Annotated in this window: 53 protein-coding genes (1 of these 53 running past the window's edge); 10 read left to right on the forward strand and 43 right to left on the reverse strand. The window is 38.0% G+C overall.

Going from position 1 to position 57,671, the window contains the following annotated elements; genetic code table 11:
- Nucleotides 1-479: 479 nt before the first annotated feature.
- Complete coding sequence (locus DW963_RS11525; protein WP_117915895.1) at nt 480-1,307, forward strand: amidohydrolase family protein; 828 nt, start codon at nt 480-482, stop codon at nt 1,305-1,307.
- Nucleotides 1,308-1,449: 142 nt separating this feature from the next.
- Here DW963_RS11525 and DW963_RS11530 read toward each other — a convergent pair whose 3' ends face one another.
- Both DW963_RS11530 and DW963_RS11535 read right to left on the reverse strand, forming a co-directional pair.
- Nucleotides 1,450-1,719, reverse strand: coding sequence for a DUF1294 domain-containing protein (locus DW963_RS11530; protein WP_117915897.1), 270 nt, complete (start codon nt 1,717-1,719; stop codon nt 1,450-1,452).
- Nucleotides 1,719-2,201: a hypothetical protein gene (locus DW963_RS11535; protein WP_117915899.1), complete on the reverse strand. Its 483-nt coding sequence runs from the start codon at nt 2,199-2,201 to the stop codon at nt 1,719-1,721. Before DW963_RS11535 ends, DW963_RS11530 begins: the two co-directional genes overlap by 1 nt.
- Nucleotides 2,202-2,430: 229 nt before the next feature.
- On the opposite strand from DW963_RS11535, the gene DW963_RS11540 reads away from it, so the two are divergent.
- Nucleotides 2,431-2,925: a QueT transporter family protein gene (locus DW963_RS11540; RefSeq protein ID WP_117915901.1), complete on the forward strand. Its 495-nt coding sequence runs from the start codon at nt 2,431-2,433 to the stop codon at nt 2,923-2,925.
- Nucleotides 2,926-2,987: 62 nt separating this feature from the next.
- Here DW963_RS11540 and DW963_RS11545 read toward each other — a convergent pair whose 3' ends face one another.
- The 13 genes from DW963_RS11545 to DW963_RS11605 form a co-directional block, all read right to left on the reverse strand.
- Nucleotides 2,988-3,506 (reverse strand): hypothetical protein, encoded by a 519-nt coding sequence (locus tag DW963_RS11545; protein WP_147347599.1) that lies wholly within the window; start codon nt 3,504-3,506, stop codon nt 2,988-2,990.
- 65 nt (nt 3,507-3,571) lie between these two features.
- Nucleotides 3,572-5,197, reverse strand: coding sequence for a hypothetical protein (locus tag DW963_RS11550; RefSeq protein WP_117915906.1), 1,626 nt, complete (start codon nt 5,195-5,197; stop codon nt 3,572-3,574).
- Between the two features lie 40 nt (nt 5,198-5,237).
- Entirely contained in the window at nt 5,238-6,425 is a 1,188-nt protein-coding gene (locus tag DW963_RS11555) for a hypothetical protein (protein ID WP_117915907.1), read from the reverse strand.
- Nucleotides 6,426-6,694: 269 nt separating this feature from the next.
- The gene (locus DW963_RS11560; protein WP_117915909.1) at nt 6,695-8,836 is read right to left on the reverse strand and encodes a hypothetical protein; all 2,142 of its coding nucleotides are present in this window, start codon (nt 8,834-8,836) and stop codon (nt 6,695-6,697) included.
- 72 nt (nt 8,837-8,908) lie between these two features.
- A complete protein-coding gene (locus tag DW963_RS11565) occupies nt 8,909-10,300 on the reverse strand; it encodes an NHL repeat-containing protein (protein WP_147347600.1) in 1,392 nt (463 codons plus the stop codon).
- Entirely contained in the window at nt 10,284-10,709 is a 426-nt protein-coding gene (locus DW963_RS11570; RefSeq protein WP_117915913.1) for a hypothetical protein, read from the reverse strand. Before DW963_RS11570 ends, DW963_RS11565 begins: the two co-directional genes overlap by 17 nt.
- A gap of 89 nt (nt 10,710-10,798) precedes the next feature.
- The gene (locus tag DW963_RS11575; RefSeq protein WP_117915915.1) at nt 10,799-10,927 is read right to left on the reverse strand and encodes a cyclic lactone autoinducer peptide; all 129 of its coding nucleotides are present in this window, start codon (nt 10,925-10,927) and stop codon (nt 10,799-10,801) included.
- Nucleotides 10,911-11,534, reverse strand: a complete 624-nt coding sequence (locus DW963_RS11580; protein WP_158567426.1) for an accessory gene regulator B family protein — start codon at nt 11,532-11,534, stop codon at nt 10,911-10,913. Before DW963_RS11580 ends, DW963_RS11575 begins: the two co-directional genes overlap by 17 nt.
- 116 nt (nt 11,535-11,650) lie before the next feature.
- Entirely contained in the window at nt 11,651-12,955 is a 1,305-nt protein-coding gene (locus tag DW963_RS11585) for a sensor histidine kinase (protein WP_117915919.1), read from the reverse strand.
- A complete protein-coding gene (locus DW963_RS11590) occupies nt 12,952-13,638 on the reverse strand; it encodes a LytR/AlgR family response regulator transcription factor (RefSeq protein ID WP_117915921.1) in 687 nt (228 codons plus the stop codon). The genes DW963_RS11585 and DW963_RS11590 overlap by 4 nt, the downstream gene beginning before the upstream one ends.
- Before the next feature lie 24 nt (nt 13,639-13,662).
- Entirely contained in the window at nt 13,663-14,235 is a 573-nt protein-coding gene (locus tag DW963_RS11595; protein WP_012740127.1) for an indolepyruvate oxidoreductase subunit beta, read from the reverse strand.
- Between the two features lie 31 nt (nt 14,236-14,266).
- Nucleotides 14,267-16,012, reverse strand: coding sequence for an indolepyruvate ferredoxin oxidoreductase subunit alpha (gene iorA / locus DW963_RS11600; protein ID WP_199669386.1), 1,746 nt, complete (start codon nt 16,010-16,012; stop codon nt 14,267-14,269).
- 26 nt (nt 16,013-16,038) lie between these two features.
- Nucleotides 16,039-17,673, reverse strand: a complete 1,635-nt coding sequence (locus DW963_RS11605; RefSeq protein WP_055216401.1) for a class I adenylate-forming enzyme family protein — start codon at nt 17,671-17,673, stop codon at nt 16,039-16,041.
- Between the two features lie 450 nt (nt 17,674-18,123).
- Between DW963_RS11605 and DW963_RS11610 the strand changes: the two genes are divergently transcribed.
- Complete coding sequence (locus DW963_RS11610; protein ID WP_055286492.1) at nt 18,124-19,359, forward strand: NAD(P)-dependent oxidoreductase; 1,236 nt, start codon at nt 18,124-18,126, stop codon at nt 19,357-19,359.
- Between the two features lie 262 nt (nt 19,360-19,621).
- On the opposite strand, the gene DW963_RS11615 is transcribed toward DW963_RS11610, so the two are convergent.
- The 8 genes from DW963_RS11615 to DW963_RS13820 all read right to left on the reverse strand — a co-directional run bounded on the left by DW963_RS11615 (nt 19,622) and on the right by DW963_RS13820 (nt 32,423).
- Nucleotides 19,622-20,704 carry a hypothetical protein gene (locus tag DW963_RS11615; protein ID WP_147347601.1) on the reverse strand — a complete coding sequence of 361 codons (1,083 nt, stop codon included), beginning with the start codon at nt 20,702-20,704 and terminating at the stop codon, nt 19,622-19,624.
- Nucleotides 20,705-20,741: 37 nt separating this feature from the next.
- Nucleotides 20,742-21,734, reverse strand: a complete 993-nt coding sequence (locus DW963_RS11620) for a phosphodiester glycosidase family protein (protein WP_022098999.1) — start codon at nt 21,732-21,734, stop codon at nt 20,742-20,744.
- Between the two features lie 103 nt (nt 21,735-21,837).
- A complete protein-coding gene (locus DW963_RS11625; RefSeq protein ID WP_012740132.1) occupies nt 21,838-22,065 on the reverse strand; it encodes a hypothetical protein in 228 nt (75 codons plus the stop codon).
- 132 nt (nt 22,066-22,197) lie between these two features.
- Complete coding sequence (locus DW963_RS11630; protein ID WP_022098998.1) at nt 22,198-23,223, reverse strand: branched-chain amino acid aminotransferase; 1,026 nt, start codon at nt 23,221-23,223, stop codon at nt 22,198-22,200.
- A 97-nt stretch (nt 23,224-23,320) separates the two neighbouring features.
- The gene (locus DW963_RS11635) at nt 23,321-24,301 is read right to left on the reverse strand and encodes an aldolase catalytic domain-containing protein (protein WP_117915927.1); all 981 of its coding nucleotides are present in this window, start codon (nt 24,299-24,301) and stop codon (nt 23,321-23,323) included.
- Nucleotides 24,302-24,427: 126 nt separating this feature from the next.
- Complete coding sequence (gene mfd / locus DW963_RS11640; protein WP_117915929.1) at nt 24,428-28,048, reverse strand: transcription-repair coupling factor; 3,621 nt, start codon at nt 28,046-28,048, stop codon at nt 24,428-24,430.
- 13 nt (nt 28,049-28,061) lie between these two features.
- Nucleotides 28,062-28,622: an aminoacyl-tRNA hydrolase gene (gene pth, locus DW963_RS11645; RefSeq protein WP_022098996.1), complete on the reverse strand. Its 561-nt coding sequence runs from the start codon at nt 28,620-28,622 to the stop codon at nt 28,062-28,064.
- Nucleotides 28,623-28,802: 180 nt separating this feature from the next.
- Nucleotides 28,803-32,423, reverse strand: a complete 3,621-nt coding sequence (locus DW963_RS13820; protein WP_158568722.1) for a pectinesterase family protein — start codon at nt 32,421-32,423, stop codon at nt 28,803-28,805.
- A gap of 300 nt (nt 32,424-32,723) precedes the next feature.
- Between DW963_RS13820 and DW963_RS11655 the strand changes: the two genes are divergently transcribed.
- Nucleotides 32,724-33,554, forward strand: coding sequence for an AraC family transcriptional regulator (locus DW963_RS11655; RefSeq protein WP_117915931.1), 831 nt, complete (start codon nt 32,724-32,726; stop codon nt 33,552-33,554).
- A gap of 68 nt (nt 33,555-33,622) precedes the next feature.
- Here DW963_RS11655 and spoVG read toward each other — a convergent pair whose 3' ends face one another.
- From spoVG to DW963_RS11670, 3 genes are all read right to left on the reverse strand, one after another.
- Nucleotides 33,623-33,889, reverse strand: a complete 267-nt coding sequence (spoVG, locus tag DW963_RS11660) for a septation regulator SpoVG (protein ID WP_022098993.1) — start codon at nt 33,887-33,889, stop codon at nt 33,623-33,625.
- A gap of 70 nt (nt 33,890-33,959) precedes the next feature.
- Nucleotides 33,960-35,075, reverse strand: a complete 1,116-nt coding sequence (gene glgD / locus DW963_RS11665) for a glucose-1-phosphate adenylyltransferase subunit GlgD (protein ID WP_117915933.1) — start codon at nt 35,073-35,075, stop codon at nt 33,960-33,962.
- A complete protein-coding gene (locus DW963_RS11670) occupies nt 35,075-36,346 on the reverse strand; it encodes a glucose-1-phosphate adenylyltransferase (protein WP_117915935.1) in 1,272 nt (423 codons plus the stop codon). The genes glgD and DW963_RS11670 overlap by 1 nt, the downstream gene beginning before the upstream one ends.
- A 208-nt stretch (nt 36,347-36,554) precedes the next feature.
- Here DW963_RS11670 and murC point away from each other — a divergent pair, with 208 nt between their 5' ends.
- The 5 genes from murC (at nt 36,555) to DW963_RS11695 (ending at nt 41,677) form a co-directional block, all read left to right on the forward strand.
- Nucleotides 36,555-37,934, forward strand: a complete 1,380-nt coding sequence (gene murC, locus DW963_RS11675; RefSeq protein WP_117915937.1) for a UDP-N-acetylmuramate--L-alanine ligase — start codon at nt 36,555-36,557, stop codon at nt 37,932-37,934.
- Between the two features lie 267 nt (nt 37,935-38,201).
- A complete protein-coding gene (locus DW963_RS11680) occupies nt 38,202-38,486 on the forward strand; it encodes a hypothetical protein (RefSeq protein WP_117915939.1) in 285 nt (94 codons plus the stop codon).
- Entirely contained in the window at nt 38,483-39,373 is an 891-nt protein-coding gene (locus DW963_RS11685) for a DnaD domain protein (protein ID WP_117915941.1), read from the forward strand. Before DW963_RS11680 ends, DW963_RS11685 begins: the two co-directional genes overlap by 4 nt.
- A 17-nt stretch (nt 39,374-39,390) precedes the next feature.
- Complete coding sequence (locus tag DW963_RS11690; RefSeq protein ID WP_117915942.1) at nt 39,391-40,392, forward strand: ATP-binding protein; 1,002 nt, start codon at nt 39,391-39,393, stop codon at nt 40,390-40,392.
- Nucleotides 40,393-40,492: 100 nt separating this feature from the next.
- Nucleotides 40,493-41,677, forward strand: a complete 1,185-nt coding sequence (locus tag DW963_RS11695) for a ribose-phosphate pyrophosphokinase (protein WP_117915944.1) — start codon at nt 40,493-40,495, stop codon at nt 41,675-41,677.
- A 44-nt stretch (nt 41,678-41,721) separates the two neighbouring features.
- Here the strand turns inward: DW963_RS11695 and DW963_RS11700 are convergent, their stop codons facing one another.
- From DW963_RS11700 to DW963_RS11765, 14 genes are all read right to left on the reverse strand, one after another.
- Complete coding sequence (locus tag DW963_RS11700) at nt 41,722-43,923, reverse strand: transglycosylase domain-containing protein (RefSeq protein ID WP_117915946.1); 2,202 nt, start codon at nt 43,921-43,923, stop codon at nt 41,722-41,724.
- A gap of 24 nt (nt 43,924-43,947) precedes the next feature.
- The gene (locus tag DW963_RS11705) at nt 43,948-46,485 is read right to left on the reverse strand and encodes a hypothetical protein (protein ID WP_117915948.1); all 2,538 of its coding nucleotides are present in this window, start codon (nt 46,483-46,485) and stop codon (nt 43,948-43,950) included.
- 1 nt (nt 46,486) lies between these two features.
- Nucleotides 46,487-47,635, reverse strand: coding sequence for a class I SAM-dependent methyltransferase (locus DW963_RS11710; RefSeq protein ID WP_117915950.1), 1,149 nt, complete (start codon nt 47,633-47,635; stop codon nt 46,487-46,489).
- A gap of 103 nt (nt 47,636-47,738) precedes the next feature.
- On the reverse strand, nt 47,739-48,464 hold the full coding sequence (locus DW963_RS11715) for a YwmB family TATA-box binding protein (protein WP_117915952.1): 726 nt from the start codon (nt 48,462-48,464) through the stop codon (nt 47,739-47,741).
- A gap of 59 nt (nt 48,465-48,523) precedes the next feature.
- Nucleotides 48,524-48,928: an ATP synthase F1 subunit epsilon gene (atpC, locus tag DW963_RS11720; RefSeq protein ID WP_117915954.1), complete on the reverse strand. Its 405-nt coding sequence runs from the start codon at nt 48,926-48,928 to the stop codon at nt 48,524-48,526.
- A 13-nt stretch (nt 48,929-48,941) separates the two neighbouring features.
- Nucleotides 48,942-50,336 (reverse strand): F0F1 ATP synthase subunit beta, encoded by a 1,395-nt coding sequence (gene atpD / locus DW963_RS11725; RefSeq protein ID WP_022098979.1) that lies wholly within the window; start codon nt 50,334-50,336, stop codon nt 48,942-48,944.
- A 19-nt stretch (nt 50,337-50,355) separates the two neighbouring features.
- Nucleotides 50,356-51,216, reverse strand: coding sequence for an ATP synthase F1 subunit gamma (gene atpG / locus DW963_RS11730; protein WP_117915956.1), 861 nt, complete (start codon nt 51,214-51,216; stop codon nt 50,356-50,358).
- A 26-nt stretch (nt 51,217-51,242) separates the two neighbouring features.
- Entirely contained in the window at nt 51,243-52,751 is a 1,509-nt protein-coding gene (atpA, locus tag DW963_RS11735) for a F0F1 ATP synthase subunit alpha (RefSeq protein WP_012740151.1), read from the reverse strand.
- A gap of 51 nt (nt 52,752-52,802) precedes the next feature.
- On the reverse strand, nt 52,803-53,348 hold the full coding sequence (gene atpH, locus DW963_RS11740; RefSeq protein ID WP_117915958.1) for an ATP synthase F1 subunit delta: 546 nt from the start codon (nt 53,346-53,348) through the stop codon (nt 52,803-52,805).
- Nucleotides 53,336-53,890, reverse strand: coding sequence for a F0F1 ATP synthase subunit B (gene atpF, locus DW963_RS11745; RefSeq protein ID WP_330634500.1), 555 nt, complete (start codon nt 53,888-53,890; stop codon nt 53,336-53,338). The genes atpH and atpF overlap by 13 nt, the downstream gene beginning before the upstream one ends.
- Nucleotides 53,891-53,926: 36 nt before the next feature.
- Nucleotides 53,927-54,184: an ATP synthase F0 subunit C gene (gene atpE / locus DW963_RS11750; RefSeq protein WP_012740154.1), complete on the reverse strand. Its 258-nt coding sequence runs from the start codon at nt 54,182-54,184 to the stop codon at nt 53,927-53,929.
- A gap of 34 nt (nt 54,185-54,218) precedes the next feature.
- Nucleotides 54,219-54,941, reverse strand: a complete 723-nt coding sequence (gene atpB / locus DW963_RS11755; RefSeq protein ID WP_117915960.1) for a F0F1 ATP synthase subunit A — start codon at nt 54,939-54,941, stop codon at nt 54,219-54,221.
- Nucleotides 54,942-55,394: an ATP synthase subunit I gene (locus tag DW963_RS11760; protein ID WP_117915962.1), complete on the reverse strand. Its 453-nt coding sequence runs from the start codon at nt 55,392-55,394 to the stop codon at nt 54,942-54,944.
- A 3-nt stretch (nt 55,395-55,397) separates the two neighbouring features.
- The gene (locus DW963_RS11765) at nt 55,398-55,706 is read right to left on the reverse strand and encodes an AtpZ/AtpI family protein (RefSeq protein WP_117915964.1); all 309 of its coding nucleotides are present in this window, start codon (nt 55,704-55,706) and stop codon (nt 55,398-55,400) included.
- 148 nt (nt 55,707-55,854) lie between these two features.
- On the opposite strand from DW963_RS11765, the gene DW963_RS11770 reads away from it, so the two are divergent.
- On the forward strand, nt 55,855-56,325 hold the full coding sequence (locus tag DW963_RS11770; protein ID WP_117915966.1) for a ribonuclease FAU-1 family protein: 471 nt from the start codon (nt 55,855-55,857) through the stop codon (nt 56,323-56,325).
- A 44-nt stretch (nt 56,326-56,369) separates the two neighbouring features.
- On the opposite strand, the gene DW963_RS11775 is transcribed toward DW963_RS11770, so the two are convergent.
- The 3 genes in view from DW963_RS11775 to DW963_RS11785 are tightly spaced (at most 3 nt apart) and all read right to left on the reverse strand, a layout consistent with a single transcriptional unit that may run on beyond the window.
- Nucleotides 56,370-56,849, reverse strand: a complete 480-nt coding sequence (locus DW963_RS11775) for a deoxycytidylate deaminase (RefSeq protein ID WP_117915968.1) — start codon at nt 56,847-56,849, stop codon at nt 56,370-56,372.
- A gap of 3 nt (nt 56,850-56,852) precedes the next feature.
- Nucleotides 56,853-57,281, reverse strand: a complete 429-nt coding sequence (gene rpiB, locus DW963_RS11780) for a ribose 5-phosphate isomerase B (protein WP_117915970.1) — start codon at nt 57,279-57,281, stop codon at nt 56,853-56,855.
- Nucleotides 57,278-57,671: the 3' portion of an arsenate reductase/protein-tyrosine-phosphatase family protein gene (locus DW963_RS11785; RefSeq protein ID WP_117915971.1), read on the reverse strand. The gene runs 86 nt beyond the window's last position; the window shows 394 of its 480 coding nt (coding positions 87-480); its start codon lies off the right edge, out of view; its stop codon occupies nt 57,278-57,280. Before DW963_RS11785 ends, rpiB begins: the two co-directional genes overlap by 4 nt.

Below are 57,671 nucleotides of genomic sequence, written 5' to 3' on the forward strand. Positions count from 1 at the left end.
AACATATAAATTGTTATGAACTTTATATAATATTTCCATAGTTTAACTCCTTTCATTTTGCCGCCTTGCTTCAACGTCCAATTCTCCGCGCTTCGGCCTCCCTTTTGGACTTCCTCCTGCCTATTTACTGCCTTCCCACCACTTCAGCGTCCAATCCGCCATACTCTCGCTCTCCTTTTGGACTTCATCCTGCCTTCTCACCACTCTAACGTCCAATTTGCCACCCTCCACCTTGGAGTTAGAACATCCTCTCAAAAAACACTTGATTTTCAGACACAAATATATACATAATTAAGCAATGCCAATATGTTTATGGCAATTTTGCATACTCTGAAGCTGAATGGATATCATATATATATCAGCGGACAGCTCCACCCGCAAAAGGAGGCAGGTGTGAAAAATGTAATTTTTCACACACACGATTTGTGCTTCGCTCAAACTTGAAATGCGCTAAGAAGCAGCGCAAGAATGGAGGTTTTATGATAATAGATTTTCATACACATACATTTCCAGATGAACTCGCTGACAGGGCTGTTGGTACATTAGCCCACAGTGGCGGCATCCATAACTATCTTGACGGAAGAGTGGACTCACTTAAAGAATCCATGAAAAAGGCAGGCATTGATTACTCCGTACTGCTTCCCGTGGCAACCAAGCCTAATCAGTGCGACACAATCAATACACTTGCTTTAAAGACTAATGAAACAAGTAAGACAACCGGGCTGATTTCATTTGGGGCAATACACCCAGCTTGTGAGAATTTTAGAGAAATACTGAACTGGCTTTCCAACAAAGGCTTCAAGGGAATCAAGCTGCACCCCGTGTTCCAGAAAACCAATATAGATGATATGCAATCATTAAGACTTATCGAATATGCGTCATCGCTCGGACTTATAATACTTATACATGCTGGCTTCGATGTGAGTTTTCCAGGCTGCGACGAGTCAAGCGTAGACAGACTTGCCACAATGATTCAGGAAGTAAAGCCTGAAAAACTCGTACTCGCACACATGGGTGGCTGGGGACAATGGAACGAAGTCGCCGGCATATTAGAAGAAGATTACATGAAAAATGTATACCTGGATACATCATCATGCATCAAAAAACTCAACCACAATGCGAGCCTTCCAATAGAAAAATTTAAGAAAATGGTTCTCACCCATGGCGCCGACCACATATTATTCGGCTCTGACAGCCCTTGGGACGACCAGAAAGACGCTGTGGAACTTATAAAGGAATGTGGATTTTCAGAAAAAGATACCGATGCAATACTTGGTAAAAATGCGGTTACGCTCCTTAATTTATAGTCCCATACTCTTTTGCGGATACAAAATTCACGCAGGCTGCCAATTTCTAAACAACCTGCGTGAATCATATAAAAAATGACATTATGAATCATATTTTCCCATAGACGCAAGCCCCGCATTCAAGCCTGCGCCTTACGATACACTACATTTTCACTACTAATAAAACCATTAAAGCGACATGCACAACCAGCATCGCAGGAACCGTATACTTAAAATACCACTTTTTTGTCTTATGTCTGAACATCTGCATTGCAATAAAAGCTCCAAGCGAACCGCCGATTAGCGCTGTAATAAGAAGAGTTGCCTCCCTTATGCGCCATTTGTTGTGTATCGCTTTCCACTTATCAATTCCATACAAAGCAAATGTTACTACATTAATAATCAATAAATATATTCCTATAATCTTAAGCATTACCTCTCTGTAAACGCATAATTCCAAGTCTTTGCGCCGTCTGGCTTATTCTGAACAATTGACATATTCCACTTGTCATTGCCATTAATTGAGTAATATGGCGACTTCACACTGTTCGACATATAGATTATGACGCTGTCTCCTTTCGCATCTGGTGTATCCATTGTACCATAGAATACGTAAGATGCATATGAATACGCCTCATCTCCCGCCTTTACATAACTGATATATTCAGAATTTGTCTCAGGTTCATACTCCTCTACACTCATTTCGCACTTATCAATCACAAGACTACGGTAATATACCTTAAGATACTCTTCAGCCTCCTTCTGTGTCTGCTCCGAAACCTCTGCCCTGTTATTATCCTTAACCTTGAAAATCACTGGTTTAATAAGCACTATAATAACAATGACTGCAAGCAGAAATACTGCAAATGCAATAATAAGAGTCACCCTTTTCTTAACAACATTTTTATCATCCATAAATCCTGCCCTCCTTTTCCAATGCATCTTATTAAAAATGTGTTTCTTTATTTACCATAATTATACAACATGAAACTTACATCCAGCTTACATGGACATATGATAATATATATTTGTACTTGCCAATCGCATGATAATCTGCTAAACTACACAGGCTGTGTTAATATACAGCATATCGTGTGTTCGAGACCTTCCACACGCAAAACAAAACTAAAGGAGATAATTGAATATGAAGAAAAAAGGAATGAGTGTGAAATTCATCACACAAGCCGCTGTAATTGCAGCAATCTATGTAGTACTTGTAGTAATCTTTAACTACATCAGTTTTGGACCAGTCCAGTTTCGAATCGCAGAGGCACTTACAATACTGCCTTACTTTACACCTGCAGCAATCCCAGGATTATTCGTTGGATGTATAATTGCTAACATCCTTGGTGGTGCAATCGTATGGGATGTAGTATTTGGAAGTATTGCAACACTTATCGGTGCAATCGGAACATACCTGTTAAGAAAGCATAAGTGGCTTGCCCCAGTTCCACCAATTGTTGCTAACACAATCATCGTGCCATTCGTACTTAAATTTGCTTATGGCTCAGAGGGCATATTTGCAATGTTCTTCGTTACAGTTGGTGCTGGCGAGATAATCGTATGCGGAATTATCGGAATGATACTTTTATATGCACTTACACCAGTAAGACATGTAATATTCGGTGATGAACGCTAATATATAATAAAGCAGATGTACCGGCCCCCAAAAGTTAGACTTTTGGGGGTCTCATCATTTTTCTACCACATACTTATATTTCCCATAACAGCTACAAAAACAATTACCGCTATAATTATGAGCATCGATACCGCCCTTGCTCGTATCCCCTGCAGAAAGCTGCATAAAACATATGTAACTGCGTATACCATAAGCATTATTGCCAGCCTTACAATTAAACGGATTATAATAAATGTCCCAATAGTAATATCAAGACCGCATCCCCGCATAAACATAAGACTCATAAGCGGAGCCTGAATATATGGCATTCCATAATAACTGCTAAGGAAAAACATATCCGTCCCATACACAATGGCAAAAAGAACAATACTTAACAATAAAGAAGCCACTATTCTCTTAACCCTGACTTCATTTCTTCCGCCCGCTGCATTAACTATATATTTAGTTCCTGTTCTGTTTTCAATTCCAATATTTTCAGATACAATCATCACAACAGCAACCAGAAGTGCTATAAGAAGCACCATTTCACGCACCTTTGAATACCTGCCGAAAATCTCCTCATATCCCCTGTCAGACATCATATACCCGTGGATGCCAGTATCCGCTTCAAGCCCCGTAAGATATTGATATTTCTCCTCAAACTCCCTTACAGAAGAACACCTTGACGCATATACATAAACCTCTGCATTAATCTTAGAAAGTTCCTCTGGCTCAAGCTCTCCGCCTCATATTTCGCGGCAGCCTCAGCCGCTTTCTCTACAGCATTTACATAATCATTTTTCCGCCCATTAACAAGTTCCTCTATCTGTGAATAATCTGCACCACCACTCTCCAGATATATCCTGTCACACTGTTTCATACTGTCTGAAAAAGTCATCCTGCCGTAGCCAACAAAATAAATAACAATCGCCAGAAGCACCAGTATAACCGTAATGCCCCTGCTTGTAATTAACAGTTTATGTAATTCTTTAACCACAGCCGGCATCTTAGAAAAAATGTGCTGATATCCTTCATATATCTTATCCAGAACCTTTGTAAATACCGACCTTTTCTGTTGTGGACGCATTACCACAGTTCCCGACACTGCAGCCACAGCTGCGATACATAATATAACAATAAGAACACAGAACATAATTGCCGATTCAGATATAACAAAGCTGCCCTTTCCACGATTAGCATATGTACTTATAATCTCATTAACTCTCATAAGCCGTACAATATTAAACTGTTTAAATGCGCTGTATACACTGTGAATGTCTATTCTGAAATACATAAACACTTCAAGTCCTGCAAATAAAACAGTCATTATAATTGCATGGCTGCGTTTCCTGTTAAGCACAAACACAGCCCATAAAACCATACTAAGCACAATTACAGCCAGCGTACTGTAAGCGTAATCATACATAACATAACCAATCTGGCTCATCGGCATAGCAAACCTTTTAAATGCCTGTATATTCTGAACCGGTGCCGAAAGCGAATCTGCCCCGCCATATAAAAATAACGATGCTGCAAATGTGGAAAAATACAAACCTACTGTAACTATCACGCCGCTTCCCGTTATAACCATAAGTCTGTGCAGCGCAAGCCTTAATCTGCCATTCCCAGCCGAATGAACAACTTCCCACATTCCATTATCCCGTTCTCCTGATAAACCATATATTATAAAAACCATCATGATAAGTGATAAATAAAATGAAAAATAATAATTTACCAGCCCTTCCACAGCCTTGTTGTTATCAACAATATAAAGAGAAACTTCAGATACCTTTGAAAAATCCTTTGCAGTCTTAATAATATTATTATATGTAAAACTGTTCTTATCTGAAAAAATCGAAAAAGACATAAGCTGCTGTGCATTTTCCTGTATCATCTTAATATCTTCCGGATATTCACTTATATATTCAAGCTGTATCTCAAGTTCTTTAAGCGTATCTAAAAACAACTTCTGGTTATGCTCTGATAATCCACAATATCTTTTCAAAACCTCGGATGTACCATCATAAAGCAGTTCTGTATCCTGTGCCAGAGAATCAGCCTGCCTGTACATTTCAATCGTCTGTATATCTGACCTTACAGCTTCCATAGCTTCATCCGTCTGATAATCCTTATAAATATCTGCCAGCCACTGCATCTGCCTTGAACTAAAGTTCAAATTCCTAAGCCCCGTGCCTCTTGCCTGCTGATATACATAAAAAGCTACATTTAGCATGATAAATGCTGCAAAAACAAATATAATTTTCCTGTTTATAAGCCTTCTAAATTCATTCATATCACGCCCTCTTACCCATAACAAGAATCCATGCTAATAACTATTCCACAGGAACTATACTCACATCACCTGCAATATTACTCTTATCAATGTATACAAGCCTGCCATCATACTCAAAAAACAGATATTTGTCGTCACCAAAATAAAGATTGCGCATCTTGCTGTTATCAAGTTCTATTGTATTAATAAGCGTTCCATCAGTCTTAAGAACAAATATCTTTTCATCCGTCTGTTCTCTGAGATTAGTCGCACTCGCTATTCCACCATTACACATGTATATATAACTACCGTCATATGATAACGATGCAATTATAATATCACTATCAGCCTTATATAAAAGAGAAGCCGTATTTTCATTAAGCTTTCTTGCATACAGTCCTTTACCTGTCACAAAATAATAGAGCATGTTATTCTGCGTATCAACATAATAATCAGAAATATTTTCATCAGACACTTTATCGCTTTTTTCCGTTGCATAATCATAATAATATAACTGGTAAGTCATATCTACATTCATAGTCTTAGCATCAATTGAACAGTTAAATATCTGGAAAAACAGCTTATCACCGAAACTTCTTGCTCCATATATTGCATTATATGCTCCCGGATAAGAAAACACTTCACTTGATTTTCCTGTAGACAACTCCACCTTCACAATAATTTCTTTATCATCCTTATTGCTGTCTACAGCCCCTGTATGTCCTATATGATCATATGCATAAACACAATCATCATGAAATGCAAGTGAAACAGATGTAGTTCCATTATTAGCGAACAATTCAGCAACATCTTCCCTGCTGCTGCCATCCTTAGCAATCTTGACCAGCTTTGCCATTCCATTATCCACTCTTACAACATATATATTTCCCTTGTAATAATGAATCTGTGTAGACATATAATCATTTCCCAGCATGGCATTACAGTCTGATGAATCATGCATACACTCTGCCTTTGCACAGACAGGTGTCGTTTTATGCGTATTGCCATCCATATATCTAATCATTGTAAGCATCTTATTATCATTATACTGCAGATAATAATATCCTGATTCTGCCTTACATACACCATGCGAATCCGTTCTCCAATAACTCTGTTCCTCAGATTCATTGCCGGACTCACCTATATTAACAGACTTATTACTACCGGCTTTTTTAATTAATAAAACTGCCGCCAATCCTGCTGCAATAACTACACATGCTGCAATTATAAAACACCTTTTCTTATTCACACAGCCTCACCCCCGCATAACCAAAAATAAAACAATCGTATTCACAACTATAATGAGCGGTATTCCCTTGCTTGAATTCTTCTTAAAAATGTGTCTTGAATATTGTCTTACCTGCTTTTCCCTTACAGGAAACAAGCATAATCGACGACATAATAATAATTAACCCCACTGCTGCACTTCTCATGTAATCCCCCTATATGATATTCCCACGGATATCTTATTAAGATTATTATGTCACTTTTTGTAACATATATCAAATCTTTCATTAATCAAAAAAGTTTTACAACTTTTGAATTAAGAATCACTCCGGCAAGCACCACTCCAACTATTATGCATATTTGCAGAACCGATATTCCACCATAAAAATCAATATATGTTACAATTCCCGGAAATGTATAATAATGCAGTACATTAACACCTATTTTATAAATATAATACAGAACATTTATGGACAGACACGCTAACACGCCCACTCTGTAATTAATTTTTGCCGACAAATATGTAGCAATTGATGCAAATATATTTATTCCTAATATAGCCGTCACTATATTAACAATTATGTAACCCCTTACAGATATGTTAAAAGGATAATCTGCAAATGCCTGAATGCTTTGAATTAATATATCATACCTTTGAATATCTAACACCTTGGTAACATTATGATAATAGTAACAATATACACCTGCACACATTACTGTATTAACCACTGCATTAATAAGCAGCTTCCTTATTATCCACCTCTTTCTGTTCCTTCCTGTCCTTACCAATGCAAGAACATTCTCGTCCTTTTCAAATGAAATTACTCCTACATTAAGCAGGCATGCTGTTATAAGACATATGCACATCAATAGTTCCTTATTATCACGCTGTCTTTCATCAAATAATTTATTATATGCATATTGATTTATAAGAGAAACATTTACACCGTCATCATGCTTTTCATTTACATAATGAACCAGATTAATTTCATGATTAAGTATTACCATCTGTGCATTATTGTCTTTCTCTGCCTGCATTAATTGATATTCCTGTATGAGTTCTTCCTCCAGACTATATAATCCGCTTTCTGATAAGGCACTATTATTCTGACAAAATGTATACACCGTACTTTCAACCATATTATACTTGAGCTTATATGCAAATGTATAACTGCTGACTATAACAATCATAAGGCAGTACACTATCAGCATCCGCCGTTTTATCAGAATTTTCCACAATTCCTTCATAAAAACAGGAAAATTTGAAAATATCCTGTTAAACTGTAGGCTGATTTTCCCAAGAAGCCTCTCGATAACCCCTGCCTTTCGCTGTGTCTTTTTGAGACTACATGCAAAAGCCATCATCGTTGATAATAATATTATTATCAAACCTACCCATACTGTGCTCTCCTGTACATCACTTATAAAATATGTGTAACCCCAGTTCTCATATTTAAACCATATTGTATTATCTACAAGATTACTGATATTAATATATTTAATACCTCTGAATATGCTTTTTGCTGAAATCAATTTAGCAAGCAGAAGTTCTATTCCAACTATCATTACAGAAAATGATAGACCTATATTCTTATTATCAAATAAATTAATTAAAGCATATAAAAATACTGACATTGCAAATGTAACTGCCACTGTCTTAAAAGCAACAGTCAAAACCAATCCCAATCTGCTCATCCCCATAGAAACAAGATAAATTTCTGAATCCGACCCAGACATTCCATTTATTGAACTCCAGTCATTATATACAAATAATGAAGTCATTGTAATCGCTGTATACGATAATAGCACTACAGCAATAGACAGTATAAGCAGCACGATTATACGCTTCAGCTCTAATATCATTCTTCCATTAGGAGCACTTTTTATAATGTACTGCAATTTTTTCGAGTCTGACTGCATTCCATAGATAAATATAAGCATTATTACAATAATAAAATATCCCATATATTTATATTCTGCTATACTTCTCAGCCATACATCACTACTATAATCGACATCATAATCATATGCCTTCTGCAAATCATTCTGTGTCTTTATTAATTCCAGTCTGCTTTCCCCTGATTGTGCATACATGGCATTATTTTTATATCTGTCTATATTCGCCAGCTTATTCTCTATATTAATCTTATAATTTCTGACAAATTCCACTTTTTCAGAAAAGAGCGTTTTAGCTTCTATATACTGTTCATTATCTGTAATATCAGGATTATCTGATTCATATTGTCTTATATATCCATGATAATCACTTATATTTCCCTCATTTAATTCCCTGTTATATTCTTTCAGCATATTATCATATATTTTGTATGAATACTGTCCGTTATTAATAATGCAGAATAAAACTATATTAAGCACAATTATGAGAACTGCTGTCAGAATTCTTTTTAAAGATATTACCTTAACTAATTCCATTCGCATCCCCCTTGTTCCCTCTCAATTTACATAATGCCAGCCTTACCGTTTTCACGAAAGACTGGCATTTTATTATTTACTCCATTGATATATTTTTTTTGCAGTACTTCCCTGCATATCTTTATCAGATAAATCTATAGCGTAGACAGAATATGTATTCACATATGGTTCAACTTTATTATCAAAAAATTCGATATTATTATTTTTCCATCCTTTTGCATTATTACGCTGCATTCCTACATAGATATTATTGTTATCAATACCTTTAATTTCTATGCCGGAAAATGTTCCATCGCTTGATCCGTCACCAGCAAAACTGCATGTCCACACTACCTGTTTATCCGCATTTACAGCCTTTATATTCCCTTCATTATGTAAAGCCTCATAGAAATATATATCCCCGTTAATATATCTTAGTGATGATATTTCCAATGCTTCCGGATTGTTATATATTTCCTCTGTTTTTCCATCAACTGATACTTTAATAATCCGCTTATTGTCTGTAACAATATATAACGAATCATTATCATCCGCTGTTATATAAGTCACTTTACTTATTATGCCTGTCTGACTGCCAAGTATATCTGTTGCATTATCAGTATTAATGTTAAGCTTTTCCTCAAATTTTCCATTATAGATGTCATATCTGTAGATTCTGTACTGCACCGGAGTATTCTTTGAACCATATCTTGTATCTCCACCGGCTATATAATATACACACTTATCTCCGACGCATACCTTACAGCATGCCATATTAAACAATTCGTAATCTATTGGAAATATAAAGCTGCCTAATTCTTCCACTTTAGAATTACCATTAATTGCAATTCTGTTACAGCTCACCTTAGTATTGTAATCATCCTCAACAAGATTCTGTGCATTCGTTGGCTGTACAGAATAATAATACAGGTAATTCTCATGCATGGCAGCCACCGTTGAAGTATTCGCAGATGCTATTCCCACAATCTTTCCGTCTGACGCAAGACATGCTACCTTACTTTCATTATTAAACTTTTCATCATATTCCATAAGATAATCGCCAGACTCGTCCCTTTTTATCATATAAATATGATTATCCTTATACCATACCATATTACCAAGACAATTTACTGATACACCATTTAAGTCATATGGATCATAATCCATCTTATCTGCTGCAAATGCTTTGCACTTACTATCCTTATGTGAGCATGTCATATCCGGACACATCGGAACTGCTTCATTATCAGTCATATCATAAAAATACAGAATTCCATTTGTCAAAAAAATGAATCCGTTATCAGTAAATGCCGCACTGTTGCTCACAGATTTTTCATATAAATCATGATTATATGTGTAATTAATTGTCTGCTCCTGCGTAACATGATTGTCTGCATCCTTAGCCGTTGTACATCCACATAATATTGTTGATATACTTAACGCTATCATTGTAAAACTTTTAGTTTTTCTAAATAAGCTGCGCATATACATTCACATCCCCATAATTATCTACAGACATGCCGATTTTAACCAATTGACTATCATTGATTTTAACTATTTTATATACAGCAGACATGCCCAAATAAGTATCTTCGACGCTATATGAAACCCCATTGCCATCAATATCCAAACTATTAATATGTATTGTATAATCCTTTATTCTTGACCATGAATCCTCTTCATACTCATAACTAATTTCAAAATATACATTCATATGAATTTCATGTCTAATTCCCCATAGCGTGTCATATAATGTAAAATTTTGATTAAAGTTTTCATTACCATCATATTCAGTTAGCATTATTCCATTGTCATTCTCCGAAGCAAACACATTTGTTGGAATAATCATAATTAACGCCATAATTAAAGTAACTATTGATAAAACCTTTTTCATACCAAATTCCTCCTTAAAGTATATTCCGTTGACGCGTCTAGTGTCAACAGCTTTTAGTTATTTTGTGTAATTAATTACTTACACTGTTACTACTTTTCTTTCTTCTTTAACATATCAGGCTCTTTCGGCTGATATATTGTAAAGAACGATGCAGAATTAACAGAAGTCTTAGCAACCTTCTTAGCTGCTTCTGCCATTCCTTTAAGAATCTGTTTCATGAAATCTACCCTCCTTTCGCATGCCTAATAACAGCAACAGTCCTATTATCAGAAGCATTGTATTAATATACAGGCTTATATGACATAAGATTGTATATTCCCCATATCTTATGACCATGCCCATAATATTTAACATAAATGATATCAGCATAGATGATATTCCTAAGACAGTGCTTATAATCATATATTTGTGCTTTTGTTCAAAAGTAAGCCTCTTATTATGATGTTCTAGTGGTGCATTAAGTACGATTATCAGATATCCTGCTGCGGCTATAATCCATGTCAGAACATCTCCTTTAACAAGCAACTGGATTCTAAGTATAATCAATGAAATTAGAAAAACTCCACAATAACATATATTACATCCCAGATGCGTATCCGCATGATATCCACCCGTATACCTCCTTATGACAATCATCATTATGTTGTATACAATTGCATACCATATATTACCCGTTATTAATCCTATAATAAGTACCAGTATTACACTTATAATTCCTGCTACTATTAATTCCACTCCATATGCACACACTTCTCTTTCTTCTTCAGTAATCACATCCTTAGACACAAAAAAATCAGCTATAACCAATGCAACTGAATGAATCATATACATAATTCCTTTCACTTTATACATTGATTATAGCTGATTTAATTTTTTAAAAAAGTAGTTTGGCGTATTTGGTAATATATGGCATAATCTGCACATTTTTATTTTCAAAAAAGCTATTGACAAACTCTTTCCAGTATGCATCTGCAGATTAGATAATTATCTCCCTGTCCTTCATAATTGATAGTTCCATTATATTTATCAATAATATCCCTGATATTCATAATTCCAAAGCCATGCAAATCTTTATCTTTCTTAGTTGTATTCATATCAGGATTACTCTTTAATACATTGCCTGACGTTGTATTGCCTATATCTATATACAGCTTCTCCTTATCCTCCGATATCTGTAACCTTATTGTCGAATTATTACATTGTCCTGCCGCTTCAATAGCATTGTCACACAGATTCTCAAGAAGTATATACAGATCCATATCATCAATACCCTCAATATCTCCCAGTACATAACACCCCATATCTATTCCATTATTGCGACACTCGTTAATCTTTCTGTTCAACAAATAATTAAGTACAATATTATTACTTACAATCTCTGTAACATTAATGTTCTTATAGCCTGTACGGTATTTATCAAGCACCTCAAGTGCCTTTGAATACTTCTCATCCTGAATAAGCTCACTGATAAGTATCAGGACATTCTTAATGTCATGTCTTTGCTTACTGTTCTGCTTCTGCATATCAAGTATTGATTCTATATCTTTCTCTTTCTGCTGATATGCACTAAGCATAACCTGCTGCCGTATCTTTTGTTCATATAATTTCTGTTCCATAATAAGCAGTAATATACTAATCACATTAACTATTACTATACCAACTACAGCTACATATGTATATATCACATTCATTTCATAACTCTTATCTGAACGATATATCATAAAACAGCATATTACCACTGAAATTGCTGGTATCATTGACATAGTAAACATATATTTATTATCTTTTTCTTTTAAAACCTTCTTTAATTTTATAAAGAATCCCAGAAACAACATAAGTAATAACTGTACCAGTATACCACTTACATATCTAGAAGCTGTACCGAATGGAATAGCATTGAGAAAGTCTTTTTTTATAACCAGTGATATTAAACCAACACCTAATAATGCACTTCCAGCCAGACAACCTATCATCATAACATTATAGAATAGCTTCTCAATAATAGTACCGCCCAATACCCAAAAGCTGAATATAAGAGAATAAATCATATATATGTATATTCCCACACTCTCAAAATATGCAATATGATTAGATACTGTAAGATATATGAATGTGGTAACTATCCCGATTATGCCTATGCATTTCTTATTATACTTATCCTTACATCCAAGACTAGCCATAAGGAATACTGTCACAACCACACTCTGAAACAGATTTATGACATTTTCAAATATTATATGCATCATATAAACATTCTCCTTATCTCATCGACTCTGCTCCTGCTTATGTGATAGCTTGTACCATCCTTCATAATAAGATTATCTCTTTTTCTTTCTTTTACATAATCCTTATTAACCATCTCTCCTGATGATATTTTAATAAATCCTAATGGTTTTAGTTTGTCTTCATACTTACTTAAGTTCGCTCTTATTTTTCTCTCACCATTCTCGCCTTTGAATATAAGATTATGTTTTATCACATTTACTGCTACAACATCCGAAAGCCTTATTATGTCACCATCTTCAATTACAAGTATCTTCTTTTTTTCTCCGAGATAACTCATGATATTGTACATCGTATGCACAATATCATCTTTCATATTGTTTTTTCTTATAAACCCTATTGGTCTGAAACCAAATGCCTGATACACATAATTATCATGTGAAGTACAGAATACTATCCCTGCATCCTTCTTTCGTTCATGTATCCTCGTTGCAATATCAAATCCATTCACCGTTCCACACTCAATATCAAGTATGAATATATCCGTATCTTCTACTGCTTCCTCAAGCATTTTCTCCGGAGACTGATATACCACAACTTCTGCTATATCAGTCTCTGAAACATGCTTTGCATATTCAGTCTTTATATATCTGCTTATTAATTCGCCATGCCCAGGCTCATCATCACATATAGTAAATCTCGTCAAATGCCTTCCCCCTGTGTGTATTATCTAAGCATTTCTTCCCAGTTCAAATGCCTTCCTGTTAAGCTCAAGGAATTTAGCAGGAACATTTTTCTCTATGGCATCCTGCCACTGTTCGTCTGTTATGTCAGGGAAGTATGTTGAGAATCTTCCCATAAGTGCTATATTAACAGCCTTAGAAGAACCTGCCTCCTCAGCGAGTGCAAGGAAATCCTTCGCATCTACCTTGGCACCGGCTGCTGTAAGCTTCTCGATAAGTCCTTCCGGATACTCTGCTGCCCCTGTAATTACAGGCATTGGCTCCATCTTCTGTGTATTGGTGATGATAACTCCGTCCTTCTTTAAGAATTCAACCCATCTTGCAGCCTCTAACTGCTCAAATGAGATGATAACATCAGCCTCACCTTTATCGATTACCGGTGAATATACCTTTTCGCCATATCTTACATAAGTTACAACTGAACCGCCTCTCTGGCTCATTCCGTGTACCTCTGAAACCTTAACATCATATCCCTGCTTTAATAATACATATCCTAACATCTTGCTGGCAAGAAGTGTTCCCTGTCCGCCAACACCAACTATCATAATATTCTTTGTCATATTGAATCTCCCTTCAGTTACCTGTCTATACTTACATTCCTATTGCATCGAATCTGCACATCTGCTTGCACACTTCACATCCGATACATAATGTTGGGTCAATATGTGCTTTCTTATCCTTGAATGATATAGCAGGACAGCCAATCTGCATACATGCCTTACAGCCTTTACATTTGTCCTGATTAATTGCTATTGCAGGCTTATGGACAGTTCCCTTAATCATTACACATGGTCTTCTGCTTATGATTATAGACGGTTCTTTAGCTGCAAGCTCCTCTGTCACTGCTGTCTCAACTGCTGCGAGGTCGTATGGGTCAACAACTCTTACTCTGTTAAAGCCTAAAGCCCTGCATAATGCTTCAAGGTCAACCTTGCCTGCCGGCTCGCCTCTTAAGTTCTTACCAGTTGTAGGATTCTGCTGATGTCCTGTCATACCTGTGATTGAGTTATCAAGAATAATTACTGTTGAATTACTCATGTTGTAAGATATATCTGTAATTCCAGTCATTCCTGAATGCATAAATGTTGAATCTCCGATAACACCTACGCTGTTGCTCTCACCAGCTTCTCCCATAGCCTTGTTAAAGCCATGAAGTCCTGAGCATGACGCACCCATGCAGACATTAAGGTCCATTGCATTAAGTGGTGCAACTGCGCCCAATGTATAACATCCGATATCTCCATATACCATAATCTTTTTCTTGTGAAGAATGTAGAATATTCCTCTGTGTGGGCAGCCTGCACACATAACAGGTGGTCTTCCCGGAATCTGTGCATCTATTGATGTGAATTCTGGTTCTTCCATTCCCATACATTTCTTAATAAGATTCTGTGAGAACTCTCCACATATTGGAAATGTGTCCTTACCATGAACCTGTATTCCTAACTGCTTGCAGTGGTTCTCAATGATAGGATCAAGCTCCTCTATTACATAGATTTCATCCTTGCCCTCTGCAAAATCTTTGATAAGCTTCTCTGGAAGTGGATATACCATTCCAAGCTTAAGTACGCTTACCTTATCTCCAAATACTTCCTTAGTATACTGGTATGATGTTGAAGATGTGATTACACCAATCTTCTTGCCATTGACAAGGCTTCCCTCTGCACACTCTTCAATTCTGTTAATTCCACTTGTCTCTGCATACTGTATAAGGTCAAGTGTTCTCTGCTCAACTCTTACATGTGCATCTCTTGAATTCTTAGTCATCATGACCTTAGTTGGGTCTTTTACATAAGGAACCTGTGCAGGCTCTACTCTTTCCTCAGGACATACAACACTCTGTGAATGTGCAACTCTTGTACACATTTTGATAAATACTGGTGTATTGTACTTCTCTGATATCTCATATGCTTCCTTAACGAAAAGCCTTGATTCTTCTGAATCTGCAGGCTCAAGCATAGGTACTTTGGCTGCAAATGCATAATGTCTTGAATCCTGTTCGTTCTGTGATGAGTGCATTCCCGGGTCATCTGCTACACAGATTACAAGTCCTGCGTTAAGTCCCTGATATGATATTGTAAATAACGGGTCTGCTGCCACATTTAAACCAACATGCTTCATTGCACATGCTGCTCTTACTCCACCGAGTGTTGCTCCGTGTGCTGCCTCTAATGCAACCTTTTCATTAGGCGCCCACTCGCAGTATATCTCATCGTATTTTGCTGCTTCTTCTGTTATCTCTGTACTTGGTGTTCCCGGATAACTTGATATTACCTTACAGCCTGCTTCATACATTCCTCTTGCAACTGCCTTATTGCCCAGCATTAATTCTCTCATAACAATCTCCATTCTATGTATTCTTATCAGCCTTTATTTTCCTGTTCTACAAGTCTGTCTGCGCCGTACATCTTACGAAGCTTCGGCTTCTCAATCTTTCCTGTAGCATTACGCGGAATATCTGCAAATATAATTTCTTTCGGACGCTTGTATCTTGGAAGCTCCATGCAGAAGTCTTCTATCTCTTCCTTAGTACATGTAACTCCGTCCTTAACTTCTATGATAGCCGCTGTCTTTTCGCCCAGTCTATGGTCTGGAAGTCCGATAACAGCTACATCTTTAACTTTATTAAATCTTCTGATGAAGTCCTCTATCTGAACCGGATAAATGTTTTCTCCACCACTTACGATAACGTCTTTCTTTCTGTCTACAAGGAAGTAGAAACCGTCCTCATCCTGCATAGCCATATCACCTGTATATAACCAGCCATCCTTAAGAACTTCCTTAGTAGCTTCCTCGTTGCGGTAATAACATGTCATGACACCAGGTCCTTTAACGCAGAGTTCTCCGACATCGCCCTGTTTTACTGTATTACCGTCTTCATCGACTATCTTACATTCCCATCTGTAGCCCGGAATTCCGATAGCACCAACTTTATTGATATTCTCAACGCCAAGATGTACGCAGCCCGGACCTGTTGATTCTGAAAGTCCATAGTTGGTATCATACTGGTGCTTAGGGAAGTACTCTTTCCATCTCTTGATAAGTGAAGGTGGAACCGGCTGTGCACCTATATGCATAAGTCTCCACTGATCAAGTCTGTAATCTGATAACTTGATGTCTCCTCTGTCGAGTGCATCTAATATATCCTGAGCCCAAGGCACTAACAGCCACACGATTGTACATTCTTCATCTGATACAGCCTTAAGAATTGTCTCAGGCTTAGTTCCCTTAAGAAGTACTGCTTTGCTTCCTGCCACAAGACTTCCCATCCAGTGGAACTTAGCTCCTGTATGGTAAAGCGGCGGAATACATAAAAATGTATCATATCTTCCAGTTCCATGATGCTTCTGCTCCATCTCGGCAGCCTGTGTAAGACTTCTGTGCTTATGAAGTATTGCCTTAGGAAATCCTGTTGTTCCTGATGAAAAATATATTGCACCATAATCGTCTTCTGTTATAGTCACATCAGGTGCTTTACTTGAACAGTCAGCAACCAGTTCACGGTAGCTTTCTGCAAAGCTTGGACAGTTATCTCCAACATAGATAAGAAGTCTTCCCTTTGATAATCTCTCAGCATTTACTTCAATTCGTCCGATAAACTGTGGCCCAAATACGATAACATCTACTTCTGCAAGCTCTGCACAGTAATAGATTTCGTCTGAATCATATCTGAAGTTGAAAGGCACTGCTATCGCACCTGTCTTTAACACTCCGAAATATATAGGAAGCCATTCAAGGCAGTTATACATAATAATAGCTACCTTATCGCCCTTCTTGATTCCTCTGCCGATAAGCATGTTGGCGAATCTGTTAGCTTTCTCATTAAATACGCTCCATGTAATCTCCCTGCGGTATGGAGAATAAGTTGTAGGCTCAATAAGCCCGAACTCCTTCCATGTCATCCTTCTTGTATCCTTCTCATCAGGATTAAGCTCTACCAATGCAACCTCGTCTGGATATTCTCTTGCATTGCGCTCTAAGTACTCTGTAACTGGCATAATAATTCCTTCCCTGCTGCCCCCGACAGCATGCAATTTCATTAAATTATATCATACTATATTTTGCCAAAAAAATCCATAAAACAGCCCGCCTTTCAGCCACGCTTTCGTCAAACTTCCCCTTTAATTCCCTCTTAAAAAATGCTATGATTTAGTTAGTTAAGTTGCGCGTGTGTATCCGGCTGTCCGGCACCTGTCTGTGGTGCAGGAATGAATTGTGACGAGCTGTGCAGGAGTTAAGCCGCTGTCCGCATAAGTGCAGTGCACAAAAGCTCGTCCAAGCGAAGCGCGTTTGCTTTTGAGCGATGTAATAGACTCTGCAGACAGCGGCTTTTACTCCTGCTAAGCGAGACACACTGAATTCCTGCACCACAGACAGGTGCCGGACAGCCGGCCTACCGGACGCACACATGCAATCTACTATATAACATCTTTAAAGGGGGATATATTATGGCTTTACATGTTATGGATGAGGCGAACCGCTGTTTACAGTGCAAAGTACCTCAGTGTCAGAAGGGATGTCCTATTAACACTAACATTCCTATGGCAATCCGTTTACTTAAAGAGAATAAGCTTAACGAAGCTGGTAAAATGCTTTTCGAGAACAACCCGCTTACTACCGTGTGCAGTCTCATCTGCAATCACGAGAACCAGTGTGAAGGTCACTGTGTACTTGGAAGAAAGGGCGCTCCTGTACATTTTTCTACTATTGAGAATTATATCTCAAGTACATATGCCAACCAGATGACTGAAGGTCCTAAGCCTTCTAACGGCATGAGAGTCGCAATCATCGGTTCAGGTCCTGCCGGTATCACTATTGCAATTATTCTGGCAAGATACGGATATCAGGTTACTATATTTGAAGGAAAGGACAAGATTGGCGGCGTATTAAGATACGGTATTCCGGAATTCAGACTTCCTAAGACTGTTCTTGACGACATTGAATACAGACATCTTGCCTTAAAGGGAATCAAAATTCGTCCTAACACCACTATCGGTGGTGCAATCGGAATTGATGATTTGTTCCGTGACGGCTACAAATCTATATTCATTGGTACTGGCGTATGGAAGCCTAACTCTCTTCATATTAAAGGAGAGACTTTCGGTAATGTCCACTTTGGTATCAATTACCTCAATAACCCTGACAGCTACCACCTCGGTGAAACTGTTATTGTTATCGGTGCCGGTAATGCCGCTATGGACGTTGCAAGAACTGCCAAGAGAAAGGGCTCTCGCAATGTCATCTGTTTCTCTATCACTAAGGAAGTTGCTGCAAGCAAATATGAATTCAGCTATGCACAGCTTGAAGGAATCACATTTGAATATAACAAACGCCCGGTTGAGATTAAGGATGACGGTGTTATATTCAGGGATATTATTGAGAATGAGGATGGAACTTTCACTGATGTAGAAGGAACTGATACACTTCACCACTCAGACAGTGTTATCATCTCTATCAGTCAGGGACCTCAGAACCGTATTGTCAACACAACAACAGGTCTTAAGGCTACTGCAAGGGGACTTCTTGACGCAGACGAGACTGGTCACACAAGCCGTCCTGGTATATTTGCATCAGGTGATGTTGTAAACGGTGCAAGAACCGTAGTAGAAGCTGTCGCACACAGCAAGATAGTGGCAGAATCAATGCATCAGTATATGCAGTCTCTGCCGAAAGATAGTGAATAAAGGGATTGCTGTTTACATTTTGCCATAAAAAAATCGTCTACAGCTTACGCTCTCATGGATTACTACGCTTAGTGGGAGTAAATGCCGTCATCTGCAATGTTTATTACTGTGAGTGAAAGCAAACGCGCTTCGCTTGAACGAGCTTTCACTCACAGACCTTATGCATATAACGGCATTAACTCCCACACAGCTCGTAATAAATCGAGCTTCAGTTGTAAACGATTTTTTATGAAATATAAACTAATTCCTAAATTACTGGCAATTACTTCAACATCACCATATCCGCTATGTACCACTTGCCGCTTCTTTTTACGAATATATACTCCATATGAGTAGGGTAATCTTTGAAACTGCCACTGTTATAGGATACTTGTAAATCAAAACTTACTTCACATGAAAAACAATCTTTTGTATATGACTGGTAATTATATACTTTCATATCACTGAATGCTGGTTCCCTGCTTACTTCTAACCATATATTAGTCTTTGATATTCTGGACAGGTATGAGTATGCATATGAGCCAGGCAGTATGTATGGTGAAAGCTTTGCAAAGCCTTCATAATTAACTACATATTTACCGTAAATTTCTGTAATCTCTTTTATGCGGCTTTCCTGTTCCTCTATCAGCTTGCCGTTAGCTTCAAATCCAAATTCATATACATTATCTGTGCTGCTTATAAGCTCCAGTTCACTGTTATACACAGGACCTGTTGCTTTTATTTCATGTTCTTTATATACATTCTCTATATGATATGTTGTTGTCTTAGGCATATTAATGTGTTTGGCAACATTACTTAGTACTTCTGCATCTTTAGTTTCTGTTACATATTCACTTCCTAGCTTATTACCATCAACTGTCACTTCTGAATTCTCCGGAACTATTATCTCATAGGTCTTTCCTTCACAGCTAAGTCCTGACACATCCGCAATTGTCCACTCATTTTTACTTCTTTTCTCAAGATATATTATTATATCTGTTTTCTGCCCATCTTTCTTTAACTGATATACCGGATTATCATTAGTGTACTCACCAGATTTCTTAGTGTATGCCCACGCTCCCTCACATAATACATTTTTAATATATTCTCTCACAGCTTCATCTAACGCTTCACTGCCTTCATAAGCGTTTTCCCCCGTGTGTACATACTTTGTGAAATCTCCTGTATCCTGTAATTGTATCTGTTCAGTTATCTTATCCATAGCATACTCTGGTCGTGACTGCTCATACTTTTTTAAAGCTGTCCACAGGATGCTCCACAGTACAACAAATCCTATCAGTACTATGGTGACAACTATTATATATATTTTCCAGAATAACGGGATTTTTATTGTCTTTTTAATCATTATTTTCTCAGCCTCCGGCATGCCCCTTTTTAAACATTTATTTAACAATTATTGTTGTCGGTAAATCTCTTGGTCCATACATTGATGCACAACTGTTGATGTATTCTCCATTGTAATACATAAGTGATGATGAACCACCATCAAGATTAGCCGCATTAACTGCACCATACTCAAGCATGAGCTCTATCACATCTGAATATGACGCTCCCAGACTGTTTACCTGGCGTCCATCTATTACTACAAGCAGTATTGAACCATCTTCTCTCTGTCCGATTGCTGTTCTTGGATTAAGACCGCTTCCGCTCCCATTAACTTCAACCGCTTCTCCATTAACAACAAGCACCGGCCCGAAACTTACGGCATCTCTTACTCCCCGGTCAAGTGCCGCCTGTGCTGTCATATCTCCCACTACAAGTACATTATTATTGTCTATACCTATAATTCCATAAGTTGTTCCCAGTGACCCCCACTTTAACCTGCCTTCTGATATAACAAGTCCATCCGGCTCGCCACCTGTTCCTACTCCTCCTGCATCCCGAAAACCGCCGGCATTAGTCGCAGCTATTGCGCCATAGCTTTCCGCTATCTCTGATACTTTCTTTCCCTTACAGCTTTTCCCATATTCTCCGCTTGTTCCTACCATAACTCTTGATGGGTCTCTTACAATCATCATCTTACCTCTGTAAGTATCCTTCTCTATATCAATAACCTCTATCATTGATTTTTCTTCTTGTGTAAGAATTGTTGTATCTGATATAAGCGAAGAATCTGTCACTTCATCTGTCTTCTGTATGGAATTGATTGCTCTTATTCTGGCTATCTCTTCATCTGAAAAAAATAGTGTTACAAGTATTCCTCCTGCACTTGATTCCATTGCTGAATTAACAAACAGATTTCTTGCTGTCTTTGATGGTCCGAATTCCATAATTCTTACAACGCCTAACAGCCCTATAAGAAGCAGAACCACTGTGGTAAGAATACATATTCCTACTCTCCTTACTATTTTCAATGCTATCCTTTTCTTTGTCATAATTTCTATCCTTTCACACAAAGTGAAAAAATTATAGCATAAAAAAAGGCCAGAGTAAATCACTCTGACCATTATTTTAGACATATTCTGTTATAAATATATTCTACATATCAGCAAGCAATTCCTTTGCCTTGTCCATAGAATCCATATGAACATAGATATCACACTTAGAATTCTTGCTGTTATTAAGGAACTTGAACACGCCTGTGTGGAAATTCCACTTCTCAAAATATGATATATTGTTTCTTCTAAGAACTCTCTCTATCTTTCTGCTTTCTTCTAATGTTACATCAGAACGCAATAAACGTTCATTAGTTCCGACTTCTGACATACTGCTGCACCTCTTTACTAACGTCTGTTATATTAGTATGTTATCACATTTTTAATGTAAAATCCACTTTAGAAAATTAAAAAATCGGTCTGAACACTTGTCCAGACCGAATAAACATTTAAAGAATATCAATTAAGCGATTGTGTAAATCCATCCCTTAGGAGCTTCAATCTTGCCCATCTGGATACCTGTTAATGTATCATAGAGCTTCTGGATTGTAGGACCCATCTTCTCCATTCCGCTTGGGAAGCAGATTTCCTTACCATGGTCGTTAATCTTTCCAACAGGTGAGATAACTGCAGCTGTACCACAAAGACCACACTCTGCAAAATCCTTAACTTCATCAAAGAGAACTTCTCTTTCCTCAACCTCTAATCCAAGATATTCCTTAGCAACAACCATTAATGAACGGCGTGTGATTGATGGAAGAATTGAATTAGACTTTGGTGTTACGAACTTACCATCTTTAGTGATGAAGATGAAGTTAGCACCACCTGTCTCCTCAACCTTAGTTCTTGTTGCTGGGTCAAGGTACATGTTCTCTGCATATCCTTCTTCATGTGCTGTCATAATAGCATGTAAGCTCATTGCATAGTTAAGTCCAGCCTTGATATGTCCTGTTCCGTGTGGTGCTGCTCTATCAAAATCTGAAACTTTGATAGTAATAGGCTTAGCACCGCCCTTGAAGTAAGGACCTACTGGAGTTGTAAGTACTCTGAACTGATATTCATCAGCAGGCTTAACTCCGATAACAGGGTTACTTCCGAACATGTATGGACGGACATAAAGTGTAGCACCTGAACCAAAAGGTGGTACCCATGCTGCATTAGCTTCTACTGTCTTAGCAACTGCCTCTACCCACTTATCTTCTGGGTAAACTGGCATTTCAAGTCTCTCACATGAATCTTTCATTCTTGCTGCATTCAGATCTGGGCGGAACATAACAATGTGACCATCCTCTGTTGTATAAGCCTTAAGACCTTCAAAACATGTCTGTGCATACTGAAGGACACCTGCACACTCGTTAATGACAACCTTGTCATCCTCTGTAAGTGTTCCGTTATCCCATGCGCCATCTTTATAGTTGGCTACGAATCTCTTGTCAGTCTTGATGTAACCAAAGCCAAGGCTTGACCAATCAATATTCTTCTTTTCCATTGTTAGTACTTCCTTTCATCTAAAGATACTGATGTAAAAAATGTTTTACACGATTTTGAGCATATTTTACGCTCTTAAAAATGCCATGTCAACAATTTTACTCATCTCCAGTAATTTCTGTGTAATATTTAGCATAATCGTTTCTTTCTGCCTTAGTAAATGCGATAGCTGTTCTTGGATGCTGGTTAGTCTGACCAGTAAGCATGTACTGTACATCACATCCCCATACAACGCCTGATGCCTTAAGTGGAACCATATGCTTTTCAATAAACTTAAGAACCGGAACAATATTAAACTTAGGATTTCTTAAGAAACCTAACAATAATTCTGAATAGCAGTTACCTGCGCCTCTTCCCATTCCGCTTACTGTTGCATCAAGAAGGCTTACGCCGATTGAACAAGCTTCAATTGTATTGGCAAATGCAAGCTGCTGGTTGTTATGTGCATGAATACCAACGCTCTTTCCATACTTCTCTGCTATCTTAATGTATTTGTCAGCAAGTCTTCTTATCTGCTCTGGGTATAATGAACCATAGCTGTCAACAAGATAGATGTACTGTGCCTTGCTCTGTGATGCAAGAAGCTCTAATGCAAGATCTAATTCATTCTCACCTGCTGTCGATATCGCCATAATATTGACTGTAACCTCATATCCCATATCTGAACAGTAATTAGCCATCTCAATAGCTGCCGGAATTGTATTAATGTATGTTGCAACTCTCACCATATCAACAACTGACTCTGATTTAGGTGGAATATCTCTCTTCATATTAGTTCTTCCGACATCAGCCATAACTGATATCTTAAGTGGTGTATCATTCTCTCCAACAATAGCCCTGATGTCTTCTTCCTTACAGAACTTCCACTTTCCGAATTCTTTCTCATCAAATATATCCTTATCAGCCTTATATCCAAATTCCATATAATCAACGCCTGCTGCCACATTAGCTTCATAAAGATCTTTAACAAACTCATCTGTGAATTCAAAATTATTCACAAGACCTCCATCTCTTAATGTACAGTCCATAACCTTGATGTCTGGTCTGTATGAAGTCAAATTACCCCTGTTCTCTGCCATAACCTGTTTCCTCCTGTAAAATTTCCTCCTGGAATTGCTTCACTTTAAACCGTTACGCTTTAAAGTGCTAAACTGTTTTGAATTATAACACATCTATTGAGGTTGTCAACTGTTAATGTGAGATTTTTACTTCACCGTCAGCCTCTCAATAAACACATCCATCAACGCATTAAGCCCCTTAAGATATTCCTTTGCATTAGTGAATTTCTTCTTTGTTACAGTCCATATGAATGCAGGATTGGCGTCTACTCTCATCTGTATTGCACCGCCATACTCGTCAAGAAGCTTCTTTATAGCATCCGGGTCTAATTCAGCCTTAGGATAAACTGTCATCACCGTACGCCATACCGCAGTTCCTGATTCCTGATGTGTCACGCCGCCCTTTATCTCTATCATGCCAAGCTTATGTGCCTTTGACTTGATAAGCGCAATCATAAGCAGATTATCAGCGCATGATGGCACACTTCCGTATCTGTCTGATAACTCGTCCTTCATATCTGATAATTCATCCATGTTCTCAAGTGCAGCAATTCTCTTATATATATCAAGCTTCTGGTACTCACTCTTAATATATGTTGCCGGAATATAAGCGTCCACATCTACATCTATTGTTGTCTCAAACTCATACTCATTCTTAATTCCCTTAAGATTGTTGACCGCCTGATTAAGCATTTTACAGTACAGGTCGTATCCTACAGCCGCCATGTGACCGTGCTGGCTGTTCCCAAGCACATTTCCTGCGCCTCTGATTTCCAGATCCTTCATCGCAATCTTAAAGCCCGAACCGAAATCCGCAAATTCCCTGATTACGCTGAGTCGCTTTTCCGCTACCTCTGTCAGTACCTTATCTCTTCTGTACAGCAAAAATGCATACGCAGTCCTTGAGCTTCTGCCAACTCTTCCTCTTAGCTGATAAAGCTGAGAAAGTCCAAAACGATCTGCATCTTCAATTATCATTGTGTTGCAGTTGGATATATCCATACCTGTTTCAATTATAGTTGTAGACACCAACACATCTATCTCACCATTAACGAAATCACACATTATCTTCTCAAGCTCCCGTTTAGCCATCTGACCGTGGGCATATGCCACATTTGCATCAGGAACAAGCTCCTGAATGTGTGCAGCCGCCTCATCAATGCTTCTTACACGGTTGTATACATAGTATACCTGACCGTTTCTGGCAAGCTCTCTTGTGATTGCCTCTCGTATCATCTCATCATTATGCTCTGTAACGAAAGTCTGTATCGGAACACGGTCAACCGGAGGCTCTTCAAGAACACTCATATCCCTGATTCCCGCAAGGCTCATGTGAAGCGTTCTTGGAATCGGAGTGGCACTGAGCGTAAGTACATCAACATTATTCTTTAACTTCTTAATCTTCTCCTTGTGTGTAACACCAAAACGCTGTTCCTCATCAATAATAAGAAGTCCCAGATCCTTGAACACAACGTCTTTAGAAAGAAGCCTGTGTGTGCCTATTACAATGTCAACCATGCCCTTCTTAAGTTCCGCAATTGTCTCCTTATTCTGTGCCGAAGTTCTGAAGCTTGACAACTGGGCTACCGTAACCGGAAAATCCTTCATTCTCTGTTCAAATGTGGTAAAATGCTGGCTTGCAAGTACTGTTGTCGGTACAAGATAAGCAACCTGCTTTCCTTCCTGAACCGCCTTAAATGCAGCTCTTATCGCGATCTCTGTCTTACCATAGCCCACATCCCCACATATAAGTCTGTCCATTACCTTGCGGCTTTCCATGTCATGCTTCGTGTCTTCTATCGCATTTAACTGGTCTGTTGTCTCCTCATAAGGGAACATTTCCTCAAATTCCTGCTGCCATACCGTATCCGGTCCAAACTGGTATCCTTCTATTCTCTGTCTCGTGGCATACAGCTCAACAAGGTCTTTAGCCACTTCTTCAACAGCTGAATGAACCTTTGACTTAGTCTTGCCCCACTCTGAACCGCCAATCTTATTAAGCTTCGGCTTCTTCTCAACATCCGAACCCGCAAATTTCTGCAGACGGTCAAGCTGTGTTGCGAGCACATAAAGGTTGCTGTTATCTGCGTAAGATATCTTGATGTAATCCTTCTCAACACCTTCAACCTTAATCTTCTCAATGCCCTTGTACTGGCCTATACCGTAATTCTCATGAACAACATAATCGCCAATATTAAGTTCATTAAAGCCTGCAATATTCTTGCCATCGTACTCCTTCTTCTTTACTTTCTTGCGCTTCTTCTCTGTAAATATGTCATTCTCGGCAATGCACACAAAGCCCTGCAGCGGATATTCAAATCCCCTGTGAAGGCTTCCGTAAGTAACCATCACAAGTCCGCCTGCCATGGATTTATTGCTGTCTTCTGTATAAAAGCTCTCAATTCCAAGCCTTCCGAGGTCATCAACAATTCTGTTAGCTCTTGTTCTTGAGCTGCACACAAGAAGAACTGCGTATTTACTGCGTTTGTACTTCCTTATGTCATCTGAAAGATATTCAAAGCTGTTATTATATGAGCTTATGCTTCTCGCTTCAATATGCATTGAATAATCTATCCCAAAGAATTCAGGTGTGTATTCAAGTGTTGTCAGCACAAGCTGCTTATGTCCGTTCATTGAAAGAACGGCTGTCTCCATATCCATAAACATATGTGTCTGACTTGGTAGCACATAACCGCTTTCTAATCTGTTCTTCATACTCTCACTGTACTCATAGAAAGTCATGTCGCTGTGTTCCTTAAGCCTTACAGGTTCGTCCACGACAATAAGAGTATCTCCCTTAGGGAAATACTCTGCCAGGCTGCTCACTCTATCTGCAAATGTATATATGAATTTGCTGTAATCTCCTGTCCTTAACGCGTCATCAAACATTCTGTTAAGATGATTGCCAGCCTCTATCTGTTCCTTAGTACGCTTCCTTTTATCTGCTCCGAACAGCTTCATCTGTTCATCTTTCTCATGTCTGATTTTTTCAATTCCCTGCTCTATCTCATCCTCTGTAAAAAGAAACTCTGTTGCAGGAAATACCGTATAACTCTTATAGTTCTCAATGGAACGCTGACTGTCTGCATCAAATGCCCTTATTGAGTCTATCTCATCGTCCCACAATTCAATTCTCACAGGTGCTTCGTCTGTATATGAAAATATATCAATTATTCCGCCTCTTATGGCATACTGTCCTCTGGCTTCAACCATTCCGAATCTCTCGAATCCCATAGCAGTAAGCTTCTTTGCCATATCCTCTACATCGAGTATGTCACCCTTCTTAAGGTTAATTACTGCCCTCCTGAATCTGTCGACTGGAAGAAGCATATCTGATATTCCATCAATGGTTGTCACTATTGTAAGCGGTCCATCTGAAACTTTCTCTGTTGATTTCTCCATTCCAGATTTGGCGATGTCCGATTTATTCAATCTGTCAATTATGGCTGCTATACATCTGATTCGCTCTCCGGCAATCTGTCGTCCCTGCACATCTGCGTTATAAAATATTACATCCTTCGCAGGATAATACATTACATTACCGCTGTTAAAGAATCTGGCATCCTCCGCCATATCCCTTGCTTTCCCCTCATCACTGGTTATAACAAGCTGGAAGTTATAATTGCTGGCTATGGCACTTGAAAAATGCAGCTTCTGCGTGTCAATACAGCCACTTACCATTACTGTTCTGCCGCCATCTTTAGCAAGCTCTTTATTAAGTTGTTCCACACCGGCTGTATTATACACCGGCTCAAATATTGCTTTCATATTATACCACCAGTTATCCGTTATATTTATTCATACCACTTTCTATTCCATCTGTAAGTATGCATTCTACAGCTTCACATGCTTTCTTATTAGCCTCTCTTAATGTTGCATATTCCTCTGTAGGAAATTTCCCAAGCACCCAGTCTGCAAGATCCCAGTTCTTAGGCTTGTCGCCCACTCCGAACTTTATTCTCTTGAACTTGTCACTTCCAAGATGTGCTATTATACTCTTGATTCCATTGTGTCCACCTGCACTTCCCTTTGCACGGAGTCTTAACTTTCCTACGTCAAGACTTATATCATCGAAGATAACAATAAAATCATCTATATCACATTTGTAATAATCCATAACTTCTCTTATACACTCGCCTGAATTATTCATATATGTCATAGGCTTAACAAGTATTACTTTCTGACCTGCTATTACGCCTTTTCCGATAAGTCCTTTGTGCTTTGCTGTGTCCACACTGATATTATATTTGTCTGCAAGCTCGTCTATTACTGAAAAGCCTGCATTATGTCTTGTTCCCATATATTCTTTGCCTGGATTACCAAGTCCCGCTATTATATACATAACATCCTCCTGATTAATTATCATATATTAGCAAGTATATAACATATTTCTTCTTTTGGCTATCTTAACGCATCATCTGTAACCTGACAGGTTAAGACAACCTTATCTTTATCCAAAAAGTCCCGCAAGTCATAACGACCGCGGGACTTTTTGTTATATTAAACAATTATTTAATTATAATTATTTAACAGATATTCTTCTTTTCTTTGATACAAATACAATTCCTGCTAATGCACAAAGCATTAATACTACATATAATGCAATTGGAGCTGTATCTCCAGTCTTTACAGTTTCACCTGTTGACTCTGTTGTTCCATTAACATTATTGTCTTTTCCTGTTTCTCCACCGTCTGCTACATCACCCTTTGATGAACCGTCATCCTTAGAGATAACTTCTTTATAATGAACTGGCTTCCATGTACCAAGAACTGTATCAACAGCAGAAACATTTTCTGAATCAATATAATTAACAACAGCATCTAATGTACTATTAGTGCAGCCTGTTGTCACAAATGCTTCACCCTTGTTTGTGTTATTGTACTCATTGAAGATTGCTGAAGCCTTCTCTCCATTAGACATTTCTGTCCAGCCTTCTGAGTCAATGTATCCATTAGTCTCACACTCAATAAATGATGCATTAGAGTTAGCACCCCATGTTCTACCATACTTACCTAATACTGCTGCATCACCATGTGCTCCATCTGTTGTAACCTCACAGTTTCTGAATACATATGGGCTTGTCTTAGGTGCAACAATGTAACCAATCTTTGCATTGTTATTTTCATCATTCTTATATGTCTTCCACTGTAACTTACAGTTATCAAATACAGCTGCAAACTCACCACAGATATAATCTACATTACCACCGATTGTACAACCGTTGAAATATGCGTGATATCCATAATTTGTTGAACCATTTCTACCAAGTGTATCCTGTGATGAAAGAATTGAACAATTGAAAACTTCAATATTATCAGCCTCAATATAGAAAGCATTTGATCTCTCTTTAAACTTGTAATCTGATACATCTACGCCTTCTGCTAATCTGTCTACTGCAAGATTTGAACCTGCAATATCTGTCTTCTCAGCCTCTGTTAAGTAATAGTTGTATGTATTCAGGAATGTTGTATTCTCTGCAATAAAATTATTACCTCTAACAATGAATACACCACCCCAGAGACTTCCATTTCCTTCTTCAGATGAGTATTTGTCCATAGCAAGTGTCTTATTGTAAAGACCTGTTGCTGGATCTATTGAATAATACTTTGTTCCAACACCATAATACCATGAAATTGTATGTCCATTACCCTTAAGTGTTACATATGGTGCAGCCATAACTACCTGCTCAAATACATCAGATGTAAGGTTAATAGTTACTCTGCCTGCTTCGCCTTCTGGTCTGTTCTGCATACCAAGAATAGCATCTGAAGCTTCATTTAATGTATCATAATCGCCAGGAACATTAATCTCTGACTTGAATTCTGTCATAGGAATAACTGAAATTCCTGTAATATATGTTGTTGCACCGAAGTTAACAACAGCATCACCTTCAACTACCATCTCAAATGTATCTGTCTTAGATGTTGTACCAACTGATGTATAGCCCTTATCAGTTTCTGTACTATCGTACTTCTCTCCATTAACTGTAAAGTTGAATGCATAGTAAGTAGAAATAGTAACCTTAGCTTTTCCCTTTACTGGAATTGTAAGTGACGAATCAGCTCTTGCTACTGTGTGAGGCTTTCCATTCTCTACTGCAATAATACCTGTTGTTGCAAGAGATGGAACTCTTGTATAGCTGTAATCTCTCTTAGATGCTGGATCATCCTTCTCTACATATACATCATTAACATTCTCAGCATCAGCCTTAACAGATGCTCTGTCATATGTTGTTGAGCCATCCTTAGTCTCTACGCTTGTTGTATATTCACCAGGCTTTACAGAAACCTTGTATGAATCTCCTGTTATTGTTGCTTCATTTACTGTTCCACTAGTATTATTAGTAAACACGAGCTTTGTAACATTAGATGAATCTGTACCTACAATCTTACCTGTAAGTTCAACATCCGGAACGTTATTAAGTGTGATTGTAACTGCATCACCTGTTACTGTAAATGTCTGTGAATCACCTACAAGTGGCTTAACACCGCCATCGTTAGAGCTTACTCTGTATGTGTGTCCCTTAAGAAGCTTAAGAGATTTTGTTGTTGTGCTGAGAGATATCTCATCTCCACCTAACTGGTCATCTACTAATGATAACTTTAATCCGCTACCAATTGTTGCATCAATATTATTTACAGTTACTGGAACTGTAATCTTCTCATCTGCAACATAGCTGTATCCAGCATAGAACATATTATTAGTCTTTCCTGTTGTTGACATAACATATGTCTTACCAGGAACAACTTTAAATGAATATGATGTTAATCCTGTTTCTGAATCAACAAAGCCTTCCTTAGTTCCATCAGCATTGAAAGTATGTACTCTGAGGAATGATGTTGAATTATAGTAAACTGTCATCATACCCTTGGCAGCTGGTGTAAATGTAGCTAAACATCCATCACCCTCTCCTGGAAGTTCAGGAATATTATTGGCATCTGCATGTCTCTTACCTGATGTATAAGCATCATGTTCAACACCATTAATTGTAACCTTCTTATCTGGCTTTACTGTATACTGAGTAATAACTCCGCCTACTGTCTGTCCACCTAATGTAAGTGTGCTGTCTCCGAACTTGTACTCACCAGTCTTAACAACACCATCTACAGCATGCTCATCCATAACAAATGTAAAGTTTTCTACATTAGCCTCTGGCTCTGCAATATGCTTTACATCAATGCTTCCAATATATCCATCAGCTGTTGCAACTAAGTCTACATATCCTGCTGCACCTGAGTATTGATACTTGAATTCTTTGGTGCTGACATCTGTTCCTTCAATTGTAGCCTGACTGACATCATATGATCCAATTGTGATTTCACATGAGCCCTTAACTGGAATCTTAACAACAGCTCCTGTGTTAAACTGTGCCCAGTCACTTCTTGTAGAATCAAACTTACCAGATGTTGCATCAATAACTAAGCCATTAACTTCACCAGTAGTTCCCTGAATGAGCTTTCCGTTAGAACCCATTAATTCAGAACCGCTTCTGAAGTTCCATGTTCTGTCTCCGTTATCTTTTGATTCTACTAATGTTAAATTCTTAATCTTCATCTCACCTGAATCACCGCTTGCAAGTGTATCTGGTGTAAGTAAAATATAACCATCCTCAAAAGCTGCTGATGAAACTGTTACAGTAGCTTCTTTATCACCATTGATATTAACTGCATTAGGAAGTTCCTCTCTACCTGCTGTATTCAGACAGATAACTGCATTCTCTCCGCTCTTGTCACCAACATAAACATATCTGTTATTGTTGTTACTAGAAAACTTTAAAGTAAGTGTAACTGATGTTGCTGTTGGGTCAACAGGAACAGCAATAACAGCATCCTTTGTTTTCTGAGCTGATAATCCTGCTCCACCAGTCTTAACATATGCTGTACCGGCAGCAACCTTTATTCTGCCAACCTCATCACCTTCTGCTAAAGTAAGTGAACTGCTTCCTGAGTATTTTGAAAAATCCCAGGTTGTTGTTCTTTCGTTATTCTCCCATGTACCAGCGTCTACTACAACCCCTGAATCAGCGGTCTTATCATCAGCTTTAGTATTAGTAATACTGCCTGGCATAAGAGCTGCAACCATAAGAACCGCCATGAATAATGATGCAATTCTTCTGATCTTGCGCTTTTTCATAAACTTCATAATTATCCTCCTTAAATATATTTGCACACGATTGTGTCTTTCGCGGTAGTTTTCCGCTTTTGTTACCATAATACATTTATGTAATGTGTTTTGCTACCGCTTTTTTTGTTTCTTGAGTTATTTTTACATATAATTTTGGCTCGATTTTTTAGCCATTTGTTAATTATAGCAATATTTCAACGTGTTTTTTGTGCATAACGCACATGTTACACTTATTTTGCTCTAAAATTTTCCGTTTTGCAATTCATTTATTTATTTATCTGTGTTAATATATCTTTAAATATAACTTCAGGAGAATGTATGAATTCAAATTATTTTAACATTTCAAAATTATATCGCACTCCAGAAAATTCAATGTCATCTTCTCATACACACTCTTTCTGGGAATTATTTTACCTCACCAAAGGAAGCTGCAGCATTTTAATAAGAGATGCTTTATATGAAATAAACGAAGGAACCATCTTCCTGATTCCACGTGATATTTCTCATAAAGTCATATATTCCAGTACAGATAATGAGCGGATTGTAATTGAATTAGGAGACGACTATGTAGCACCAATTATATCAGGTTTCCCCGACTTAACTTTTTATAATAAATACTGCTGTCATTTCTTTACTTTTAATCTGTCAGCATCTTACCTGATTAATTATTATTTTGATACTGTTCTTTTAGAATCTAAAAAACACAGTTCTATATCTTCATTAACTATAAGGCATTCAATTCAGGGAATTATTCTGTGTATAATCCGTTCTGGTTTTGATATAACAGCGTCATTAAATGTCAGGAACTCATTACAAACAGAGAATACAATTATTCAGAATGCCATTGATTACATAGAACAGAACTTTTCCGCCAATATTTCTTTGACCGCTTTGGCTGAACATTTACATCTGAATCCTTCTTATCTGTCCAAGCTTTTTAAAGATGAAACCGAAATGACATTTAAAGATTTTCTGAATAGAATAAGGATTAGCCATGCTGAAAGATTATTGCTTGAAACCAATCTTCCAATGTCAGATGTTGCTTCATTATGTGGATATGAATCCGGTAATTATTTGGGGGATGTTTTCAAGAAAACAAAAGGTATTTCCCCAATCAAATTCAGGGAAGCAAAGGGTTATATTGCATAAAAAAGGTCTGACTCTGAAAATGCGCTAACGCATCTGTCAAAGTCAGACCTTTTAAATGTGTTAAATTGTTACTCCTCTACATCCTCCGCCTTATCATAGGCCTCAAGAACAAGCTTCTGCAGTTTATCTCTTGTCTGAGTATTGATAGGATGAGCAATGTCACGATACTCTCCGTCTGATGATTTTCTGCTTGGCATTGCAATGAACAAGCCCTTCTCTCCCTCAATCACCTTAATATCATGTACCACGAACTCATCATCTATTGTGATTGACACAACTGCTCTCATCTTGCCCTCTTTAGCAATCTTTCTTACCCTTACATCTGTTATATTCATAACGCACCCCTTTTTAGGTTATATTAACCTCGTTATACTTTGGTTCAAACACCTTCTGTCGAAACTATTCTTAATAGTATAAAGGACTATCCTCCACAACAATCCTTGTACCATTCTCTCCGACATATCTTGAATTAGCTTTGATTGTACTGTTGCTTTCAACTATACAGTTCTCAATATATGCATTATCTCCAATATATGCATTATTAAGAATAATTGAATTCTTAATTACACTATTATTGCCTACATATATCTTCTTGAATAACACTGAATCTTCAACAGTTCCGTTAATTATACATCCGCTTGAAACAAGGCTGTTTCTTACGTTAGCTCCGAAGTTATACTTTGCTGGTGGAAGATCTTCTACCTTAGAATATACATCCGGATACTGCTTGAAGAAGTAATCTCTTACATCCTTATTAAGGAAATCCATATTAGTCTTGTAATATGCATCCACTGTTGAAATATTGCTCCAGTAAGAATCAATATTATAACCATATATCTTCTTGATATTCTTATATCTTACAAGAATATCTCTTACAAACTCATGTCTGTCTTCTTCAGCAGCCTTCTCAAGAAGCTCTATGAGAAGTCTTCTTCTTATTACATAGATACCAGTTGAAACTGTTGAGAGGTTAGTCTCTATTGGTTTCTCATCAATATCTGTGATTCTGCCTTCTTCTGTCATGGCTACAACGCCATAACGACCTATGTCTGAACGGTCTTCAAGCTTCTTAACAACAACTGTTATATCTGCTTTCTTCTCAATGTGATACTGAAGTACCTTATTGTAATCAAGCTTATATACACCATCACCTGACGCAATAACTACATATGGTTCATGGCTCTGCTTTAAGAAATGTATATTCTGATATAATGAATCAGCTGTTCCACGATACCAGTTACTGCTCTCAGCAGTAATTGTAGGGGTAAATACGAATAATCCTCCCTGTTTTCTTCCGAAATCCCACCACTTAGATGAACTTAAATGTTCATTAAGTGATCTTGCGTTATACTGTGTGATAACAGCTACTTTCTGGATTCTTGAATTAGTCATGTTGCTTAATGCAAAATCTATGGCGCGATAACTTCCGGCAATCGGCATGGCTGCAATCGCTCTCTTATTAGAGAGTTCACGCATCGCTCTGTTATTTCCGCCAGCTAATATAATACCTATTGCTTTCATTAATTATCACCTGCCTTAATTATTATGCCTCCGCCTGGTAACTCACCATTAGGGTAATCCTGTAATGTTGTCTCCCCTGATATGGCTGTATTCTTTCCAACCTTAACATTGTCCGGAATAACAGACCACTCACCGACGGTAACAAGTCCAGAATTATATATCTTAGGGAACTTAACATTCTCTGCTTCTTCACCAACTCCAAGTTCAACATTCTCTCCAATCGTTACATCTTCTGCGATTATTGACTTGGTTATTGTTGTGTTCTTTCCGATGTGGGAATTATTCATAATTATTGAATCACGGATTACACATCCTTCCTCAATAACTACACCTGAACCGATTACGGAATTAAATACACGTCCGTATACTTCTGTTCCGTCACCTATGATACTCTTCTCAATATATGCATCTTTAGCTATATACTGTGGTGGAATTGTATCTGTCTTGGTATATATCTTCCAGAATTCTTCATACAGATTAAATATAGGGATAATGTCTATAAGCTCCATGTTAGCTTCCCAATATGAGCTTAATGTTCCTACATCCTTCCAGTATCCGTTATACTCGTAAGCAAATATTCTCTTATTATTATTAAAGCAGTATGGAATTACATGTTTTCCGAAGTCACATTCCTGCTGATCCTTAAGCTTGATCAGTGCATCCTTAAGAACCTTCCAGCTGAATATGTATATACCCATTGAAGCAAGATTGCTCTTTGGATGTTCTGGTTTCTCTTCGAATTCAGTAATCTTATTATCGTTATCTGTTACAACTACACCGAATCTGCTTGCTTCCTCTATAGGTACAGGCATTGCAGCTATTGTTATATCTGCATTATTAGCCTTGTGATAATCAAGCATTATCTTATAATCCATCTTGTATATATGATCACCAGAAAGAATAAGTACATATTCTGGATTATACTGCTCCATATATTCAAGGTTCTGGTAAATGGCATTAGCTGTTCCTGTATACCATTCACTGTTCTGACTCTTCTCATAAGGTGGAAGAACTGATACCCCTCCAACATTACGATCCAAATCCCAAGGAATACCAATTCCTATGTGCGTATTAAGACGGAGTGGCTGATACTGTGTTAAAACACCTACTGTATCGATTCCTGAATTAATACAGTTACTGAGAGGGAAGTCAATTATTCTATACTTTCCTCCAAATGCTACTGCCGGCTTTGCCACTTTAGAAGTAAGTACTCCTAATCTGCTTCCCTGGCCACCAGCTAACAGCATTGCAATCATTTCTTTTTTAATCATGCTATCACCTCTGATGTTAATTTTTTACTGCTTTTAGATATTCTGATTATATCATACTATTTTCATTAAGTAAAAAGAATTTCGCTTTTTTTATACACATTTTTATGCACATTTTCTAAATCGTATAGTATATAATAAGAAAGGTTTGAAAAATAAGCCGATAAGACATACAATATAACAAACACTAATTTCAAGAAAGGACAATATCATGTACAAGATTGATTTCAACAACCCTATCCATATTCACTTCATTGGCATAGGCGGTATAAGTATGAGCGGACTTGCCAAGATTCTCTTATCTAAAGGTTTTACTGTTTCAGGCTCTGATGCTCACTCATCAGCTCTTACTGACGAACTTATCGGGGACGGCTGTATCGTATCCGTACCACAGAGCGCCGGTAATATAACTAATGATATAGATCTTGTTGTATATACAGCAGCAATTCATCCGGACAATCCAGAATTCAAGGCAGCTAAGGAGGCTGGTCTTCCAATGCTTACCCGTGCCGAGCTTCTTGGTCAGATTATGACTATCTACAAGAATGCCATTAACATTGCAGGTACTCATGGAAAGACAACGACTACTTCCATGGTCTCTGAAATATTACTTGCAGCAAGCATGGATCCTACTATCTCTGTAGGTGGTATCCTTAACAGCATTGGCGGCAATACAAGAGTCGGCGGTGATAGATACTTTGTTGCAGAAGCCTGCGAATATACTAACAGCTTTTTATCATTTAATCCTACAATGAACATTATTCTTAATGTCAAGGAAGATCATCTTGATTTCTTCAAGGATATTGATGACATCCGCCATTCTTTCAAGCTTTTTACTGAAAAGCTTCCTTCTGACGGAACTCTCATCATCAATACTGACATTGATAATTATGAATATTTCTATCAGGATACTGACTGCGAGGTCATAACATTTGGTTCTGACCCAGCAAAGAGCATGTACAGTGCTTCTGATATCACTTACGACGAACTTGGAAGATGCACATATTCTCTTCTTATTAATAGTGAGAAGACTGACACCATAACTCTTGGTGTACCTGGTCTTCACAATGTATATAATTCTCTTGCTGCTATTGCCGCTGCCAGAAAGCTTTCTGTTGATATGGTACATATCAAAACAGGTCTTTCTAACTTTAAAGGTACAAACAGAAGATTTGAGAAGAAAGGCACATTTAACGGAGTTACTGTTATTGATGACTATGCTCACCACCCTGACGAAATCCGTGCTACCTTAGCTTCTGCTGCCCACTATCCACACAATCATGTATGGGTAGTCTTCCAGCCTCATACATATTCGCGTACCAAGCTTTTATTCAATGAGTTTGCTGATGCTTTAAGCCACGCTGATAAGGTTGTCCTTGCCAAGATATATGCTGCAAGAGAAACTGACACTCTCGGAATCAGCTCTGCTGACCTGTGTGAAAAGATACAGTCTCTTGGTAAAGAATGTATATATATAGACAATTTTGAGGACATTGAAAAATATTTATTAAAAAATTGTATCAACGGTGACTTGTTAATAACTATGGGTGCAGGTGACGTATATAAAATCGGCGAAGACTTGCTTAAATAGTACATTTTCCACCCGCACGAACTTTTTCAACAAAGTTATCCACATTATCCACAATTTTCTGTTACTAAATTGTTCAGAATGATTGTGGATAATTTTTTATTCAGGCATTTTTCTGAACCCACATTTTATGCGGTTTTCCTATGTATATTTTTTATTTATCCACATTTTCCACATTATCCACATTTCTCCTTTCCGCACTGGACGTGCTTTGCATTTATTTTTTTCAGTGGTATAATCTGCTCATAACTTTTTGGGGAGACTAATACCATGAATAATCTGAACTTGTATTCAGAGACTGTTTCTGGCTATACAGCAGTTTCTGATATTTTCATAGACGAATATGTACCATCAGCCAACGGAGACTTTGTTAAGGTCTATCTTTATCTTTTGAGACTTTTCACAAGAAAGAACAGTAACTTAAGCATCTCTTCTCTTGCTGATACTTTTAACCAGACTGAGAATGATGTGATGCGTGCTTTAAGATACTGGGACAGATCTGTCTTGTCCAGCTTTCTTACGACGACAATAACCAGCTTTGCGGTATCACTTTGAAGGATATTGCTAATCACGGTTATTCACCTGAACCTGATGACCGCATTGCTGCCCCTGAGATTAATAACGATGCTGTTGACAATTCTGTTTCAGAGGCTGCCGCAGATAACGAACCCGTTTCCTGTAGTTCTGCATCTGATTCATCATCTAATGTTGTCTCTATGGATTTTGCCACGGCATCTTCAGCACACAATATAGAGCCTTCGAAAGTAACTGCTCCTGCTGACAAGCTTAGCGAGCTTAATTCCAATGATGATTTTTCAATGTTGCTTTTCGTAATCCAGACTTATCTTGGAAAGACTCTTTCTCAGCCTGAGACTAATGCTATTGTGTATTTCTATGACACATTACATTTCTCTGCTGACCTTATCGAATACCTTTTTGAATACTGCGTATCCAAGGGTAAGACTTCAATAAGATACATAGAGAAGGTTGCTCTTGCATGGGCTGATGAAGGTATCAGCACTGTTGATGCTGCCAAAGATGAAGTATCCAATCATAATGAAGCTGTCTTCAGTGTCATGAAAGCATTTGGACTTAACAGCAGAGAACCTGGTAAGGTTGAGAAAGACCTTATTATCAAGTGGACTGATATATACTGCTTCGAAACTGACATAATTGTCGAAGCATGTAACAGAACCATGAAGGCTACTCACCAGCCAAGCTTTGAATATGCCGATTCTATTCTTACCAAGTGGCATACTTCTAACATCAGAAGTTCTGAGGATATCAGGAAAGCTGATGCACAGTACGAAGCCGGTAAGGCCGCCAAAGCAGCTAAGTCATCTAATGTCATTAAACAGAATGCTAACCGTTTTAATAATTACCAGCAGCGTCCTAAGAAATCTGACGACTGGTATAACTCTCTGCTAAGTAATAATAATTAATTATAAGGAGTGGTGCTATGCCTTTGACCAATACACAATATGCCTCTATTATGAGACAATATGATGATATTAAAACAGCCAACAGGCACCTGCAGAGTGACCGTTATAAAGAAGTCACTGCCCTGTGTCCTGATATAGCAGATATTGACTCTGAGATTATAGACTTGTCCATAAAAACTGCCAGAGCGCGTATAGAAGCTGACTCATCGGACACGACTACTGATGAATTAGCTTCCAGCCTTAAGTCACTCAACAACAGAAAAGTGGCTGCTCTGGCTTCTATAGGCAAGCCCGCTGATTATCTTGATGATATATTTACATGTCCTTATTGCAAGGATTCCGGTTATGTTGATGGTAAACGTTGCATGTGCTTTAACAAAAAAGCTATAGATCTTATATATAAGGACTCTAATCTCAAGAACATAACTACTGACGAGAATTTTGACACATTCTCTTTTAGCTGGTACAACAATACTGATATCGATCCAGCAACAGGGCTCACACCTTATAATAATATGCAGAAAGTTCTCAAAGTATGTCACGATTTCGTCGATAACTTTGACACCAATTTTTCTAATCTGTTATTTATTGGACAGACTGGTGTCGGAAAGACATTTCTTTCCAACTGTATTGCAAGGGCTCTTATGGATTCCTGCCACAGCATAATATATCTTACTGCCGGGGAATTCTTTGATTCTTTCAAGAGCGATGATTTTAAGGAATTCGGAAGTTCCAAGTTTGACACTTCATTTTTTATTGAATGTGACCTGCTTATTATTGATGATCTCGGAACAGAGAAAGCTTCAGATTATAATTTTTCTAATCTGTTTAATACTATTAATGAAAGGCTTCTTAGAAGAAAGAGTATTATTATATCTTCTAACCTTGAGATGCCTGATATTGAGACAAGGTACTCACAGAGAATTTTCTCAAGACTTGTAAGTGCCTATTCAATTTTAAGACTCTTTGGAGATGATATCCGCTGTATGAAGAAATTATCACCAACTAAAAGGTCTTAACGATTATTTATGTCAAATATATCATTGACTTATTTCGCGTCAATGTTTATATTTTTATATGTATGTTTAATTATTATACTTTTATGGAGGATTATTTATTATGCCACGTGATGAAAAACACACAGAAACTATTCCCTACGGAACTTTAGGTATTATCCCATTAGCAAGCTGCACTGAAATGGGTAAGAAAGTTGACGAGTACCTTGTAAAGTGGAGAGAGCAGCGTCAGAATGAGAATACTTCCACCCTTAATTTTGCAGGATATAAGAGAGACAGTTATATTGTTAACGCTAAGACTCCTAGATTCGGTTCAGGAGAAGGAAAGGGCGTTCTTGTAGATTCTGTCCGTGGTCATGACTTATATATTATGCTTGATGTCTGCAACTACAGTCTTGAATATACTGTTTGCGGTTTCAAGAACCATATGTCTCCTGATGATCACTATGCTGACCTCAAGAGAGTTATTGCTGCTGCAGGTGGTAAGGCAAGAAGAATTAATGTAATCATGCCTTTCCTTTATGAATCAAGACAGCACAAGAGAACAGGAAGAGAATCTCTTGACTGTGCACTTATGCTTCAGGAACTTACAGATATGGGCGTTGAGAATATTATTACTTTTGACGCACATGACCCAAGAGTACACAATGCTATTCCTCTTAAGGGCTTTGAATCTGTATCATGCACATACCAGTTTATCAAGTATCTCCTTCTTAATGTGGACGACCTTCACATCGACAGCGAGCATATGATGGTTATCAGCCCGGATGAAGGTGGTATGGGACGTGCTGTTTACTTTGCTAATGTTCTTGGTCTTGATATGGGTATGTTCTATAAGAGAAGAGATTACACTAAGATTGTTAATGGACGTAATCCTATCGTTGCACATGAGTTCCTTGGAACTAATGTTGAAGGTAAGGATGTTATCATCATTGATGATATGATTTCTTCTGGTGAAAGTATGATTGATGTTGCTTCTGAGCTTAAGAAGCGTGGTGCAAGCAGAGTATTCTGTGCAACTACATTCGGTCTTTTCACTAACGGATTCAAGAAATTTGATGAAGCATATGAGAATGGTATTATCGACAGAATCCTTACAACTAACCTTGTATACCAGCCATCAGAGCTTCTCTCTAAGCCTTGGTACATCAATGTTGATATGAGCAAATACATGGCTCTCCTTATTGATACACTTAACCATGATTCTTCAATCAGTAACCTCTTAAGCCCTGTTGAAAGAATCCAGCAGAGAGTTAAGGAATATAACGAACTTCATTACGGTAAGTAATTATTCACTTACAGCTTAATTGTTATAATAATTTAGCCGGGCGCTTATGCGTCCGGCTTTTTATCTGTGTGATTATTACTCTGTGTTGTCTCCTGTGTTGAACCTGTATTATCTGGATTAGTACCAGTATTTCCACTTGATGAACCACTCTGTGATTCTTGCTGTGACTGGCTTGGATTCTGTGTCTGTGAAGATTTCTGTGTCTCTGATTGTGTCTGTTTCTGTGTTTCCTTTACCGATTCAGTCTCAGATTCTGTCTCCTTTGTTGTCTCCTGCACATCACTCTTCTTTCCATATGATGGAAAATCCTTCTTTGAAAGATTTTTATGTGCAGATTCCATAAACTGCCTGAATATCTGCTTAGTATAGATCTGTGATATTGTTGCAGGATAATCATACCCCTGCCATACAGCAACTGTATAATAAGCACTATATCCGCAGAACCACGAATCATAATTAGAATTAGTTGTACCAGTCTTTCCTGCGACAATAGCATTATTCGTTGCTGCTTCCCGTCCAGTTCCATCAGTTACTGCTGTCTTTAGCATGTCAGTCATCATTCTGCATGCATCTGAATCATATATCTTCTGCTGTCTGTTAGATGAATCATATATAACTTTTCCACGCACATTCTTTATCTGTGACACACATGTAACTCTTCTGTACTGTCCGTCATTAACAATTGTTGCATACGCACCAGCCATTTCTTCTGTCGATACTCCATATGTGAAGCCACCTATTGATATTGCATCATAATCTTTATCCATCCATATCTTATGGAATCCCTGATTAAGCAGATATGAACTTCCAACTCTCGGAGTAATTTCTTTAAGTACATTCCATGCAACTGTATTTCGTGACAGATTTACTGCCGTCCTTAATGTAATACTGCCCATATATGTTCCATCAGCATTCTTAGGACCATTCTCAATATACTCATCTTTTACGATTGTATCAGGTGTATTGCCACGCTCAAGATATGGAACATAATCAAGTATTGGTTTAATGGAGCTTCCTGGCTGTCTGTAGCTCTGATATGCCCTGTTTAATGTATATCCTTCAAGTTCCTGACTTCTTGCCCCCACAATAGCCACTACATTTCCAGTTTCATTATCTATACATGTAGCTGCCGCCTGCATCTCATAGACATCATCCTTCATGGCCGTATAACCTTTAAGATTGTCATCTATTGCATCCTGGAGTTTCTGCTGTAAATCCATGTCTATACTTGTATATACCTTATATCCACCCGAAAGAAGCTTCTGCTGGAACAATGTATAACTCTGTTCATATAGATCCTTATACTGGTTGTAATCATCATCACTGCTGAAATCCGTTCTGAATACGAATCCGTTAGCCTGCATCATACCCTCTATAGCACAATGTCTTGCATATGTTTCCACCGAATTATTCTTAGATACCTCCGGCTGCTGTGCAAGCACTATCTGGGTATTAACTGCTGTATCATAATCTTCCTGGCTTATCTTATTATTCTCAAGAAGCTTCTCAAGTATAAGATTTCTTCTGGTCATCGTATTATCGTAATTAGTAAGCGGATTATATCTTGTAGGGCTGTTAGGTATTGCCGCGATAAATACCTGTTCTGCAAGAGAAAGTTCATTAATTTCCTTGTCAAAATATCCTCTTGCCGCAGCTCCAACGCCATAATATCCATTGGCGAAATAGATATTATTAAGATAAAACTCAAGAATTTCATTCTTCGAGTACTTCTTCTCTATATATGTCGCAACAAATATCTCCTTGACTTTTCGCTGCCATGTAACTTCCTGACTTAAGAATATATTCTTGGCGAGCTGCTGTGTTATAGTACTGGCTCCCTGGACAATTTCGTCATTCTCCGTATTAGCTATTACAGCTCTTATTATGGCTTTGATATCAATTCCTTTGTGTTTATAGAAATCTTTATCTTCCATTACAACAAATGCATCTGCCAGTGTATCAGGAATCTGCCCAATATCTATATAATACATGTCTTTTGATTCCATCATTGAGCATAACTCATTGCCATCAGTGTCATATATTAGTGTTGTTCCTGATGCCATAAATGTGTCTGCTGAACTATCATTTACAAGTTCTTTGGCATCCTGTGCCAGTTGTATAACTTTTACTATCTTTGGTGAAAATATCGCCAGAGTTACTACAAAAGCAAGTAATATTATTAATAATACAAGCCTTCTTATTAATCTGCGTCTTCTTTTCTTTTTAGATAATTTTTTCTTAGCCATAAACTTAAATCCTTATGAATATCATTATTTGTAATAAGTTACATATATATTACCACCCTGAGAAAACATCTTACCTGCCTCATTCATTGAAGCTGTCTTCTGTGCTCCAGTCGACGCTTCAATATATGCAATCTCACTTGAATTATATGCAGTAATAATTATATATTCGTCTTCTCCAATCCTTGCTATCACAGGACTTCCGTCCCCTACATAGCTGAGTGCTTTTTCATAAGTTATTCCCGTAAGACTGATTCCATGTACACCGCTTATATTGTCAAATGTCTCAACAGCGGTATGTCCCTGCTCCATATAAGACACTGCGTTGAAATCAGCACCAAGATAATTACTTACCGCAGCAACTGCATTAGTAATTGAATCTCCAGATGTAACCGGTACAATGCCATCTATTGATGCCTGTGTACTCTTATATCTCTTCCATACCAGCTTGGAATTGCTGTCAACTACTGTTCCATATGTGTCGTATGCAAGGGTTATTGCCTGATTAAGCTGTGTTCTGCTTCCCTGGAACTTGCCATAACCATATACATAATATCTTCCATCCCATGAAAATTCATCCTCAAGTTCAAGTTTTGTATTATCCTTAAATATTATCTCTCCAGAAGTTCTATAAGTAACCGATATATCACCTATCTTGGTTATAAGTTCAATATACAGTTCCTGTTTCCTTGCATCTGTACTTATTGTCTCGGCTTTTACAGCATTTTCTATTACATTCTCATCTTTATTAATAAGCTGATCTATACTTGTCGATACATAACCGCTTCCAGATTTCACAATTCGTGAAAGTGTTATTCGCTTTCCCTGAACCTCTGTACTGGAAACATATATATCCGGCTGCTCATATTCCTTAATCAGATTGTAGTCGACATCAATAATTCCAACCCTATACATTGCATAAGTCCTGCTTCCATCTGCTCCTGATATAATATCAGCCTTATGCGCCATTCCATATATGAAATCAGAATCAATATAACCAAGCGGTCTTAATGTATCACCTTCATCTGCATTTATCTCATATGCACTATCATTGCTCATATTAAGTATTCTTATAGTATCTGTGTTATATATATCTCCCGAAACACTGTATGCAATAGCATCTCCCGCATCGGACACTGCATAAGCATCTTCTTTAAGTCCTGTTATCTCTGTCATGACCTCTTTACTTACAAGGTCTACAGAATACAGAGTCTCATCTATAAGTATATAGAATTTGTCATTAGAAACATAAGAAACGCCGCCAACATTCTGTGTGAGAATGTTATAAGGAATTGCCACTGGAATGAACAATCTTTCAGTAACATCATTATCTGAATATGAATATCTGCATAAAGATACGCCAACCTGTCCTTCATGCTCTCCTCTGTTCATATATCCTGATACTAAAAATGTTGCATCTCCGTTATCTTCTATTTTCATTATCTTAATGTTATGGGCATCATAATCTTCTCTGACAGAATCAGTTTCCTCACCCCTGAATGAAAATACCCTTGTAAATGTCTGTGAACTGCTGTTAAAACACCACAGTGACCCCTGATTAACAAAATAGGTATATATTCCCTTTTCATCAGAAGTACAGTTAACATATGTTGAAGAATTAATTCCAAGATTAATCTTTGCTGAAGAAGTAAGGTCATTCTTCGCATCAAATACCTGATTCATCTCTCTTTCAAAATTAAGAAGATAAAAGCCACTATTAGTTTGACGTATTCTGTAATACTCATTCACATTATATGTATCACTTGAAGAATAATCATTAGCAGCTCCTACTCTGTAATCAAGCCTTATTATTGCAACGTCGTCATTAATAGATATAATTTCTGGTGTTATCTCACTTTCTATATATGGTTCAAGATCTCCCCATCCAATCTGACTCAGTGAACAGTTGATATTAACCTTTCCATAATTAGTGTTATCTCCAACACTCGAAGTTTCAAGATATCCTCCTATATCTTTAAGTCTTGCACTATCGAATGTACATGCATTGAAATCCCTGACAAAATCCAGCTTCTTCTGCAGATCGTAATCTGTTCCATACATAATTCTTGTATAATAATAAACTGCATCATGTTTCTTTGTCTTAAGAACAACCTCAAGAGCATACTCTTTTCCGGTATCAAGAAGGTTCTTTATGTTCAATGTAACATTTATCTTATTATCAGTTACCTGATATCCACTTACTTCTGTATTCTCTATGAGAGACTTGTCCTCTAAAGAACGTATCTTATAGCCGACCGACTCAACATCTTCTCCATATGTATTAATTGTTATCGCAAGTTTTCTATCCTTATTAACCGGTGTAATATTGCCATAAAACAATGTTGAATCCAGCTCCGAAGTGTAACCATGAAGCACATTATACTGTGTTCCTGCCTCTGTATCCATTGCAACTGTTGGAAGAGTTGCATCTGCCATAGTGGTTGCTGACGGCATTATCTGTTCGAATTTCATTGATATAAATGTTATGATAACCGTAACTAAAAATATAACTCCAAGTATAAAATACTTAGAACCTGATATACTATAATTCCTGATTCTTTTCAATTTAATCCTCCAAAAGCTTCTTTAGCGTAAGGTCAATATTAAGCACCCTGCTCATATTCTGTACTTCCTCATAAGCCTTAGCATCAGGCTTTCCAGTCTTAACAGCTCTTATAAGCAGATTCTTTGGTGTATGCTCCATGTCTATGAATTCGAGTATCTGTGTCTGGTAACCCTTAGATTCTAAAAGCTTTGCCCTTGCACCATCTGTCGCTATTGCTGCAAATCTTTCCTTTAAGATTCCATAATCCATGACAGGTGAAAGAGTTTCATCTGCAATTGTTCTGTTTGCCTCATGCTGACAGCACGGCACAGAAAGTATAACCTTCGCACCCCATTTTACTGCTTTGGCGAGTGCATAATCTGTAGCCGTATCACATGCATGAAGTGTTACAACCATATCTACAGACTCAACACCCTTGTAAGAAGCAATATCTCCTTCATAGAAATCCAGCTTGTCATAGCCATATCTGGTTCTTAACTGGTTGCAATGCTCAATAACATCTTTCTTTAAATCCAGCCCGATTATTCTTATATTGTATCCCTTAAGGACCTTAAGATAATAATACATTGCAAATGTAAGATATGATTTTCCACATCCAAAATCAATTATTGTCTGTTCTTTATCCTTATCTAACTGTGGCAGAATATCCTCTATAAATTCAAGGAATCTATTAATCTGCCTGAACTTATCATATCTTGTTCTTACAATTGCCCCCTCTTTAGTCATAACTCCAAGATCAACAAGAAAATCCACCTTCTCGCCCTCTTTAAGAATATATGTCTTGGTTCTGTTGTGTGACATATCCTTCTGACTCTTTATCTGTGCAAGCCTTTTATACTTACAGGTACATGCGCCCTTCTTTGAACTAAGCACCGTGGCAGTCGCATCTGTCATATTAAACTGCGCCTGTTTAAATGTGTTCTCCATATATTCTGTAATTCTTGTCTTAATCTCTTCTTCTGAATAATTGGTGTGAAGCACTTTTCTTCCCACGAATTCTGATGCCTGATACTTTATCTCATCCTTAAGCTGGACCGGACGAATCTTAACTCTCATCACACCTTCTTCATTCTTAACCTTCTGTCCGCTTATTGTAAGATCAATAAGCCTGTCATTAATACATTTATCTAAAAGCTCTTTTAATTCCATATCTGCCTCATCTTTTCTTGATTTATCCTCTGGATATACATGGTTATTTTAATCTCTTTAGACAAAAACCACAATAGCAAGTTTCATGCCTTAAAAATCATTATCAGAAATCCTCATTATATATCGGTGTTGAAAGCTGTATATCCGTCACTCCCCTTGTCTCGTCATAATTCATTGTTATATTAACATTTATCTTGTTTTTTCCTATGCTTACAGAATCCTTAACGCTTTTAGCATAAGCATACACAACATATGAATCCTGTATCTGTCCCGTAGTCACAGTCTTTGCACCCAGCATCTTAAGCATTCTGCCGCTGACCTCGCTCTTATCATACTGTGACATATCCCCAGCAATGCTTCCTTTCATGCTGACTGTTACATGAGTATCTATTCCATATTCCTCTAAAACCTGTTTCATCAGCTTTTCATAATCTGAAGTGCTCTCAAATCCCTTATACAGTTCTATATCAGTTATAAAATATTCTCCTGTACTGCTCTTTTTTATTGATATATCTGCGCTGCCATTAACTGATTGCTGTGTAAGATATATTCCTGTTTCATCCTCCGTTATATTATATCTGTTAAGCCCCAGAGTCTTTGCCATCTGTGTCATCATCAGTTTCTTTGCAGTATCTGACATTCCATTGTCAAGCTTTCCTGTCGCTGATATATCGGCGCTTATATCATAGTAAACATTTTCACAGAATGTATCTACAACATCCATTGCCTCACCCTTTATGCCCTTGTATACAAGTCTGCCGGCAAATACTGCCCATATAATTACTGCGGCTGCTATCATCAACCTCTGAAATCTATATATCCTTACCATATAAAAAACCTCCCATCACCTGAAATATTCCCAGATAATGGAAGGTTTATACATATTATTTAATTAACAGCCTTAATTCTCGCAAGCGATCTCTTAAGCGCTGCATCTGCTCTTACCATATCCAGACTATTATCATGGCTGGCAAGTCTCTTTTCAGCTCGCAGTCTCGCCTCGTTAGCTCTTTCTACATCGATTTCATCTGACCATTCTGCCACCTCAGCAAGAATAGTTATCTTATCCTTGAGAATCTCTATAATTCCACCGTGTACCGCAGCTTTCTTTACATCATTACCATTGTGTATGCTAAGAACACAAGGAACAACAACTGCAGTAAGCGGAATATGTCCCGGATAAACACCTATATCGCCTTCACTGGTAGAAAGTTCAACAAATGTAGCGTCATCATGGTAGAAAACTCTGTCCGGCGTATTAACCAGAAGCTTTATTGTCTGTAAATCTGCCATTACAACCTCTTTTCTACTTCTCTACCTTAGCTAAAACATCATCAATTCCACCACAGTTAAGGAAGTAACTCTCTGGAATGTCATCATACTTTCCTTCGATAATTTCCTTGAAGCCCTGAATAGTCTCACTTACAGGAACATATCTTCCTTCAAGACCAGTAAACTGTCCTGCAACGAAGAATGGCTGTGATAAGAATCTCTGAACCTTTCTTGCTCTTGAAACAACAAGCTTATCATCCTCTGAAAGCTCGTCCATACCAAGGATAGCGATGATATCCTGTAATTCTTTGTATTTCTGTAAGATTTCCTGAACTGATCTTGCAACCTTGTAATGCTCCTCACCAACAATTCTTGGATCAAGAATTCTTGATGTAGACTCTAACGGGTCAACGGCTGGATAGATACCAAGCTCAACAATTGATCTTGAAAGAACTGTAGTAGCATCCAGATGTGCAAATGTTGTAGCCGGAGCCGGGTCAGTAAGGTCATCGGCTGGTACATATACAGCCTGAACAGATGTAATAGATCCGTTCTTAGTAGATGTGATTCTCTCCTGAAGAGCACCCATCTCTGTCTGTAATGTTGGCTGATAACCAACGGCTGAAGGCATACGTCCAAGAAGTGCTGAAACCTCTGAACCAGCCTGGGTAAATCTGTAGATATTATCAATGAAAAGAAGTACATCCTTTCCACCCTTATCTCTGAAGTACTCAGCCATTGTAAGTCCTGCAAGACCAACTCTCATTCTTGCTCCAGGTGGTTCGTTCATCTGTCCGAACACCATGGTAGTTTTCTCGATAACGCCTGATTCCATCATCTCATGATAAAGGTCGTTACCCTCTCTTGTTCTTTCTCCAACACCAGTAAATACTGAATATCCACCATGCTCAGTTGCAATATTTCTGATAAGTTCCTGAATAAGTACTGTCTTACCTACTCCGGCACCTCCGAAAAGTCCTATCTTACCACCCTTCTGGTAAGGACAAAGTAAATCTACAACCTTGATACCAGTCTCAAGAATCTCTGTATTAGTTGCCTGCTCTGCAAATGCAGGTGCCTTTCTATGAATAGGCATATGCTCCTGTACTTCTGGCGCTGGCTTATTATCTATTGGATCACCTAATACATTGAACATTCTTCCTAAAGTCTGTTCACCTACCGGTACAGAAATTGGGGCACCTGTCGCCTCTGCATCCATACCTCTGACAAGACCATCTGTAGGACCCATGGCTATACATCTTACTACATCATCGCCAAGATGCTGGGCAACCTCTACAACAAGCTTACCGCCGTCATTAGTCTTAATATTGATGGCCGAATTGATTTCTGGCAGATTACCGTCTGTGAACTTAATATCAATTACAGCACCGATAACCTGAGTAATCTTACCAATATTATTCTCTGCCATTATTCCCTCCATTGTTTTATTAATTGATAGCATTCGCTCCTGCTATAATCTCTGTAAGTTCCTGTGTAATTGAAGCCTGACGTGCTCTGTTAAACTTAAGCGACAGATCTGATATCATATCCTCTGCATTGCTTGTAGCACTGTCCATTGCCTGCATACGCGCTCCGTTCTCACTGGCAACAGCTTCTACCATAGCTCCATATATAAGACTGCACACATACTTAGGTATAATCAGGTTAAGAGCCTCCTCTTCACCCGGCTCATAATTCATAGGTGTATTATCAGTCTCTGCTCCATCCTGTTTCATTGAATCTGCATCAACAGGAAGCAGCTTGATAAGCTTAGGTTCATGAACCACAGTGTTCTTAAAAGATGTATAAGCAAGATATATCTCTCCGACTTCTCCACTTGTAAATGCATCAAGCACCTCATTACATATAGACTTGGCATCTGTATACGCAGGTTCTTCAACCATATCTGAATAATCTGCTTTAATCTGATAGCCTCTTCTTGAAAGGAAATCTCTTCCCTTTGTTCCTATTGCATATATAAGTGCATCTTCCTTAGGAATATCACTACCTGTTATAAGTCTGGTAATATTAGAATTATATCCTCCGGCAAGTCCTCTGTTCGCTGTAATTGTGATAATTGCTTTCTTACTTGAATCTCCGGCTTTGAGATATTTGTGATTGATATTACCTGACTTGGCAAGCATATTCTTTACAGTATCATACATAAGGTCGAAATACGGCTTGGTACTTTCCGCTTTCCCTTTAGCTTTCTGCAATTTAACAGTAGATACGAGCTTCATGGCTTTGGTAATCTGACCGGTACTTTGAATACTATCTCTGCGTCTTTTTATGTCTCTCATTGAGGCCATAAACTATTACCTCCATTCCAAAACATTTACTGGATAAATGTTTTCTTAAACTCCTCGATGGCAGCTATAAGTGCCTTCTCATTATCTGCTGTCAGTTCCTTAGTCTCTTTGATAGACTCTGGAATCTGTGGATACTTAGTATCAATAAAGTCAAATAATCCCTGCTCGAAATCAAGAATCCTGTCAACATCTATATCGATAACATATTTCTTGGTAACTGCATATATGATTATAACCTGATACTCAACCGGCATTGGCTTGTACTGTGGCTGTTTAAGCATCTCTCTGATTCTCTCACCCTGTGCAAGCTTTTCCTTGGTATCAGCATCAAGCTCTGAACCAAACTGTGAGAATGATGCAAGCTCTCTGTACTGGGCAAGCTCTGTACGAATAGGAGCAGCTATCTTCTTAATAGCCTTAATCTGTGCTGAACCACCAACTCGTGATACAGACAATCCGGCATTAATAGCTGGTCTGAAACCTGAATTAAACATCTCTGTCTCAAGATATATCTGTCCATCTGTAATAGAAATAACATTAGTAGGAATATATGCTGAAACATCCCCTGCCTGAGTCTCGATGATTGGAAGTGCTGTAAGTGAACCTCCGCCGTATTCATCTGACATTCTTGCTGCTCTCTCAAGAAGTCTTGAATGAAGATAGAATACATCACCAGGATAAGCCTCACGTCCAGGTGCTCTCTTAAGAAGAAGTGAAAGTGTTCTGTACGCTGCAGCATGCTTGCTTAAATCATCATAAACAACTAATACATCTCCACCGTTCTCCATCCACTCTTCACCAATAGCACATCCTGAATAAGGAGCAATATACTGTAATGGAGCAAGTTCACTGGCTGTAGATGCCACTACTGTTGTATATGCCATTGCACCATATTCCTCAAGAGTCTTAACAATACTTGCAACAGTTGAAGCCTTCTGTCCGATAGCAACATATATACAATGTACGCCCTGACCCTTCTGGTTAATAATAGTATCAATAGCAATAGCCGTCTTACCTGTCTGACGGTCACCGATAATAAGCTCTCTTTGTCCTCTTCCGATAGGAACCATGGCATCAATAGCTTTAATACCTGTCTGAAGTGGAACGCTTACTGATTTTCTTGTAATAACGCCTGATGCAACTCTCTCAATCTTACGATACTTATCTGTAACGATTGGTCCTTTGCCATCAATAGGCTGTCCTAATGCATTGACAACTCGTCCTGTCAATGCGTCACCAACTGGAACCTCAACAACTCGTCCAGTTGTCTTAACAGTATCGCCTTCATTAACATTTCTTGAATCACCAAGTAAAACGGCACCAACATTATCCTCTTCAAGGTTAAGTACCATTCCATATACCTCTCCTGGAAACTCAAGAAGTTCTCCCTGCATGGCCTTTTCTAATCCATGAATTCGTGCGATACCATCTGCTACCTGAATAACAGTACCAACATCTGATACTTCAAGTTCGGTAGAATATCTCTTTATCTGTTCTTTTATAACTGAACTGATTTCTTCCGGTCTTAAATTCATTAGCTCTATGCACCCGCTTTCTGATTAATTAAACTAACCTGTCTGATATTCCTATAACTGGATCTTCATCAGACTTCTGGAAAGTTCGTCTATTTTATGCTTAATACTGCTGTCTACTACACGGTCACCGATTCTTATTACCATTCCGCCAATAAGACTTTCATCAACCGTATAATTCATCTGGAAATCTACATATCCTGTAGTTTCTAACAGCTTCCCAGCAACAGCCTTCTTCTGTTCATCAGTGAGTGGCTTTGCTGTGCTTATATAAGCAATTCCTATTTTCTTGTATTCGAGAACTCTCTTTCGAAAATACTCAAGTGTATCAACAATCTTTTTCTGTCTGTCCTTTGAGACCATGGTTATCAACAAACCCGTCATATCTCCTGAAACAAACTGAGAGAAAATGTTATTAATAAGTCCTTCCTTTTCTCCCTTTTCAACTTCTGGATGATTGAGCAGTCTGCCAAACTCCGGATTATCATTAAATGCTTCAATGACAGCCCCGGCCTCATCATACAGAGAATCCACTCTGGACTCTTCTACGGCAAGCTCAAATAAAGCATCACCGTATGTTGCTTCAATTAGCTTAGCCATGTTTTCTCACCCATTTCATTCAAAGTCTCTTCAATAAGAGCATTGCTGTCCTTCTCATCAATAGATCTGGCAACTAACTTAGATGCCATAACAGCTGCTACAGTTACAATCTGCTGTTTAACCTCATCAGCAACCTTCTGCTTCTCAAGTTCAGCTTCAACATTAGCTCTTTCTATAATTCTTGCTGCCTCAGCCTTGGCTTCATCAATGATTTTGGTCTCATTGTGCATAGCAGTCTTTCTTGCGTCACTAAGAATCTGTTCTGCCTCCTTGTGGGCATCCTTTAACTTAGCCTCATATTCTGCTTTAAGGGCACCCGCTTCCTTCTTATCGTTCTCAGCGTTCTCCCTGTCACTTGTTATCTTGTCCTGTCTCTTCTTTAACATATTCCTTACAGGATTGAAAAGAATAAATGTAAGTAAAAGAAACAGTATAAATACATTGACTGCAGTTACTGCTGCATCAAAAAGGAGCTGCGGATCCAGACCGAATAATCGTCCATCAGCCGCTAGGGCAACAAATGTATTTCCTGACAAATTCAATTGTAGGCCTCCTTTCTATTATCTTCGCACCTCTTCTTAGTTTCCGAAAGGCTTAACAAACATTAAGATAATAGCTACGGCAAAACCGTAAAGACCTGTTGTCTCGGCTACGGCCTGTCCAAGAAGCATTGTTGAAGTAATATCAGACTTAGCTCCCGGGTTACGTCCTACTGCAGACGCACCATAACCTGCTGCGATACCCTGACCAACACCAGGACCAACACCTGCGATCATTGCAATACCTGCTCCAATTGCTGACATAGCACTAATAAATTCACTTCCTGAAATATTCATTTAAAAATCCTCCGTCTAATAAAAATATTTGCCGTTAATCGGCTATCTTGTCGTTAACATAAACCATAGTTAACATGCAGAATACATACGCCTGAATGCAGCCTGAGAATAAATCAAAGTACGCATGCAGAACTGCCGGGTATGCAACTGTGAATGGACTGAGCAAATCATATATCAATCCCATAAGAACTGTTCCTGACATTACATTACCGAAAAGACGTAATGATAATGATAACGGAACTGCAAATTCACCAATAAGGTTAATCGGGAATAAAAACCATATCGGTTGGAATAATGCTGTAAAGTGCTTAATCCTGTTCTTCTTGACACCATTGAACTGAACCAGTATAAATGTTATCAGACCAAGACACAGAGTAACACCATAATCAGCCGTTGGTGGTCTTAACCCAAACAGACCGGATATGTTAGATATTATTATAAACAAGAATAATGTGGATATATAATTCACAAACTTGTTGGCATTCTTACCCATAATACCATCAACCATAGTGCCTAACATCTCAACGATGATTTCTATGGCATTCTGGAACATTCCCGGTGTATCTGAAGCATCGACTTTATTAATCTTAATCCTTGCTATTACAGCCATAACAAGAATAAAGACTGATACCAGCAGCAGAGCCACATGTGTTGTGTCAATGTTTAATGAAACGCCATTCAGCTTAAATGTGTACAGCGTCTTAATCATGAAACTTGAATCTCCGGCCACCATCGTAGTCAAACTCTCGCTTCCCACCTACTCACTCTCCTTTTCTATTATATTTTTATCAGTCTGAGGAAACTCCCCAGTACTGTTTTCCCCTTTTACGGACCTGTTCTTGTCCAGTAAAGGCGACAGATATGCCGCTATCTTCTCTGAGAACATGCCAATAATTGCACACAGCAAATCTCCTGCCTTGAAGATATACAATAATGCAAGCAGTATTATCATTACAAGAAATCTTACAATATACCCAAATACAAGTGTTGAAGACTGCTTATGCCCGCCATACACAACCTTTCGTATAGTAAAGCTTAAATGAAATGAACTGAATACAGCATATATAACACCCACAAGCAGTCCCACTGCACACATTATTTTATTCGGAACAGCGATAAATATAATTATCTGTGCAACAACAAGATAAATACATTCTATAAGCAGCATTCCCGGAAGAGCTTCATTAATATCTTTAATTCTTTTTAACATAAATCACCTCTTAATTTCACTGGAATCTTTTTCCTGCCTCTTTCTGTATTCCTCTACCTTTCTGTTGATTTCATCCTGCTGTGCCTTATCTTTCTTAGCTTTATCCTGCCTTACTGTGTCCATTGCCAGAACATATGCATTTCTTGCACCTGCTGCCATCCCAATAAAAAGCAGTGGAACCGTAAACCATGTTCCAAATCTTTTATCAAGCCAAATTCCAATTGCCAGACATAAAAATGTTGGCACCATCACGCATATAGCGAGCTGAGATATCAGTACAATATTTCGTAATGCTTTGCTATCATTCTTCATATCATGTTCCTCACAAAAGTCTGCATTAATTTTACCAATTTATAGGTATATTTTTCAACCCTTTTTATTGAAATTTAATTAATCTGCTGATATAATTTTGTCATTATATTTTGTGTATTATTAACTATACCGAAAAGGGGGATTTTATATGCCTACATTATACAGAAAAAGACTTATTCCTGATGAATGTGTTAATCTTAAGAATGATAACATAATATTCTTAGATTCCGATGCTATTGTGACCAGTTGGAACACATTCCGTCCCAAAGCTGAATTCACACATGGAACATCATATTATGTTATTAATGAAGGGTTTAAGATAAGCAAATTCTATAAAGCAGACAACTCTCTTGCATATATCTATTGTGACATTATTGACACTTCTTATGATGCTGTCTCTGATACATATATATTCACAGATCTTCTTGCAGATGTCATAATTGAGAATAACGGGCGTGTTCGTGTTGTCGACCTTGATGAATTAGGCGATGCACTTACAGATAATATCATAAGCTGTGAGCTTATGTCTGATGCGCTTCACAAGCTTAACAAGCTTCTTACTGCCATCTATAATGGAACCTTTAGTGAATACATCAGGATTCTTGAATCGCATGAATAACATAAAAAGGGAGCTGGAAACCTTATTCGTTTCCAGCTCCCTTTTTACATGTCAATCGTTAGTGTGCGACCTGTTCTTTCATACTTGTAATATCTGACACCTGCGGCATTAAGCATTCTCTTTGATGCAATTACAGATGCAGTATCTGCATATTTGTCACAGTCATATACAACAGTCTTAATCCCTGCCTGAATAATTGCCTTCGCACACTCATTGCATGGAAAAAGTGTTACATAAAGCTTGGCATTATCAAGGCTTCCGCCTCTGTAATTAAGAATCGCATTAAGCTCACTATGAGTTGTATAGAAATACTTATTATCTTCACCATCTCTGTTCCATGGAAACTCATCATCAGAACAGCCCCTTGGCAGCCCGTTATATCCCATGGATAATATCTTATTATCCTGACTTACTATACACGCGCCAACCTGTGTATTAGGGTCTTTGGACCTCATACCGGAAAGTGTTGCAATCCCCATGAAATATTCATCCCATGATATATAATCTTTTCTCTTATCGCCCATTTATTAATCCTCTAACATGCTGATTCTTCTAATGTGTCTCTCATCATTAGAAAACTTAGAATCTAAAAATGTATCTGCTATTCTGAAAGCAAGCTCTGGTCCGATAACTCTTGCACCCATGCATAATACATTGGCATTGTTATGTTCCTTAGTAGCCTGTGCTGAGAAGCAATCGCTGCATAATGCTGCTCTAATTCCCTTAATCTTATTAGCCGCCATGCTCATTCCTATTCCTGTTCCGCAAAGAAGAATTCCTTCCTCACACTCACCTGAAAGAATAGCCTCAGCTACCTTCCTGGCATATACAGGATAATCGCATGAATCCTTAGTATATGTGCCATAATCCTTGCACTCAATACCTCTCTTCTTAAGATGCTCTATGAGCTGTTCCTTTAATTCTAATGCTCCATGATCACAACCAATTGCTATCATTGTTCTTCTCCTTTATCTTCTTTTTCTTCTGATAACTTATCCAGATACTCTGCAACATTACCAACAAGCCTGTATATAAGCTCGAAACAGACATTATATTCCTCAATTCCCTTGCCATAAGGGTCTGTAATCTCCTGCTCTGGCTCACCGGCATATTCACTCAGAGTATATACATTAATTGCCTCGCTGTATTCATCATATATCTTCTGCTTCATAGATGAATCCATAGCCAGTACAAGTGTATCATTTCCGAAATCCTCATTCAACAACTGTTTTGCTGAATTATTCGGAATTATCATATTATGCTTTGCTGCAACCGCAACAGCCTTCGGATTATATGGCTCTGGAAAAAGCACAACCATTCCTCTGGATTCCGATATAATATCCTGT

It is taken from the genome of Eubacterium sp. AM46-8, from assembly GCF_003466705.1.
GTDB lineage: Bacteria > Bacillota > Clostridia > Lachnospirales > Lachnospiraceae > Lachnospira.

What these genes read in the sequence shown, in the direction of transcription:
- DW963_RS11525 (WP_117915895.1), top strand. Translation starts at nt 480, where the DNA reads ATGATAATAGATTTTCATACACATACATTTCCAGATGAACTCGCTGAC.
- DW963_RS11530 (WP_117915897.1), bottom strand. Translation starts at nt 1,719, where the DNA reads ATGCTTAAGATTATAGGAATATATTTATTGATTATTAATGTAGTAACA.
- DW963_RS11535 (WP_117915899.1), bottom strand. Translation starts at nt 2,201, where the DNA reads ATGGATGATAAAAATGTTGTTAAGAAAAGGGTGACTCTTATTATTGCA.
- DW963_RS11540 (WP_117915901.1), top strand. Translation starts at nt 2,431, where the DNA reads ATGAAGAAAAAAGGAATGAGTGTGAAATTCATCACACAAGCCGCTGTA.
- DW963_RS11545 (WP_147347599.1), bottom strand. Translation starts at nt 3,506, where the DNA reads ATGATGTCTGACAGGGGATATGAGGAGATTTTCGGCAGGTATTCAAAG.
- DW963_RS11550 (WP_117915906.1), bottom strand. Translation starts at nt 5,197, where the DNA reads ATGAATGAATTTAGAAGGCTTATAAACAGGAAAATTATATTTGTTTTT.
- DW963_RS11560 (WP_117915909.1), bottom strand. Translation starts at nt 8,836, where the DNA reads ATGGAATTAGTTAAGGTAATATCTTTAAAAAGAATTCTGACAGCAGTT.
- DW963_RS11565 (WP_147347600.1), bottom strand. Translation starts at nt 10,300, where the DNA reads ATGCGCAGCTTATTTAGAAAAACTAAAAGTTTTACAATGATAGCGTTA.
- DW963_RS11570 (WP_117915913.1), bottom strand. Translation starts at nt 10,709, where the DNA reads ATGAAAAAGGTTTTATCAATAGTTACTTTAATTATGGCGTTAATTATG.
- DW963_RS11575 (WP_117915915.1), bottom strand. Translation starts at nt 10,927, where the DNA reads ATGAAACAGATTCTTAAAGGAATGGCAGAAGCAGCTAAGAAGGTTGCT.
- DW963_RS11580 (WP_158567426.1), bottom strand. Translation starts at nt 11,534, where the DNA reads ATGATTCATTCAGTTGCATTGGTTATAGCTGATTTTTTTGTGTCTAAG.
- DW963_RS11585 (WP_117915919.1), bottom strand. Translation starts at nt 12,955, where the DNA reads ATGATGCATATAATATTTGAAAATGTCATAAATCTGTTTCAGAGTGTG.
- DW963_RS11595 (WP_012740127.1), bottom strand. Translation starts at nt 14,235, where the DNA reads ATGACAAAGAATATTATGATAGTTGGTGTTGGCGGACAGGGAACACTT.
- iorA (WP_199669386.1), bottom strand. Translation starts at nt 16,012, where the DNA reads ATGAGAGAATTAATGCTGGGCAATAAGGCAGTTGCAAGAGGAATGTAT.
- DW963_RS11605 (WP_055216401.1), bottom strand. Translation starts at nt 17,673, where the DNA reads ATGCCAGTTACAGAGTACTTAGAGCGCAATGCAAGAGAATATCCAGAC.
- DW963_RS11610 (WP_055286492.1), top strand. Translation starts at nt 18,124, where the DNA reads ATGGCTTTACATGTTATGGATGAGGCGAACCGCTGTTTACAGTGCAAA.
- DW963_RS11615 (WP_147347601.1), bottom strand. Translation starts at nt 20,704, where the DNA reads ATGATTAAAAAGACAATAAAAATCCCGTTATTCTGGAAAATATATATA.
- DW963_RS11620 (WP_022098999.1), bottom strand. Translation starts at nt 21,734, where the DNA reads ATGACAAAGAAAAGGATAGCATTGAAAATAGTAAGGAGAGTAGGAATA.
- DW963_RS11625 (WP_012740132.1), bottom strand. Translation starts at nt 22,065, where the DNA reads ATGTCAGAAGTCGGAACTAATGAACGTTTATTGCGTTCTGATGTAACA.
- DW963_RS11630 (WP_022098998.1), bottom strand. Translation starts at nt 23,223, where the DNA reads ATGGAAAAGAAGAATATTGATTGGTCAAGCCTTGGCTTTGGTTACATC.
- DW963_RS11635 (WP_117915927.1), bottom strand. Translation starts at nt 24,301, where the DNA reads ATGGCAGAGAACAGGGGTAATTTGACTTCATACAGACCAGACATCAAG.
- mfd (WP_117915929.1), bottom strand. Translation starts at nt 28,048, where the DNA reads ATGAAAGCAATATTTGAGCCGGTGTATAATACAGCCGGTGTGGAACAA.
- pth (WP_022098996.1), bottom strand. Translation starts at nt 28,622, where the DNA reads ATGTATATAATAGCGGGACTTGGTAATCCAGGCAAAGAATATATGGGA.
- DW963_RS13820 (WP_158568722.1), bottom strand. Translation starts at nt 32,423, where the DNA reads ATGAAGTTTATGAAAAAGCGCAAGATCAGAAGAATTGCATCATTATTC.
- DW963_RS11655 (WP_117915931.1), top strand. Translation starts at nt 32,724, where the DNA reads ATGAATTCAAATTATTTTAACATTTCAAAATTATATCGCACTCCAGAA.
- spoVG (WP_022098993.1), bottom strand. Translation starts at nt 33,889, where the DNA reads ATGAATATAACAGATGTAAGGGTAAGAAAGATTGCTAAAGAGGGCAAG.
- glgD (WP_117915933.1), bottom strand. Translation starts at nt 35,075, where the DNA reads ATGAAAGCAATAGGTATTATATTAGCTGGCGGAAATAACAGAGCGATG.
- DW963_RS11670 (WP_117915935.1), bottom strand. Translation starts at nt 36,346, where the DNA reads ATGATTAAAAAAGAAATGATTGCAATGCTGTTAGCTGGTGGCCAGGGA.
- murC (WP_117915937.1), top strand. Translation starts at nt 36,555, where the DNA reads ATGTACAAGATTGATTTCAACAACCCTATCCATATTCACTTCATTGGC.
- DW963_RS11680 (WP_117915939.1), top strand. Translation starts at nt 38,202, where the DNA reads ATGAATAATCTGAACTTGTATTCAGAGACTGTTTCTGGCTATACAGCA.
- DW963_RS11690 (WP_117915942.1), top strand. Translation starts at nt 39,391, where the DNA reads ATGCCTTTGACCAATACACAATATGCCTCTATTATGAGACAATATGAT.
- DW963_RS11695 (WP_117915944.1), top strand. Translation starts at nt 40,493, where the DNA reads ATGCCACGTGATGAAAAACACACAGAAACTATTCCCTACGGAACTTTA.
- DW963_RS11700 (WP_117915946.1), bottom strand. Translation starts at nt 43,923, where the DNA reads ATGGCTAAGAAAAAATTATCTAAAAAGAAAAGAAGACGCAGATTAATA.
- DW963_RS11710 (WP_117915950.1), bottom strand. Translation starts at nt 47,635, where the DNA reads ATGGAATTAAAAGAGCTTTTAGATAAATGTATTAATGACAGGCTTATT.
- DW963_RS11715 (WP_117915952.1), bottom strand. Translation starts at nt 48,464, where the DNA reads ATGGTAAGGATATATAGATTTCAGAGGTTGATGATAGCAGCCGCAGTA.
- atpC (WP_117915954.1), bottom strand. Translation starts at nt 48,928, where the DNA reads ATGGCAGATTTACAGACAATAAAGCTTCTGGTTAATACGCCGGACAGA.
- atpD (WP_022098979.1), bottom strand. Translation starts at nt 50,336, where the DNA reads ATGGCAGAGAATAATATTGGTAAGATTACTCAGGTTATCGGTGCTGTA.
- atpG (WP_117915956.1), bottom strand. Translation starts at nt 51,216, where the DNA reads ATGGCCTCAATGAGAGACATAAAAAGACGCAGAGATAGTATTCAAAGT.
- atpA (WP_012740151.1), bottom strand. Translation starts at nt 52,751, where the DNA reads ATGAATTTAAGACCGGAAGAAATCAGTTCAGTTATAAAAGAACAGATA.
- atpH (WP_117915958.1), bottom strand. Translation starts at nt 53,348, where the DNA reads ATGGCTAAGCTAATTGAAGCAACATACGGTGATGCTTTATTTGAGCTT.
- atpE (WP_012740154.1), bottom strand. Translation starts at nt 54,184, where the DNA reads ATGAATATTTCAGGAAGTGAATTTATTAGTGCTATGTCAGCAATTGGA.
- DW963_RS11760 (WP_117915962.1), bottom strand. Translation starts at nt 55,394, where the DNA reads ATGTTAAAAAGAATTAAAGATATTAATGAAGCTCTTCCGGGAATGCTG.
- DW963_RS11765 (WP_117915964.1), bottom strand. Translation starts at nt 55,706, where the DNA reads ATGAAGAATGATAGCAAAGCATTACGAAATATTGTACTGATATCTCAG.
- DW963_RS11770 (WP_117915966.1), top strand. Translation starts at nt 55,855, where the DNA reads ATGCCTACATTATACAGAAAAAGACTTATTCCTGATGAATGTGTTAAT.
- DW963_RS11775 (WP_117915968.1), bottom strand. Translation starts at nt 56,849, where the DNA reads ATGGGCGATAAGAGAAAAGATTATATATCATGGGATGAATATTTCATG.
- rpiB (WP_117915970.1), bottom strand. Translation starts at nt 57,281, where the DNA reads ATGATAGCAATTGGTTGTGATCATGGAGCATTAGAATTAAAGGAACAG.